The organism is Nonomuraea sp. NPDC003707 (genome assembly GCF_053587055.1).
In genome coordinates, this window is sequence record NZ_JBSFNK010000007.1 from 114,022 (window position 1) to 171,692 (window position 57,671).

The window sequence follows — 57,671 nt, forward strand, 5'->3', positions numbered from 1 at the left end:
ACCGGGCCCACCACCGCGCCGCCGCGCCAGAAGACGCTCCGGGCGCTGGTGGACTGGAGCTATGACCTCTGCTCCGAGGAGGAGCGGACGCTGTGGGAGCGGCTGTCGGTCTTCTCCGGCGGCTGCGGCCTGGACGCGATCGAGCACGTGTGCTCGGAGGGCGGGATCGCCCCGGAAAGCCTCATGGACCTGCTGACCCAGCTGGTGGACAAGTCGATCGTGCAGCGCCGCGGGCAGGCCTCCGACGTGCGCTTCGAGATGCTCGACACGCTGCGCCAGTACGGATGGAAGCGGCTCGTCGCCTCCGGCCAGGACCAGGCCCTGCGGCTGCGCCACCGCGACTGGTGCCGCCGGCTGGCGGCGCGGGCGGAGGACGAGTGGTTCGGCGAGCACCAGATGGACTGGCTCGGGCGCCTCATCCAGGAGCAGGGGAACGTGCGCTCCGCGCTGGAGTTCTGCCTGGGCGCGCCGGGCGAGGCGTGGGCCGCGCTTGAGATCGCCGCCGCGATGTGGAGCCACCGGCTCTCGTGGAGCTCCCCGAGCGAGGGCCACCACTGGCTGGAAAGGGCGCTGGCGCAGGAGTCCGGCGCCAGCGCCGGGCGGGCCAAGGCCCTGTGGGTCGACGCGTGGCTCGTCCTGCTGCGGGGCGACCCGCAGGCCGCCAAGCCGCTGCTGGAGGAGTGCCAGGCGCTGGCGGAGCGGCTCGGGGACGAGGCCCAGCTCGCCGGCGCGCTGCACATCACCGGGTTCGCCGCGTTGCTGGCCGGCGACTTCTCCCGGGCCATGAAGCTCCTCGACGAGGCGCTGACCCGCCGCCGCGCCCTCGGCCACCGGGGGCACGCCTGGGTGGCCCTCTTCCAGCTGGCCATGACCGCCGTCCTCATGGACGACCCGCGGTCCACGGCGCTCTGCGAGGAGGTGCTGGAGACGGCCGAGCGCGCGAACGCCGAATGGTCGATCTCGTACGCGCTGTGGGTAGCGGCCCTCGACCGGCGGCGCCAGGGCGCGCTCCGGGAGGCCGTGACCATGATGCGGGACGCCGTGCGGCTCAAGGTGCGCTGCAACGACCACCTCGGCCTGGCCCAGTGCCTGGAGGGGCTGGCCTGGATCCTGGCCGACGACGAGCAGTACGAGCAGGCCGCCCAGATGCTGGGCGCCGCCCACATGGTCTGGCAGTCGATCGGGACGTCGCTGCCAGGCCTCGGGCACCTGGTCGGCGCCCACGACCGGTGCGAGTCCGGCCTCCGGCGGAATCTCACGGAGCGGGCGTTCAAGGCGGCCTTCGACCGCGGCGCGGAGCTCACCCTCGAGCAGGCCGCCGCGTACGCGCTGGACGAGAAGCCCGCACGGCGCGCGGAGAGCGCCCAGCCCGAGTCCGACGCCACGTCCCTCCTGACCCGCAGGGAGCGGGAGATCGCCGACCTGGTCGCGAAGGGCCTGAGCAACAAGCAGATCGCCGAGACGCTGGTCATCGCCCAGCGCACCGCGGAGTGCCACGTCGAGAACGTCCTGCGCAAGCTGAACTTCTCGTCCAGGTCGCAGATCGTCAAGGCGTGGGAATCGCGCCGCCCCGATGGCGAGTGACCCGCGTCCCCGGCCGGGATCGGCGGCGGGCCCGGATCCGCTCGTCCGGATCCGGGGGCTGCGCAAGAGCTTCGGCGGCATCCACGCGCTGTGCGGAGTGGATCTCGACCTCCGCCGCGGCGACGTCCTCGCCCTCCTCGGCGCCAACGGCGCGGGCAAGTCGACGCTGATCAAGATCCTGGCCGGCGTCCACCACGCCGACGGGGGAGAGGTCGTCGTGGCCGGCCACCCCCTGGGCAGCCAGGCCGCCTCAGCGGGCATGGCGTTCATCCATCAGGACCTCGGCCTCGTGGAATGGATGACCGTCGCGGAGAACATCGCCCTCGGCAGGGGATACGCCCGGCGCGGCGGCCTCATCTCCTGGCGCGCGGTACGCCGCCGCTGCGTGGACGCCCTCCGGATCGTCGCCGCCCGCCTCGACCCGGACGAGCCGATCGCCCACCTGACGCGGGCGGAGCGCTCGCTGGTCGCCATCGCCCGCGCGCTGGCCACGCACGCGCGGATCATCGTGCTGGACGAGCCGACCGCGTCCCTGCCCGCCGCCGAGTGTGAACGCCTCTTCGACGTCCTGCGCACGCTCCGCGACCGGGGTCACGGGATCCTGTACGTCAGCCACCGGCTGGACGAGGTCTACCGGATCGCCGACCGGGTCGCCGTCCTGCGCGACGGACACCTCGTCAGCCAGGGCCCGCTCGCCGGCCGCGACCCGGCCGATCTGGTGCGCGAGATCGTGGGGCGCGAGGAAAGGGCCCGGCGGCGCCGGGTCCGCAGACCGGGAGAGGTCCTGCTGAGCCTGGACGGCGTGCGCGCAGGGCGGGCCGGCCCGGTGGGCTTCGACCTGCGGTCCGGCGAGGCGCTCGGCCTGGTCGGGCTCACGGGAGCCGGGCACGCGGACCTCGGCCGCGCGCTGGCCGGCGCGTATCCCATGGCGGCGGGCCGCGTGCTGCTCGGCGGCGGCCCGTACCGGCCGGCCTCGGTCGCGGCGGCCGTCGGCGCCGGGGTCGGTTTCGTGTCCGGCGACCGGCAGGAGGAAGGGGCCGCCGCCGACCTGAGCGTGCGGGAGAACCTGCTGGCCAACCCCGGCGCGCGCGGCCGATCGCCGCTGAGCCCGCTGAGCCCGCGCCGCGAGCGCGCCGAGACGGCGGCGATCGTCGAGCGCCTGCGCGTCCGCCCGGCCGACCCGGAGACGCCGTTCGCCGCCCTGTCCGGCGGGAACCAGCAGAAGGTGCTGATCGGCCGCTGGCTCGGGGCCCGCCGCCGGCTCCTGATCCTGGAGGAGCCCACGGCCGGCGTCGACGTCGGCGCCAAACCCGAGATCCTCCGGCTGCTCGACGAGGCCCTGGCGGCCGGGGCCGCCGCGCTCCTGGTCTCCGCCGACTTCGAGGAGGCCGCGAACCTGTGCGACCGGGCGCTCGTGTTCGCGCGCGGGGCGGTGACCGCCGAGCTGAGCGGCGACGCCCTCACCGTCGCCGCCCTCACCCGGGCGGCCACGGCCGCCCCAGGGACGGGCCGTTGCTGACGGACGCCCGCACGCCCCGGAGACGGCCCTCCGCCGGCAGGCTGATCGGCGGGTACGGGCTGCTCGCGCTGGCCGTCATCCTGTTCGCCGCGTTCGCGTTCGCCCTGCCGGACACGTTCCCCACCATGGCCAACCTGACCGCGATCGTCTCCGCCTACTCGATCATCGCGGTCCTGGCGCTGGGCTCGATGATCCCCATCATCACCGGGAACTTCGACCTGTCCCTCGGCTACGGCCTGGGCCTGTGGCACGTCATGACGCTGCTGCTGATCGTGAACGCCGGCTGGCCGTGGCCCGCGGCCTGCCTGGCCGTGCTCGCCGGCGCGCCGGCGGTCGGCGCGGTCAACGGCCTGCTGGTGGAGTTCGCGCGCATCGACTCGTTCATCGCGACCCTCGGCACCGGCAGCATCCTGTACGCCGTCACGGGCTGGGTGACCCAGGGCGCCCGGATCTTCCCCGGCCCGCAGGGCCTGCCCGAGGGCCTCACCGGCCTGTACGACTCGACGCTCCTCGGCCTGCCGGCGCCCGCGTTCTACGTGCTCGCCCTGGCCGCCGCGCTGTGGCTCGTGCTGGAACGGCTCCCCGTGGGCCGCTACCTCTACGTCATCGGCTCGAACCCGCGGGCGGCGGAGCTGGTCGGGATCCCGGTCCGCCGGTACGTCGTCCTCGCCTTCGCGGGATCCGGCCTGGTGACCGGGTTCGCCGGCGTGCTCCTCGCGGCCCAGCAGCAGATCGGCAACCCGAGCGTCGGGCTGGACTACCTGCTGCCGGCGTTCGTGGCCGCGCTGCTCGGCTCCACCACGATCAGGCCCGGACGGGCCAACCCCTGGGGCACGGTCGTCGCCATCGCGGTCCTGGCCATCGGGTTGTCGGGCATCAGCCAGCTCGGGGCGGACTTCTGGGTCACCCCGCTGTTCAACGGCGCCACCCTGCTCGTCGCCGTCGGGCTGGCCGGCTACTCCGCGCGGCGCCGGGCGCACACCGGCCGGGTGCGGAGCCTTCCATGAACCTCGCCCGCCTCGTGGCGCTCGTCCTGGTCGCCGGCGGCTGCTCGCTCGGCACCCCGCCGCCCGCCCCCGGAGGGGGGTGCCACGACGTGGTGCACACCGCCAGGCGGGCGGTCGCCGACGCCGAGGCGACGGACGTGCCGTGGGGCGGTCCCACGAGCGGCCCGCGCGCCGTCCCCGGCAAGAGCATCGTCTTCGTGGCCTCGACCATGACCAACCCCGGTGTGGCCGGCACCGCCGACGCCGTACGGGCGGCCGCCCGGTCCGTACGGTGGAGCTTCCGCGTGATCGACGGCCAGGGCACCCCCGCCGGGATCCGGGTGGCCCTGGGCGAGGCGGTCGCGCTCCGGCCGTCGGGCATCGTCATCGGCGGGTTCGACCCGGGGGCCGTGGCGCAGCAGGTCAAGCAGGCCAACGCCGCCGGGATCCAGCTCGTGGGATGGCACGCGACCAAGTCGCCGGGCCCCAGCGCGAACCCCCGCCTCTTCACCAACGTCACCAGCCGGGTGGAGGACGTCGCGCGGATCAGCGCGTACTGGATCATCGCCCGGTCGAACGGCCGGGCGGGCGTGGTGATCTTCACCGACTCCTCGATCCCGTTCGCCGAGAACAAGTCCCGGCTCATCAAGCAGACCCTGGCGACCTGCTCCGGCGTCCGGCTCCTGTCGTACGAGAACATCCCGCTCCCCGACGCGGGTACCCGCACGCCGCAGGAGGTCTCGTCCCTGCTGTCCCGCTTCAGGGACCTGTGGACGTACTCGGTCGCCATCAACGACGTCTACTTCGCCGACGCCGCTCCCGCGCTGCGCGCCGGCGGCAAGCCCGGGGAGGGACCTCCCTACTCCATCGGCGCCGGGGACGGGGATCCTTCGGCGTTCCAGCGGATCCGCGCCCGGCAGTTCCAGCACGCGACCGTCCCGGAGCCGCTGAACGCGCAGGGCAGCCAGATCGTCGACGAGCTCAACCGCGCGTTCGCCGGACACCCGCCGAGCGGGTACGTGACGCCGGTGCACCTGACCACGACGGCGAACGTCGACGACGCCACGTCCTGGGACCCGCGCGGCTACCGCGACGCCTACCTGCGGATCTGGCTCGGGTAGGCCCTACCAGCCCCGGGACCGCAGGAAGGCGGCGCAGCGGCCGGTCCAGTCGCCCACGACGGGATCGGCCTCGGCCAGCCCCAGCCCGTGCCGGCCGGTGGGATAGACGTGCACCTCCAGGGGGATCCGGTGGCGGGCGAGCGACCGGGCCACCTGGAAGGTGTTCTCGACGGGGACCGCCTCGTCGTCGGCCGTGTGCCACAGGAACATGGGCGGCGTGGCCGGGCCGACGCGGTCGCCGAGCGACAGCTCGGAGCGTACGGGCTCGGGCGCGTCCGGGCCGAGCAGGTTGGCGGCCGAGCCCTGGTGGGCGGCCGGCCCGGTGAGCGCGGCGACGGGATAGCAGAGTACGGCGAGCCCGGGGCGGGGATCGGCCCGGTCGACGGCGTCGTGCGGGCCTTCCGGCAGCATGGAGCCCGCCTCGGTGGCGAGCAGCCCGGCCAGGTGGCCGCCCGCCGAGAAGCCGAGCACCCCCACGCGGGCCGGGTCCACGCCGGTCGAGGCGGCGTGGTGCCGCACCCAGCGCACCGCCCTGGCGGCGTCGAGCAGGGGCAGCGGGTGGCGGTGCGGCGCGATCCGGTAGCGCACGACGAACGCCGCGATGCCCAGCGAGTTGAGCCAGCGCGCGACCGGCGCGCCCTCGTGGTCGGCGAGGTGGTGGTAGGCGCCGCCCGGGAGGACCACGACGGCCGGGCTGGGGCCGTCGTGCCGTACGGGGAAGGCGGTGATGGTCGCCTCGCCGGTCGTGGGCCACAGGGGGTGCTCGCTCATGCCGTGCCTTTCTGGGTTGTCCGAGACGGATGTTAGCGAGGGCCCGATGTGAGCGGTTCGGTTAGGTTGGTCGGGTGTGCGAGCTCCCACACCGAGGGCGAGGGCCGATGACGGATGCCGCGCGACCGCTGAAGGGGCTGCGGATCGTCGAGCTCTCCAGCTACGTGGCCACGCCGCTGTGCGGGATGACGCTGGCGCAGCTGGGCGCCGACGTGATCAGGGTCGAGCCGATCGGCGGGGCTCCCGACCGTACGCGCTGGCCGCTGGCCGAGAGCGGGACGAGCCTGTACTGGTCGGGCCTCAACAAGGGCAAACGCGCCGTCGAGGTGGACCTGTCCGCCGGGGACGGGCGCCGGCTCGTCGCCGACCTGGTCGTCGGCGGGGGACGGCGCGGCGGGATCGTGATCAGCAACGCCGACCGGCACCCGGAGCTGACCTTCGAGGCGCTGCGGGCCCGCCGCCCCGACGTGATCCACGTGCTGCTCACCGGCCGCCGCGACGGCGGGACCGCGGTGGACTACACGGTCCAGGCGGAGACCGGGTTCCCGCTGCTGACCGGCCCGGAGGACGCCGGGCAGCCGGTGAACGGCGTGGTGCCCGCCTGGGACCTGGCCGCCGGCCTCTACCTGACGGTCGGGCTGCTGGCCGCGGAGCGGCACCGCGTACTCACGGGGGAGGGGCAGCAGGTGCGGGTGGCGCTGGAGGACGTCGCCCTGGCGGTCGCCGGGAGCCTCGGCTACCTCGCCGAGGCGCAGCTGAACGGCACCTCGCGCGAGCGGATCGGCAACCACGTCTACGGCACCTTCGGCCGGGACTTCGCCACCGCCGACGGCGGGCGGCTGATGGTCGTGGCGCTCACCGACCGGCACTGGCGCGACCTCCTCGCCGCCACCGGCCTCACCGGCGTGGTCTCCGCGCTGGCCGCCGCCCTCGGGGTGGACTTCGGCGCGGAGACCGAGCGCTACCGGCACCGCAGGGTGCTCGGCGATCTGATCGCGAGCTGGTTCGAGACCCGTACGCTCGCCGAGGCGTGCGAGGCGCTGCGGGCCACCCGCGTGCTGTGGTCGACGTACCGGAGCTTCACGGAGCTGGCCGCGACGCTGCCCGGGAACCCGCTGATGAGCAAGGTCGCCCAGCCCGGGGTCGGCGAGCACTGGGCGCCGGGCTCGCCGCTGGTGATGGACGGCGAGCAGGCCCCTCCTGAGGCGTCGCCCGAGGTCGGCGGGCACACCGAGGAGGTGCTGCGGGCCGAGCTCGGCCTGTCCGCGGCGGAGCTGGCGGCGCTGCGGAGCAACGGCGTCATCCGGACGACGCGGGGAAGGTCCACGTGAGCTGGGAACCGCACACCCTCACCACCCGGGAGACGGTGGAACCCGGCCCGGTCGCCGCGCTGTCGGCGCTGTTCGACGACGGCACGCCCGCGGTCGGCACGGGAGACGCGCTGCCGCCGCTGTGGCACTGGCTCGCCTTGGCCCGCTGGCCCGTCTCGTCCGTGCTCGGCGCGGACGGCCATCCGGCGCGCGGGTCGTTCCTGCCCCCGGTGGAGCTGCCGCGGCGGATGTTCGCGGGCGGCGAGGTCGCCTTCCACGCCCCGCTCGCGGTGGGGAGCACGGTACGCCGCGAGGCGCGCGTGGAGTCGGTCACCGAGAAGCCGGGGCGCTCGGGCCGGCTGGTCGTCGTGGTCGTCGCCATCCGGCTGTACGACGAGCACGACCGGCTCGCCGTCGAGGAGCGGCAGGACCTCATCTACCGGGAGGCCGGTGCCGTCCCGGAAGAGGCCGCTCCGGCCGGGCCCGCGGCGGCCCTGGCGCCCGCCGGCGCGCCTTTCGCCCGGGAGGGGGAGGGTTCCTGGCGGTTCGCCACTGACCCGACTCTGCTGATGCGGTTCAGCGCGGCGACGTCCAACCCTCACCGGATCCACTACGACTGGCCGTACGCCACCCGCGTCGAGGGCTACCCCGGCCTGGTGGTGCACGGGCCCCTGATGACGCTCGCCCTGGCGGAGGTCCTGCGCCTGGAGGGGCGCGACGCGCCCGTGGCGCGCATGCGGCACCGGAACCGCAAGCCCTTGTTCTGCGGCCGGCCGGCGCTGCTGCGGCGGATCGACGCGGCCACGCTGGGCGTGTTCGGCCAGGACGAGGAGCCCCACAGCACCTTGGCGATCGAGTTCGGGGAAGGCGCCGGCCGTGCGTGAGATGACCGAGCCCGGCCGCGCGCGTGCCGTCGTGGAGGCGCTGCGGGGCGTCGTCGGCAGGGCCGCCGCCCACGTCGCCTCCGCGGACCGGGACCAGGCCGTGGCCTACGACGTGGCGTCGATGTCGGCGGCGGTCGCGGCGGCCGGGGCACTCCTCGACCACGTCGCGGACCCCGACGCGGGCCACCTCGGTGGCCCCGGCGTAGACCCTGGAGCCGGCCACGGCGCAGATCCCGGCCCGGGCCACGGCGCGGACCTGGCGCTGCTTTATGCCGCCGACGTCGCCGCCGATCTGGCCGGTCGCCTGACCGGCAGGGAGTCCCTGTGGGGCGTGGACGGGACGGCCCTGGACGGCGTCGCCGCCCACGTCGCCGCGGGACGCGACCCGGCGTTCCTGGAGCGCGTGGCCGAACGCGTGCTGGCCACCCGCGAGGCGGGGCCCCGGCACCTGTCCGCCGAGCTGCAGCTGGTCCGCGCCGCCTTCCGCGAGTTCGCCGCCGACCGCATCGCCCCCGTCGCCGACCGGATCCACCGCGACGACGAGGACATCCCCGCCGACATCATCGACGGGCTCGCCGGCATGGGCTGCTTCGGGCTGTCGATCCCGGCCGAGTACGGCGGCGGCGCCGAGGGCGACGAACTGGCCGCCATGGTGGTCGTGACCGAGGAACTGTCCCGGGCCTCGCTGGGCGCCGCCGGCTCGCTCATCACGCGTCCCGAGATCATCGCCACCGCGATCGCCCGCGGCGGCACCGAGGAGCAGAAGCGGCGCTGGCTGCCGATGATCGCCTCGGGGGAGCGGCTGTGCGCCGTGGCGGTCACCGAGCCCGACTTCGGCTCCGACGTCGCCCGGATCACCACGAGCGCGACCCGCGACGGCGACGAATGGGTGCTGAACGGCGTCAAGACCTGGTGCACCTTCGCCGGCCGCGCCCACTACCTCCTCGTCCTGGCCCGCACCGACCCGGCCGGGCACCGGGGCCTTTCGCTCTTCGTGGTGGACAAACCCTCCTTCACCGGCCACGAATGGCGCCTCACCCAGGAGGGCGGCGGGTCCGTCGAGGGGCGTGCCATCCGTACGCTCGGCTATCGGGGCATGCACTCGTTCGAGGTGCGCTTCGACGGCTGGCGGGTCCCCGCGGCCGACCTGATCGGCGGGGAGCGCGGTCTCGGGCGCGGGTTCTACCTGCAGATGCAGGCGTTCGCGAACGCGCGGCTGCAGACCGCGGCCAGGGCCGTCGGGGTCATGCAGTCGGCGCTGGAGCTGGCCGTGGACTACGCGCGGCAGCGGTCGGTCTTCGGCCGGCCACTCGCGGACTACCAGCTGACCCGCACCAAGATCGCCAGGATGGCCGGGTCGATCGCCGCGTGCCGGGCTTTCACGTTCGCCGCGGCCCGGGCCGTGACGGCCGGTGACGGCCAGTTGGAGGCCGCGCAGGTGAAGCAGCTCGCCTGCCGGGCGGCCGAATGGGTCACCAGGGAGGCCCAGCAGCTGCACGGCGGCTACGGGTACGCGGAGGAGTACGGCATCTCGCGGCTGTTCGTGGACGCGCGCGTGCTGTCCATCTTCGAGGGCGCCGACGAGGTCCTCGCCCTGCGGGTGATCGCCCGCAGGCTGATGAAGCCCTGACGACGAAATCGGTTGGCGGAGGCCGCGGATCCGCCGAGATCATGGCCCTCATGTCGATCCGTACGGCCCGTGAAGCCGATCTGCCCGCCCTGCTCGCCCTCGCCGTCGCCTTCTACGAGGAGGACGGCTTCACCACGCCGGAAGGCGACCTCGGCGCCAACCTCACCACCTTGGTCACCTCGCCCGCGGCCCGGGTCGCGGTGAGCGAGGAGCACGGCCGGATCATCGCGTTCGCGATCACCACGACCTCGTTCGGGCTCGAGTCCGGCCTGATCGCCGAGCTCGAAGACCTCTACGTCGCCCCGGAGGCGCGCAGGCGCGGCGAGGCCAACGGGCTGATCGAGGACAGCCGGAGCTGGGCCGCGGAGCTGGGATGTTCTCTCCTGGAGATCGTGATCGCCCCCAACGGCAACGACGTGAGCCATCTCTTCGACTTCTACGGCAAGCGTGGATTCCAGGACGAGGGGCGCCGCCTGCTCAGCCAACCGCTGTCCAGGACGTGATCACGCTCTGGTGGCGACCTGGAGAGGCCGGCGGACGCCGGTGGCGGCGGCGCGGTCGCGCCACCAGGGCAGGCCGGCGGCGTCGGCCTGCTGTCCGAGGGCGGTGAGGTGGGCGGTGGCGGTGTCGTGATGGCCGGTGGCGGTGGCGAGCAGGGCGAGGTACCAGTCGACGGGGCCCAGGCAGAGCACGGCTGACAGGGCGGAGATGCGGCCGCTGTAGGGGAGCAGGGCGGTGTAGGCCGTACGGCATTCGTGGGTGCGGCCGAGCGCGGCGACGGCGGCGGCGCGCAGACAGGTGGCCGACAGCCAGGACCAGTCCCGGGGAGGGGCTTGACGGGGGCCGCCGTTGAGGCGCCGCGCGTGGTCGAGGTGGCCCTGGGCGCACAGGTGCAGGGTGGTGGCGTCGTGGTGCAGGGTGGGATGGACGCCGCGGACGGCGGCGATGAGCGGCGCGGCGTCGGCGATGGCGCCGCGGTGGTAGCTGAGCGCGACGCGGCCGGTGGCGACGGTCTGGCGGGCATGCCAGAGGTTGAGGTGGCGGGCCTGGTCGTCGGCGTCGTCGTAGAGGCGGTCGGCCTCGTCGAAGCGGCCGTCGAGGGTGAGCCGGTTGGCGTGCCAGAGGGTGTGCTGGAAGCGGGGCCAGGGCAGCGGGTGGAGTTCCAGGAGTGCGTCGCAGCGGGCGGCGGCCCGGTCGGCGCCCGCCACGTCGAACGCCTCCAGGCGGCCGCAGGCGTCCACCATGCCGGCGAGCAGCTCGACCTGAGGGTTGTCGGTGTTTTCCGCCAGGTCGTGTAACTCGCCGGTGAGGTCCGCCAACCCGGTGAGGGCCCGGGGCCGGGGGATGGTGAGACGGCGGTCGTCGCGGGTGCGGGTGCGGGTGAGCGGGCGGGGGTCGTCCACCGGGTGCCGGCCCGCCTGGTGCTGGCCCGCGTCGTGCTGGCCTGCCGGGTGTCGGCCCGTCAGGGGCCGGCTCGCTTGGTACGGGTCGCGTAGCAGCGACAGGGAGGGCTTGCCGAGCGCGGTGAGGGCGCGTACCACCAGGCCGGCGCCCGCGTCGGCGCGGTCGGCGGCGCGCAGGACGGCGGCTCCGGCGCGGCGGGCGGCGTCCCGGTCGCCGGCCGCCTCCAGGGCCTGGACGTGGTGGAGGAGCAGCTCCACGTGCTGGGCGGGGTCGCCGCCCGAGGCGTCGTGGGCGGCCACCGCATGGCCCCACCACCTGGCCGCCTCCGCGTACGCCAGGCGCAGGCCGGCCTGCTCAGCGGCGGCCACGGCCCAGCGCACGGCCTCGCCGTGCGAGCCCGCCTGGACGGCGTGCCAGGCGATGGCGGCCACGTCGGCGGACGGGCGGGCGGCCAGGGCGGCGGCCAGGTCCCGGTGGACGGCGGCCCTGCGCCGTGGCGGCAGGCCCCCGGCCAGCGCCTCCCGCACCAGATCGTGCACGAACACCAGCCGCCCACCCCCGGCGACGGCCGACTCCACGCGAAACGCGCGCCCGCCCCCGACGGGCAACCCCGCGCCGACGGCCCGACCGGGCGCACCCTGCGCGCAGGGCAGCCCCATATCGGTGGCGAGGTCGAGCGCGTCGCCGGAGAGGGGCAGTCCCGTGCGGGCCGTCAGGTCGGCGCTGGGGGCGAGCAGGCCCGCGTGGGTTGCGCGGTCGAGCAGGTCGGCCGCCTCGGGGCCCGCGACCTGCGCCACGATCGCCGGGTCGAACTCCCTGCCGAGCACCGCCGCGACCGCCAGCACGTCCGCGACCTCGGCATCGAGCTGCGACCGCACCAGCCCGGCGACTGCCTCCGGGACGGCGTCCACGGCGTGGCCGCCGGCCCGCAGCCGGAGGCATTCCCGCACGAAGAAGGGGTTGCCGCCGGTCCGGTCGGCCAGCCGCGCCGCGGCCTCGGCGTCGAGCTCAACGCCCATGCCGGCCGCCATGGACCGTACGGCCTCCGGCGCCAGGCCGCGGACGCGCAGGCGGACGAGGTCGTAGCGGGCCAGCCGGCTCAGCGGGTCGTCGAAACCCGGGCGGAACGCGGCGACCAGCGTGACGGCGGCGCCGTCCAGTCGCATGACCAGGTCCCTGAGCAGGTCCAGCGACGCGGAGCCGGCCCGCTGCAGGTCGTCCAGGACGATCACCAGCGGCCGGACGCGCGCGGCCGCGGCCAGCCACCGCGCGACGGCGTGCGCGTCGGCCGGGCGGTCCGCGTCGAGCAGGCCGGCCAGGGTCTGCCGGTCGCCGGGCGGCGGGCAGTGCTGTTCGAGCGTCCGCAGCACCTGGACCCACGGCCACAACGGCGGCGACCCTTCGGCGTCGTGGCAGCGCCCCCAGAGCACGAGCTGCCCGAGTGCGGCCGAGCAGTGCTCGCCGAACTCCTCCAGCAGGAACGTCTTGCCGATCCCCGCCTCGCCGCTCACCGCCGCCAGCCGCAGGCCGGTGCGGACGGCCCGCTCGGGCAACGCCATCAGCTCGGCGAGCCGGTCGTCCCGGCGAGCCGGCCGGGGCTGGGTCGGCACGACCAGGGTGGCCGGGGCGGCCGGCTCCAGGGAGTCGGCCTGGCGGAGGATGTCCTGTTCGAGGGAGCGCAGCTCGGGGCCGGGGTCGAGGCCGAGCTGGTCGGCCAGCTGCCGGGCCGCGCGGCGCAGTACGGCCAGCGCCTCCGCCTGCCGCCCGGTGCGGTACAGGGACAGGGCGAGCAGGCACCACAGCCGCTCGCGCAGCGGGTTCTCGGCCGTCTCCGCCTCCAGGTCCGTGATCACGGCCTGCGGGCGGCCCAGGTCGAGCAGCGCCCGGGCGCGCCGCTCGAGCGCGACCAGGCGCAGCTCGCGCAGCCGGCTCACCTCGGTGAGGGCCCAGGTCTCGTCCCCGAACTCCCCGTACGGCATGCCCCGCCACAGCCCGAACGCGGCGTCCAGGCAGGTCAGCGCCTCCCCCGGCGACTGGAACTCCGACCGGCCCACCAGCTCCTCGAACCGCGACGCGTCCACGTCATCGGCGGCCAGCAGGTAGCCGGGCGGCCGCCCGATCAGCACCTTGGGCTTGGCCCACGGGCCGCGGTCCGGCTCGATCGCCCGGCGCAGGTTCGACACGTACGAGTGCAGCGACGACAGCGCGCTGGGCGGCGGCGTGTCCCCGTACATGTCATGGATCAGGGTGTCGGTGGAGACCACGACCCCCCGTGCGATGAGGAGCCGGGCCAGCACCGCGCGCGGGCGGGCCCCGCCCAGGCCGACGGGCTCCCCGTCGTCGGCACGGACCTCGAGAGGTCCCAGAACTCGAAATTCCACAGCACGTCCGGTTCGCTCAGGCGGATCTGGAGAAGAGGGTGGCCGCGGGCCGCAGGGCCATCAGCAGGCCGAGCGCGGCGTACCCGATGACCAGGTGGGTGCCGCCGACCCAGCGGGCCAGCTGCTCACCGACCAGCAGGTAGCAGGGGACGGTCACGACCGCCCAGCTCTCCGCGATGAGCGGCCACCAGCGCAGCACCCCGCGCCACCGCGCGGTGACGGCGAGCTTGACGCTGATCGCGGCCATGCCCAGCATCGACAGCGGCCAGCAGATGTCGAGGAAGGCCAGCCAGGTCTCGTCCTTGACGCCGTCCGGCAGGACGCCGTGCAGCAGCGACCAGACGCCGGCGAGGCCGAGCACCGCGGCCTCGAGCTTGAGCGCCACCGCGGCGCCTCGCGAGGTGCCGATCGCCCGCGTCTTCATCTGCACCCAGAGCAGGCAGAAGATGCCGAGCTGGAACACCAGTCCGGTCAGGTCGATGATCCGCTCGCCCACGCCAACGCCTTGCGTGCCGTGGATGTAGATGGCCGTCGCCCAGGTCAGCGAGCCGACCATCAGCCCGATCCCGGCGCGGCGGACGGCACTCTCGCTCACGGCCGGGGCGGCGCCGGTGTAGGGGGTGGAGTTGAGCACTTGGGTGTCCGTACGGGCCCGGGCGGGCTCGTTGCGGATGTGGGCGTCCATGGGGTTCCTTCCGGTTTGTTGCGATGCCCCAACGATGTCCGCCCGCTGTCCCGGGCCGGCAGAGCCGCCCGTCCCTGATTCGGTCCCGAGGCGCCCCGCCGTGTCCCGGGACAGGCTGTCCCGGGACAACGGGACACATATCCGGCGACAATGCTCAGGTGACAAAAGCCAGCCGCCTGTCCGCGGTCCCGGCGGCGCTCGCGGTCGTGCTCACGGTCGGCACGGTGCTGCTGGACGTCCGCAATTCCGGGATCTCGTTGCCGCCCGGCGCGGGCCTCGAAGCCGTGAGCTGGCCGGCCGCGGTGTCGGGCCTGGCCCAGGCGGTGCCCGGCGCGCTGCTGCTGCGGCGGCTGCCCCGGCATCCCGTCGCCTGGGTGCTGACCCTGTCGGGCGTGCACTGGGCGCTGAACGGCTTCTCCGGCGCCTGGTCGGTGTACGCGATCTACACCTCGCCCGGGGCCTTCGCGGCCGCGCCGGCCTACTGGTTCTACGCCCGGTTCGGCGCGGCGCTGCTGGTCGGGCTGCCGCTGCTGATCCTGCTCTTCCCCGACGGGCGGCTGCCCGCCGCCAAGGGCTGGCGGCGGCTGTCGATCGCCGGACTGGGGCTGGCCGGCTACCTGCCGCTTGTGTGGATATTCGTGCCGGCGTCCGCGATGATGCGGTTCGAGAACGCTCCCTTGCCCCCGGAGATCCTGCGGCTCGGCCTCGACGCCGTCAGCCTGGAGCTGCCGTACGAGGCGTGGGCGGCCCTGCTCGGCCTCGCCCGAGCAGGGGCGGCGGTGAGCCTGATCATCCCCTGCGCGGTCATGGTGCACCGCTACCGGCGGGCGGACGCGGAGCGGCGCGCCCAGATCCGCTGGCTGACCTGGGCCGCGCTGGCCGACATGTTCGTGCTCCTGGTGCCCCTGGAGCAGCTGTCGTCGGTGCTCATGTGCGTCGGGATCGCGCTCACCTCCGCCGCGGTGCTGATCGCGGTGACCGAATACCGCCTGTACGACATCGACCGGCTGCTGCCGGCGACCTTCCTGTACGGGATGCTCGCGGTCCTGGTGGTGGCGATCGACGTGGCCGTGTTCACCGTCGCGGGCAGCGTGCTGGGCGAGCGCGACTCCGCGCTGGCCGCCATCGCGATCGTCTCGGTGGCGTACGCGCCGCTGCGGACGTGGTTGTGGCGGGCGGCGCGGCGGCTGGTGCGCGGGGCGCGCGACGACCCGTACGCGATGGTCTCGACGCTCGCCGAGCGGCTCGAGGTCACCACCGAGCCCGACGCGCAGCTCGCCGCGCTGGCCCACACGGTGTCCGAGGCGTTCCGGCTGCCGTACGTACGGGTGGAGATCGAGCGGCCGGGCGGCGTGCGTACGGTGGTCGAGCACGGCGCCCCGGACGGGCCGCAGCTGTCGCTGCCGGTCGCCTACCGCGACGAGGCCGTGGGCCGGCTGGTCCTGTGCCGGGCCGACCTGACCGAGCGCGACCAGCGGCTGCTCGGCGACCTCGTCCGGCAGGCCGCCCAGGCGGCGCGGGCCAGCGAGCTCAGCGCCGACCTGCAGCGCATCCGCGCCAGGCTCGTGACCGCGCGCGAGGAGGAGCGCCGCCGGATCCGGCGCGACCTGCACGACGGCCTCGGCCCCAGCCTGGGCGCCGTCGCGCTGCGCATCGAGACCGCCCGCAACCTGGCCGCCACCGCGCCCGCCGAGTCCGACCGCATCCTGGAGCAGACCGCGGCCGAGGTCTCCGTCGTGCTGGCCGACGTCCGCCGTCTGGTGCACGACCTGCGCCCGCCGGCGCTCGACGAGCTCGGCGTGCTCCGGGCCGTGGAGCAGCAGGCCGACCGGGTCCGCTCCGGCGGCCTGCAGATCGCCGTGACCGGCGACGACGCGCTCGGCTCGCTGCCCGCCGCGGTGGAGGTGGCCGCGTACCGGATCGTGTCGGAGGCGCTGGCCAACGTGGTGCGGCACGCCGCGGCGACGCACTGCGAGATCATGCTCGGTGTGCGCGGGCGGACCCTGGAGATCACGGTACGCGACGACGGCCGCGGCATCGCCCACGACGTCGAGGCCGGGGTCGGTATGTTGTCCCTGCGCGAGCGGGCGGCCGAGCTCGGCGGGGAGTGCCAGGTCACCTGCCCGCCCGGCGGCGGGACGCTCGTCCGCGCGCGACTTCCCCTCGAACAGACCACGGAGGTGGCCGGTGTCCGATGAGACGATCCGAGTGCTGCTCGCCGACGACCATCCGGTCTACCGCGACGGGCTGGCGGCGCTGCTGGCCTCCCTGCCCGGCATCGACGTCGTGGGCACCGCCGCGGACGGGCGGGAGGCCGTCGCACTGGCCGCCGACCTGCAGCCGGACATCGTGGTCATGGACGTCAGCATGCCGGAGCTGGACGGCATCGAGGCCACCCGCCGGGTCGTCGCCGACAGCCCGCACATCGGGGTGGTCATGCTGACCATGTCGGAGCAGGACGCCACCCTGTTCGCGGCGATGCGCGCCGGAGCCCGCGGCTACCTGCTCAAAGGGGCGAACCAGGCCGAGATCGTCCGCGCCATCCAGGCCGTCGCCCACGGTGAGGCCATCTTCGGGCCGTCGATCGCCCGGCGGGTGACCGAGTTCTTCACCGTGCCGCCGACCGAGGATTCGGCGTTCCCGCAGCTCACGCCGCGCGAGCTGGAGATCCTCACGCTGATCGCGGCCGGCCGGTCGAATCCGCAGATCGCCTCGGAGCTGTTCCTGTCGCCCAAGACCGTGCGCAACAACGTGTCCAACATCTTCGCCAAGCTGCACGTGGCCGACCGCACCGAGGCCATCATCCGCGCCCGCGACGCGGGCCTCGCCCGCTGAGCCCCTTCGAAAAGAGGGGGTTGTCAGGGGTTGCGTTTGCTACGTGGACGACTCCAGGTGCTGCTGGATGACGGCCATGACGTCCTGGGGCGAGGCCGCGCGGCTGAAGGTGGCGACGACGATCTGGTCGCCCTTGTCCTGCGGCTTCTCCAGGTGGCGGAAGGTGGCGATCACGTACCGGAGCGCGTGGTCGAGGGGGCCGGAGGGGTCGTACGTGCCGCCCGCGCGCAGCCATCCCCGCAGCACCTGGTTGTGCGCGGCCACCACGGAGGCGGCCATGAGCTCGGCGCGCAGGCCGGCGTCGGGGGAGTCGCCGAGCCACTCGCCGACGAACTCGCGGAACAGCCGCTGGTAGCGGGCCACGCTGGCGATCTCCCTGTCGCGTAGCGCCGGCACGCGGCGGACCAGGCGATATCGGCGCAGCGACACCTCGGCGTCGTCGACGTAGTGGGCGAGCACGATGCGCACCGCGTCGGTGATGGCCACGATCGCGGTGTCCGCGGTCGAGGCCCGCAGCCGCGCGGCGATCCTCTCCAGCAGGGTGTCGTGGTCGGGGAAGATCGCGTCTTCCTTGGAGCGGTAGTAGCGGAAGAACGTGCTGCGGCTCACGCCTGCTCGCGCGGCGATGTCGTCGACGGTGGTCTCGTCGTAGCCGCGCTCGTCGAACAGCGCCACGGCGGCTTCGGCGAGGCGCTGGCTGATGGGCGGTTTCGGCACGTGGTCATTCTCTCGAAAGTTAGGGGTATCCAAGCGTGCGAAACTGAGTATCGTCAATATGAAACTGAGTCTTATCGGTGGGTCTTATCGGCGGAGTGGTGCATGTCAGCGCAAGGCACAGCGGGCAGCCTGGCCCGCCTCAAGGAGCGGTTGGACGAGGCAGTTCACGTGGGCGAGGCCCGGGCGGCAGCCAAGCAGCACGCGAAGGGCAGGCTGACCGCGAGGGAGCGGATCGAGCGGCTGCTGGACGCGGGCTCTTTCGTCGAGCTGGACGCGCTGGCCCGCGGCGGGCTCGTGTACGGCGACGGCGTGGTGACCGGTTACGGGACGGTCGACGGCCGCCAGGTGTGCGTCTTCTCGCAGGATTTCACGGTGTCCGGCGGCAGCCTGGGGGAGGTGTACGGGCAGAAGATCTGCAAGGTCATGGACCTGGCCATGAAGAACGGCGTGCCGATCATCGGCATCAACGAGGGCGCCGGGGCGCGCATTCAGGAGGGCGTGGTCTCGCTCGGCCTCTACGGTGAGATCTTCCGCCGCAACATCCGGGCTTCCGGCGTGATCCCGCAGATCTCCCTGATCATGGGCGCGTGCGCGGGCGGCCACGTCTACTCGCCGGCCCTCACCGATTTCACGATCATGGTGGACGAGAAGTCCCACATGTTCGTCACGGGACCCGACGTGATCAAGACCGTCACCGGTGAGGATGTCACCTTCGAGGAGCTGGGCGGCGGCCGGGTGCACAACAGCCGCAGTGGCATCGCCCATTACCTGGCCCATGACGAGGACGACGCGCTCGACTACGCCCGGGCGTTGCTGTCGTACCTGCCGCAGAACAACCTGGACGACGCGCCGCACCCCGAGTTCGAGGCCGATCTGGAGCTCGGCGCCGACGACCTGGCGCTGGACGAGCTGGTGCCGGACTCGCCGAACCAGCCGTACGACATGCACGAGGTCATCGCGGCCCTGCTGGACGACGGCGAGTTCCTGGAGGTGCAGCCGCTGTTCGCGCCGAACATCGTGGTCGGCTTCGGGCGCGTGGAGGGCCGGTCGGTGGGTGTGGTGGCCAACCAGCCGATGCGGCTGGCGGGCACGCTCGACATCGACGCCTCCGAGAAGGCCGCCCGGTTCGTGCGCACGTGTGACGCGTTCAGCATCCCGGTGCTCACGCTCGTGGACGTGCCCGGTTTCCTGCCCGGCACCGAGCAGGAGTGGAACGGCATCATCCGGCGTGGGGCCAAGCTCCTGTACGCCTACGGCGAGGCCACGGTCCCGCTGGTCACGGTGATCACCCGCAAGGCGTACGGCGGGGCGTACGACGTGATGGGCTCCAAGCACCTGGGCGCGGACGTGAACCTGGCCTGGTCGACCGCGCAGATCGCGGTGATGGGAGCCCAGGGCGCGGTCAACATCCTGCACCGCAAGCGGCTGGCCGCCGCCGACGACCCGGACGCGCTGCGGGCCGAGCTGGTGCGCGAGTACGAGGACACCCTCGCCACCCCCTACCTGGCGGCCGAGCGCGGCTACGTGGACGCGGTGATCGCGCCGAGCGAGACCCGGCGCGAGGTCACCCGCGCGTTGCGGCTGCTGCGCGGCAAGCGCGACGCCCTGCCGCCCAAGAAGCACGGGAACATCCCGCTATGAACGTGACCGTGCACGTCAACGGGGGCAACCCCTCGCCGGAAGAGCTGGCCGCGCTGGTCGTGGCGCTGCGCGCTCTCGCAGATGACGACGTTTCCGAGCCGCCCGTCGGTGGCTCGTCTGCGCGCCGCCGTGTGCTGCGCCGCCCGTTGGTGACCGGCCCCCGCGGATGGCGGGAGTCGAGCTGGAGTCTTGGAGGATCCCTGTGAGCACGACCTTGCGCAAGGTGCTCGTCGCCAACCGCGGCGAGATCGCCGTCCGGATCGTCCGGGCCTGCCGCGACGCGGGGATCGCCTGCGTGGCGGTCTACGCCGACCAGGACCGCGACGCGCTCTTCGTCCGGATGGCCGACGAGGCGTACGCGCTGGGCGGCGCCACGCCGGGGGAGACGTACCTGTCGATCGAGAAGATCACCGAGGTGGCCGCGCGGTCGGGCGCCGACGCGGTGCACCCCGGGTACGGCTTCCTGGCCGAGAACTCCGGCTTCGCCCAGGCGGTCATCGACGCCGGGCTGGTGTGGATCGGGCCGCCGCCCGCGGCGATCACCGCGCTCGGCGACAAGGTGCAGGCCCGGCACATCGCCCAGAAGGTCGGCGCGCCCCTGGTGGCCGGGACCCCCGACCCGGTGTCCGGCGTTGACGAGGTGCTGGCCTTCGCGGCGGAGCACGGCCTGCCCATCGCGATCAAGGCCGCGTTCGGCGGCGGCGGGCGGGGGCTGAAGGTGGCGCGCACCGCCGAGGAGATCCCCGACCTGTACGACAGCGCCGTGCGCGAGGCCGTGACCGCGTTCGGGCGGGGCGAGTGCTTCGTGGAGCGCTACCTGGACCGGCCCCGCCACGTGGAGACCCAGTGCCTGGCCGACGCGTACGGCAACGTGGTCGTGGTCTCCACCCGCGACTGCTCGCTGCAGCGCCGCCACCAGAAGCTCGTCGAGGAGGCGCCCGCCCCGTTCCTCACCGGCGAGCAGGAGGCCCTGCTGCGCCGGAGCTCCAAGGCGATCCTGCGCGAGGCCGGCTATGTCGGCGCGGGGACGTGCGAGTTCCTGGTCGGCCAGGACGGCACGATCTCCTTCCTGGAGGTCAACACCCGCCTGCAGGTGGAGCACCCGGTCACCGAGGAGGTCACCGGCATCGACCTGGTGCGCGAGATGTTCCGGATCGCGGCGGGGGAGGAGCTCGGCTACGACGATCCCGAGCCGCGCGGCCACTCGATCGAGTTCCGGATCAACGCCGAGGACGCAGGACGCAACTTCCTGCCCGCCCCTGGCACCATCACCGGCTGGCGGGCCCCCTCCGGCCCCGGTGTCCGCCTCGACGCCGGGTACGAGCAGGGCGAGACCGTGCCGGGCGCCTTCGACTCGTTGATCGCCAAGCTGGTCGTCACCGGCGCCACTCGCGAGCAGGCCCTCCAGCGGGCCGGCCGGGCGCTGGCGGAGTTCGGGATCGACGGCATGCCGACCGTGCTGCCGTTCCACCGGGCCGTGGTGGCGGAGGAGGCGTTCACCGCAGAGCCCTTCACCGTGCACACCAGGTGGATCGAGACCGAGTTCGACAACCTGATCGCTCCGTACGACGGCGTGCCCGGCGAGGCCCCGGAGCAGGGCGAGCGCGAGCGGATCACCGTCGAGGTGGCGGGCAAGCGGCTGGAGGTCGTGCTTCCCGCCGGAACCGCGAAGCCGCGCGCGGCTGCCAAGGCCGCTCCCCGGCGCGAGAAGAGAGGCGCGGCCAAGGCCGCAGCCAGTGGGAATGCCCTGGTCAGCCCGATGCAGGGCACCATCGTCAAGGTGATGGCCGCCGACGGTGACGACGTGGTCGCCGGGGCCACCATCGTGGTGCTGGAGGCCATGAAGATGGAGCAGCCGCTCACCGCCCACAAGGCCGGGACCATCGTCGGGATGTCCGCCCAGGTCGGGGCCACGGTGGCGGCCGGGACCGTGATCTGCGAGATCAAGGACCCGGCCTGACGCCGAGGCGGACCCGGCCGGTCAGCGCTTGAGGCGCAGGCCGCGCAGGAAGCCCCACAACCCGCCGGACCGGGACGAGTCCGGCCCGGCCTGGGCCTCGCCCGCCGCGGACGGCTGCGCCGCGGGCGCGTCGGCGCCGTCGGCGGCGCGCTCGCCCGCCGGTACGTAGCCCTCGGCGAGCTCGAACTGGACCGGCAGGGACCGCAGGGCGCGCATGAAGGGGGAGGGGCGCCAGGGCAGCTGGTCGGCCGGGAGCGCGAGCTTGATCTTGGTGAGCCGGCTGAACAGCCGGCGCACGGCGATCGTCGTCATCTGGGTCGCCAGCCGGTGCCCCAGGCAGCTGTGCGGCCCCGCGCCCCACGCCAGGTGCGCGCGGGTGCTGCGGATGGCCTCGTGGTCGAGCGCCCCGGCGAAGCGCGGATCGGCGTGGGCGCCCGCGACGGAGAGCATCACCGGATCGCCGGCGGAGATCGTGTAGTGGCCCATCTTCACGTCGGTCTTGGGGAAACGGAAGGTCAGGTTGGCCATCGGCGGGTTGAGCAGCGCGACCCGGTTGACCGTCTCGTCGATCGCGCCCACCGACAGGCTCGCCCGCACATCCCGGTTGGAGACGACCTCGACGACGACGTTGCAGACGAGGCTGGCGGTGAAGTCGAGCAGGCCGGGAAGCATGAGCAGCTCGCGGGCCAGCTCGTCCAGCGTGAGGTCCGGAGCGGCCGCGATCATGTAGGAGGGCAGGTCCTCGCCGGGCCGCTCCCGCTTGGCGGCCGCGAGCTCCGTCATGGCCGCGTACAGCCGCTCGAACGCCGCGGCCGCGTCGGGCCCGGCGTCGATCATCCGCCAGATGTCCATCACGACCTCTTCGCCGCGTGCCGCGGAGAAGCCGAGCATGCGGTTGGCGACCATGAGCGGGAGCGGCCGGGCGTACTGGGCGGCCAGGTCGGCCCACCCCGTGGAGCCGCCCTCGGCCAGCACGCCGATGAGGTCGTCGGCGTACTGCACGACGGCCTGTTCGAGCAGCTGGGCCTGCGGCTGGGTGTGGTCCTGGAACGGCGCCAGCGCCTGCGTCCACGCGTTGCGCAACCGGCGCTGCGCGGCGCCCTCCGAGAAGGCCGAGTTGTTGACCTGGAAGACGGGCAGCAGCGGCCAGTCCGCGGGGATCCGGCCCTCGACGTTCATCCGCCATCTGTCCACGCTCTTGGTCCAGATGCCGCCCGAGTTCTGCAGGACGCGGAGCACCTCCTCGTAGCCGAGGACGAACCAGACCGGCACGCCGAGGACGTCGACCGGGGCGACCGGGCCGTACCTCTTGCGCAGGCGTTCGTGGACGAAGGCGGGGTCCGCGTCGTAGTCCCTGGTCAGCAGCGGTTCTACGGACATCGACAGCAAGGGTTCTGCGGGCTGCTGGGCCCATGGGCCGTGGGTCACGGGGATGAACTACCTCTCTGGGAGCTTTGGGCCGGTTCGCTCAAGAGATCTGAAAGCATCACGCAAAGCGCCCGTCATGGCAAGAGGAAAGTGTACGGCGTGTCCTGAATCATGGACGCTGCGTGGTCTCCGGCGGTCTTTCAAGTGATCTGCTATCGAATGTCATGCATCGACGATCACAATCCTCAGGTGAGCCCTGAACCCCAGCAAATAGGCCCATACACCATCATCCGCCCCTTGGGCCAGGGCGGTATGGGGGTCGTCTACCTGGCCCGGGACCAGGGATCCCGGCTCGTCGCGCTGAAGAGGTTGCGCGAGGGACCGGCCGGCGACGCGGGCTTCCGCCGCCGGTTCACCAGGGAGGTCGAGGCGGCGCGCAGCGTGGCCCGCTTCTGCACGGCGCCGGTGCTGGACGCGGGCATCGACGGCGAGAGCGCGTACATCGTCACCGAGTACGTGGACGGCCCCGACCTGGCCACCGCCATCAGGAAACGCGGTCCGATGGCCGGGGCCGACCTGGAGGCCCTGTCCGTCGGCGTGGCGACCGCGCTCACCGCCATCCACCAGGCCGGGGTCGTGCACCGCGACCTGAAGCCGCAGAACATCCTGCTCAGCCCCGTCGGCCCGCGGGTGATCGACTTCGGTATCGCGCAGCTCGTGGAGCCGGACGCGAGCCGGTCCACCGGGATCGTGGGGACGCCCGCGTACATGTCGCCGGAGCAGGCCACCGAAGGCCGGATCACGGCCGCGAGCGACGTGTTCGCCTGGGGCGGCGTCGTGGCGTACGCGGCGACCGGCCGGCCGCCGTTCGGGTCGGGCGGCGCGCCCGAGGTGCTGTTCAGGGTGGTCCACTACGCGCCCGAGCTGACGGGCCTGGACGAGCGGCTCAGGCCCCTGGTGGAGCAGGCGCTGGACAAGGACCCGGCGCGGCGGCCCACGGCCCAGCAGCTCCTCGACCGCCTCCTCGGCCGGGAGTCGGTGTCGGTGGACACCGGGGTCCGCACAGTGAACAGCTCGTGGGCCGCCTCGCGTGCCCGCCGCCGGGACGCGCCGGCGACCGGCCGCTGGAAGGCCCCGGTGGCGGTCGCGGCCGCGCTCATGGTGACCGGGGCCACGGTCACCGCGGCCTGGCGTCCCTGGGAGACGGCCGCCCACGGCGGGGGAGCGTCCCCGGTCACCGCAACCTCCCCGGCGGCGTACGACGGCGGCGTCCCCCCGCTCGCGCAGCAGGACACGTCCGTGCGGAACCTGGACGGCCGGCGGGTGCCCGTCCACATCACGATCGACAACCTGTACCGCGTGGACGGAGACCTCCGGCTTGAGCTGACCGTGCGGAACGACGCCAAGGACGGCGCGTACGCGGACCTGTACACGATCCTGGGCCGGGACTCGGAGGATCTCTCGAGTATCGGCCTGACCTACAAAGGCGCGCCGAGGACGCTCCGCCCCTTCATCGAGAAGGACGGCCTCTGCGTCTGCTCCAGCTGGACGTCGGTCAACAACATCGCCCCGGCCAAATCCCAATTCCTCGTCGCGGAGTTCGACAACGTGCCGTGGACGGCGAAGAGGGCGGACCTCGACCTGCTGGGGCTCGGGGAGTTCAAGGACGTCCCCATCACCTGATCCGGGCGGCATAGTGGAGCCTTGGCTGGATATGTCCTACTCTGGGGCTGCGAGGGGAGTACTTCCCAAGTGCCGATCCGGTCAATACGGACGTACCATGCGTCCCCGGGCGGCCGCCCGCTACCCCCGGGTGAAGGAGACCTCGAACGGCTGAGCACGTTCGAGGAGGTTTCATGTCCGCGGGGACATTTCTGGCTGCGCCCGATCAGGGCAGCATCGCGTCCGTCACCCTGTGGGCGGTCACTGTGGCCGCCCTGGTCCTGCTGTTGGTGATCGACATCCTGCTGACCCGGCGCCCGCACGAGGTCCACATGCGCGAGGCCCTGGCTTGGTCCGCGTTCTACCTGGTGCTCCCGCTGGGCTTCGGCGCGTACCTGTGGGGCTCCTTCGGCACCGGGGTGGCCGTGGAGTTCTTCACCGGGTACGTGGTGGAGAAGTCGTTGTCGGTCGACAACCTGTTCGTATTCATGCTGCTGCTGACGGCCTTCGCCGTGCCGAACGAGCTGACCCAGCGGGTGCTGCTGTACGGCATCATCGGGGCGCTCGTGCTGCGCGTGATCTTCATCGCGCTGGGCGCGGCGGCGCTGCAGAGCGGCACGTGGGCGTTCCTGCTGTTCGGGGCGGTCCTCATCGTCACCGCGGGCAAGGTGCTCAAGGAGGCGCTGAAGGGGGAGGAGCAGCACGTCGACGTCTCCTCCATGCGCAGCGTCCGGCTGCTGCGCCGGTTCGTCCAGGTCACCCCCGACTACCGCGGCTTCCGCCTGATGGTGCGCGAGCACGGCCGCCTGGCGATCACCCCGCTGGCCCTGGCCACCGTGGCGGTGTTCGCCACCGACATCGTCTTCGCCGTCGACTCGGTGCCCGCCGTCTACGGGGTGACCGAGGACCCCTTCCTCGTCTTCGCCACCAACGCCTTCGCGCTGCTGGGCCTGCGGGCGCTGTACTTCGTGCTGCGGGACGCGCTGGCCAAGCTGCGGCACCTCAACCACGGCCTGGCCGTCATCCTGGCCTTCATCGGCGTCAAGCTGGTCCTGCACTGGGCGCACGGCATCTGGGCGTGGGTGCCCGAGATCCCCACCCTCGCCTCGCTCGGCGTCATCGTCGGGGTCCTGGTCACCGTCACGCTCACCAGCCTGTACGCCGGCCGGCGCGCCGACGACGCCGAGCCCGGCGAGGACGCCGAGCGCCCCAAGGCGCTGCAGCGCGACCCGGTGGACCCGTGAGATCGGTCGTCAGGGGGAGGCGGCGAGGCCGTCCAGGGTGACGGTGATGTGGCGCTCGGCGGCGGCGGGCGACACCTGCTCGTGGAGCCAGGCGGCGGCGGACGTGAGGGCGGTCACGTCCGCGCCGGTCGCGTCGGCGCGCAGGGCGCCCGATTCGCGCCCCCGCGCGACGAGCCGCTCGCCGATCTCGGCCATGCGCACGCACGAGGCGTGCAGCTCCGACGCCTCGTCGTCCAGGCCGCCGGCGATCAACGCGGCCAGGCCGCGATAGGTGGCGGCGTGCGCCGTGGCCGCGCGGACCCAGGCGGCGAGCGCGTCCGGCGCCGGGCCGGTCAGGAGCCGCTCGCCGAGCTCGAACAGGGCCGCGTTGCGGTCCCTGAGCAGCGCGCCGATCAGGGCGCGGCGGCTGGGGAAGTGGCCGTAGAGCGTGCCGATGGCCACCCCGGCGCGCCGGGCGATGCCCTCCAGGCTGGACTCCACGCCCTGCTCCCTGAAGGCGGCGTCGGCCTCGGCGAGCAGGCGCTCGTAGTTGCGGCGGGCGTCGGCGCGGGGCCGTCGGGTCGTGGTCATGCGGGCTTCCATAGTAATTCGAGGCTGCCTCGATATAGCCTTAGTCGAGGTTGCCTCAGTTTAGCGGAAGGCTTGTCATGATCTTGGTTACCGGAGCCACCGGATCCATCGGCACGCACCTCGTGCGGCTCCTGGGGGAGAAGGGGGTGGCGTTCAGGGCGCTCGTCCGTGACGAGGACAAGGGGCGGGCCCTGGGCTGCGACGTCGTGATCGGGGACTTCGACGATCCCGGCTCGCTCACCGCCGCCATGGAGGGCGTCGACCGGCTCTTCCTCAACGCGGGCGGCGCCCAGCCGGTGGACGGCGAGCAGCCGATGGTCCGCCAGCAGCAGGCGGCCATTGACGCGGCGCGGGCCGCCGGGGTGTCGAGCGTGGTGAAGGTGTCGGTCTCGGGCGCCCAGCGGGGCGGCCGCCTGGCCCAGGGCGCGCACTGGGAGATCGAGGAGTACCTCAAGGCGTCGGGGCTCGGCTGGTCGATGCTGCGGCCCGGCGGATTCATGCAGAACTTCATCACCGGGACGGCGGCCTTCACCGCCGACGGCAAGCTCCTCGACGTTTACGGAGGCGCGCCGGTGTCGTACATCGACTGCCACGACATCGCCGCCTGCGCCGCCGCCCTGCTCACCGGATCGGGCGGCCTCGGCGAGACGTACGAGCTCACGGGCCCCCGGGCGCTCAACTATGCCGAGCTCGCGCAGGAGTTCTCGGGCGCGCTGGGCCGGACCGTCGAGCACGCCGAGCTGTCCCCGGACGAGTTGGCCGCCGGGGTGCGCGCGCAGGGGCTGCCCGCGCGGTTCGCCGACGACCTGGCCGAGCTCTCCCGGCAGGTGGCGGGCGGCTCGCTGGCCGCCACGACGACCGCGGTCCGGGACCTGACGGGTCGCGAGCCCAGGACGTTCGGGGAGTTCGTGGCGGCCAACGCGGAGGCACTGCGAACCACGGTGGGCTGAGCCGCGGTTGTACGCCAGGTTGACGCGAGCATTGACACCTCGTAGGCGATAAGTGGAACAATGCGCGTTTTGTGTTATCGGAACGGTGACACTCCTGTCTCCTGATCGGAGCAGCGGAGGCTCCGGATCGAGGTGCTGGATGTACGCGCGGCCGACGTACGAGGTCGGAACGGTGCTCGCCGCCATGGCGGGCGACCGTGACGCGATCGACGAACTGGTCAGGGGCCACCTGCCGCTCGTGTACAACATCGTGGGCCGCGCCATGAACGGCCACCCGGACGTGGACGACGTCGTTCAGGAGACGATGGCCAGGGTCGTGACCGGCGTGTCCGGGCTGCGCGACCCGGGCAGCTTCCGCTCCTGGCTCGTCGCCATCGCCCTGAACCAGGTACGCGAGTGGCGGCAGGCGCCGGGCGCCGCGCTCGCCGCCATCGACGAGGCGATGGGCCTGGCCGACGCGGCCTCCGACTTCGCCGCGCTCACCGTCACCCGGCTCGGCCTGTCCGGGCAGCGCAAGGAGGCCGCCGAGGCGGCCCGCTGGCTCGACGCCGACGACCGCGAGGTGCTCGCGCTGTGGTGGATGGAGGTGGCCGGCGAGCTGGCCAGGGCCGAGCTGGCCGCCGCGCTGGGGACGAACGAGCAGCACGCCGCCGTACGCGTCCAGCGCACCAAGGGCCGCCTGGAGACCGCCCGCGCGGTGGTGCGCGCGCTGGCCGCCCGCCCGCCCTGCCCCGAGCTGGCCGCCGTGGCGCAGACCTGGAACGGCGCCCCGTCCGACCTGTGGCGCAAGCGGCTGTCCCGGCACGTGCGCGACTGCCCGGTCTGCGGCGAGCACGTCTCCGACCTGGTGCCGGCCGAGCGGCTGCTGGCCGGGCTCGGCCTGGTGGCCGTCCCCGCAGGCATCGCCGCCGGTCTGCTGGAGATCGCGCGTACGGCCGCCGCGCCGGTCGTCAAGGGCGGCCTGCTGGCCAAGGGCAAGGCGGCGGCGGGCTCGGCGCTGGCCGCCAAGCCGATCGCGGTCACCGCGGCCGGCGTCACGCTGATCGCCGGGGGAGCGGTGGTCGTCCAGACCCTCGTGCCCGAGCCCGCGCCGCCCCGGCGGGCCACACCGGTGGTGGTGTCGTCCTCGCCCCCTTCTTCGCGCCGTCCGGTGAGGCCCGCGCGGAGCCCGTACGGACTGACGGTCGACGCCGTGGACCAGGCGCCGCCGAAGAACCGGCCGCCCGCCCCGCTGCCCCGGCGCCCCGCCGGTACGGTCGCCATCGGCGGCAAGCACGGATACTCCAGGTACGGCGGAGCCCCGTCGATCACCCACAGGGGCGACTACGTCACCGTCACCGGCCGCGGCTACGTCCAGGTCCGCTGGGGCATCCTCTACCGCAACCGCGTCGGCCCCTTCCCGCCCGCGACCTGGACCGGGCTCAAGGGCAAGCTGTTCCACGTCGCGTCGGGCGGCGGCCGGCGGATGGACGACGAGCAGGCGCCCGGCGTCACCTGGATGGGCTCGCCCGAGACCGGCTTCGCCCGGCTGCCGCGCGGCCAGCAGCAGATGTGGCAGAACGAGTTCTACTACCTCGACGGCCGCGTCACCTTCCACAACAACGAGAGCGGCACGGACATCGACCTCACCGTCGCGCCCAAGTCCTGGCAGGAGGTCTGGGCCGACCTCTCGGCCAGGCCCGACCCGGCCAAGGGCATCGTCCGGTACGGCCTGACCCGCGACACCGGCGACGACCGCGCCCCCGTCCCCCAGTACGTCACCAGGGCGGCGAACCCGGAGCGGGTCCCGCAGCGAAGCCGGGTCTGAGATTTGTGTTATCCGGGCCCGGCCAGGGGGTCTCCTGTGACGAGAGTGACCCCTGAGGAAGGATTCACATGACCACGCAGCCCTCCCGCCGGAGCGTGCTGAAGGCGGCCGCGACCGCGGGCGCCGCCGCCGTACTGCCCGCCGCGCTCCCCATCGGGCCCGCGGCCGCGGCGGCCTTCAAGCACCCCGGCCTGCTGCACACGCAGGCCGACTTCGACCGGATGCGGGCCCAGGTGAACGCCGGAGCCCAGCCCTGGAAGGCCGGCTGGGACAAGCTGACCGCCAACGGGCGCTCCAGGAGCACCTGGAAGCCGCGCCCGCTCGAGACGGTGGTCAGGGGTGGCACGGGCGCGAACCACGTCCAGCTCGCCATCGACGTGGCCGCCGCCTACCAGAACGCGCTGCGCTGGAAGATCAGCGGGGAGAAGGCGCACGGCGACGCCGCCCGCGACATCCTCAACGCCTGGTCGGCCGCGCTCAAGGCGGTGACCGGCAACGCCGACCGCTACCTGGCGGCCGGGATCCTGGGCTGGCAGTTCGCCAACGTCGCCGAGATCATGCGCGGCTACCCCGGCTTCGACTTCGAGCGCTTCACGAAGATGATGCTGACGGTCTTCTACCCGATGAACGACCGGTTCCTGAAGGAGCACAACGGCGCCTGCATCACCAACTACTGGGCCAACTGGGACCTGTGCGCCATGGCCTCCGTGCTCGCCATCGGCGTCCTGTGCGACGACCACGCCAAGGTCGACCAGGCCGTCGACTACTTCAAGCACGGCAAGGGCAACGGGTCCATCATGAACGCGGTGCCGTTCCTGCACCCCGGCGGGCTCGGGCAGTGGCAGGAGAGCGGCCGCGACCAGGGACACACCAGCGTCGGCGTCGGGTGGATGGGCGTGCTCTGCGAGATGGCCTGGAACCAGGGCATCGACCTGTACGGCTACGCGGACGACCGGTTCATGAAGGGCGCCGAGTACGTGGCCAAGTACAACCTGGGCGAATCGGTGCCGTTCACGACGTACAAGTGGGGACAGGGCACGACCTGCGTCCAGCGGCAGCAGACCGAGATCTCCGCCGCCGGGCGCGGGGCCGCCGACCCGATCTGGGCGCTGCTCCTCAACCACTACGGCGTGCGGCGGGGGCTGGCGGTGCCCTACATCGAGGCGTACGGCAAGCGCGTCGCGCCGGAAGGGGGCGGCGGGGACTACGGCGGCTCCAAGTACGACCACCTCGGCTTCGGCACCCTGACCTTCACCCGCGCCACGGCCGGGAGCGGCGGCGGGCTGCTCGCGACGGGGGTGTCGAGGGTGTTCCGGCCGGTCAACCGCCCGGGGACGTACCTCCAGGCCACGGGCCGGATCGGGGCGGAGCCGGTCACCCTCCGCGTCGTGCCCGGTCTGGACGACGCGAAGGCGTACTCCTTCGTCGACCCCGAGGGGCGTTACCTGCGGCATCGCGACTTCCTGATCCGGTTCGAGACCAACGACGGGACCGCTCTGTTCCGGCGCGACGCCACCTTCCACGCCCGGCCCGGCACAGCCGAGGGTTCGGTCCGCCTGGAGTCCCTCAACTACCCGGGCCGCTTCGTCCGCCACCGCGCCGAGCTGCTGCGCCTGGACAAGACCGACAACACACCCCTGTTCCGGGCCGACTCCTCCTTCCACCCCACCCCACCTGCCTGACCTCCGGCCGCCCCACGACCGGCAGCACGCACGTCGTCGACGGGCCCCGTTCCACCGCCCGCCCTGGCCCACCTGGCGGCCGCTCGGCCGGCCGGGCGTGCGTCGTCGGCGGGTCCCGCTCCACCGCTTGCCCCGGCACTCACCCGGCTCGCCGTCCGTCCCTCCAAGGGACCTCAGCCGGAGTGCGGTCCGTACTTCGGTTGAGGTCCTTGAGCGGGAGCCGGTGGTGCGTGCCGCTCGGCGAACGCCCTGAGGGGGTGTCAGTCGGCGTGGGCGTACTGGGCGGCCTGGAGGCGGTACATCGCCGCGTACGAGCCGCCCACGCGCATCAGGCTCTCGTGGGTGCCATGTTCCACGACCTTCCCGGCCTCGAACACGTAGATGCGGTCCGCGCGCGTCACCGACGTGAGGCGGTGGGTGATGAGGATGACCGTGCGCCCGACGGCGGCCAGTCCCGCGACCTTGTCGAAGATCTCGATCTCCGCCCTGGGGTCGAGCGCCGAGGTGGGTTCGTCGAAGACCAGTACGGACGCGTCCCGGAACCACGCGCGGCCCAGTCCGATGCGCTGCCACTGCCCTCCCGACAGCTCGGTCCCGCCCATGAACTCCCGGGCCAGCAGCGTCTCCCAGCCGTCGGGCAGGGACGCCACCACGGTGTCCGCGCCGCTGGCCGCCCCGGCGCGTCTCAGGCGTTCGCGGTCATCGGCCCGGTCGGCGCGGCCGAGGGCCAGGTTGACGCGGGCCGTGGCGGGCCAGCGGGCGAAGTCCTGGGCGACGAGGGCGATCCGGTCGAAGACGCTGCGGCGGTTCAGGAGCTCGATGGGCACGCCGCCCCAGCTGACGCTGCCGCTGGTCGGCAGGTAGAGGCCGGCCAGCAGCTTGGCCAGGGTGCTCTTGCCGGAGCCGTTGGCGCCGACGAGGGCCACGATCTCGCCGGGCAGGATCCGGACGCTGACGCCGTCGAGCGCGGGCCGGGTCTGCCCGGAGTAGGTGAAGGTGAGGTTGTCGGCCCGGATCTCGACGGGGTGCGGCGGAAGGGGGATGGGTCCGCTGCGCAGGCGCTGCCTGGCGGCCTCCGCGCAGGCCCGTTCCCATTCCAGGACGAACAGGCCCTGCTCGTACACCTGGTTGATCGACAGCACCAGGCTGGTCAGCCCGGCCTTCGCGGTGCGGATGGCGATGACGGCGGCACCGGCGGCGGCGAGCGGGATGGCGTCGGCGATCAGCAGCCCCGCGAGGGTGGCGTACGTGATCGCGGTCGCGACGCCGGAGACGGCGTCCCCGGCCAGCGCGAGGCGGGCCTCGTCCTGGCCCAGCCGGGCCTGTTCGCCCTCGGCCAGCGAGGAGAGCCGGCCGTAGTGCCCGAGCAGGAACGGGCCCGCGCCGTGGGCGCGGATCTCGGGCGCGACGTCGGGACGGGTGAGCAGCCCGCTGAGCACGTCGAGCTGCCGGGTGAGCTCCAGTTGCCGCTTGACGGAGGCGAAGCGGGCGCGGGCCGAGCGTACGGCGCTCCAGCCCTTCGGGACGACCGTGGCCAGCAGGAGCGGCAGGAGCAGCGGATGGAGCACCCCGAGCACGCTTCCGACGGCGAGCAGGGTGGTGAGCCCGGCGAGCAGCTGGGCCGCCTCCGTGATCACGATGCGTGCCGAGCGGGTGCCCTGCCGGGCGGCTTCCAGGAGGTTGTGGAACCCCGCCTCCTCCAGCGCCCCCAGCTCCGCGCCTGCGGCCCCCTCCAGCAGGCGCGTGTAGGCCAGGCGCTCGATCTTGGGCCCCAGGCGGCTGACCGCCGCCTTGCTGATCGCCCGCATGACGCTGCCGGTCGCGGCCGCGCCGGCCATCGCGGCGAGCGCGGGGATGCCCGCCGCGATCCGCTCCGCCGTCGGGCCACCGGTCATGAGGGGTACGAGCACCCGGTACGTGGCCAGCAGCGTGACCACCGTCGCCACCCCGCCGAGGAACTCCGCGACCAGCACGGCGACGAGGGCTCTCGGCGCCGCCTGCCGCGCCAGCCGCACCGAGACGGAGATCAGGCCGGGCAGCTCGCGCAGCATCGACACGAAGCCGGTACGCAGTCCCGCCCCTTCGTGCCTGAGCTGGCCGAACGACAGGCGGATGCCCCGGCCGAACAGCGGGTCGCGCCCGGGGACCCCGCGGACCGGGGCGTCGTGCGCGCCCGCGCGATGCCGCCCCATCAAGCCGCCAGGAACATGGACGCCGCCCGCAGGTCATCCGTCACGGCCAGCAGTGCCAGGGCGATCCCCGCCGCGCCGTTGAGCAGTCCGGGCCCGGCCGCGTCGAAGCCGAGCGGCAGGCGGCTGTCGTAGGCGGCGCACAGCCGATCGAACAGCCCCTCCACCGCCGGCCCGAATTCGGCGCCCGCGAAGGTCGCCGTCATCAGCATCAGCCCGGCGAGCCCGTGGCACACGCCCAGCGAGTCCAGCCCCCACCCGTCCGGGGCTTCGAGGAGCCCGGCCATCGCGTCGCGGGCGGCGCGGCGGTAACGGGGCTCGTCCAGCGCCTCCCCGGCCAGCCACAGCGCCCGCGCCACACCCGGAACCCCGTAGCACCACGAAGCCCGCCGCGGCGAGGAGTACGTCCGCGTGCCGTCCACACCCGCGGGCCACGCCGTACCCCACTCGTCCTGCACCGCCGCATCGAGCAGCCACTCGGCCAGCGCCTTCACGGCGGGCCGCGCGAGCTCCCCGACCTGCCCACTGAGCAGGGACAGCACGGCGAGCGGCCCGGCGACCCCGTGGGCCAGGCCGCAGTCGGCGTATCCGTCCCCGACGGACCAGCCCGGCGGGATCCGGCGCATGGGGAACGGCGGGCACGCCGAGGCGCCCCGCACGAGCTCGCGGGCCACGGCCTCCAGGCCGGGGGACGGAGGTCTCATGAGCAGGTAGACGGCGGCGCCCGCCGTCCCGTCGATGAGATCGTGGCCCGCCACGGGCCCCACCGCCGCGTCCAGCCGCCCGAGCACCTTCCCGTAACGGCCCGCGCGCCGCCCCATCAGAGCAGCCGCGACCCCGAATCCGGCGAGCCCTCCGGAGAAAAGTCCGGCCATTTCCGCCGGCCCGGTAAATGTAACGTCCTTAAGAATATGATGCCCGGACACGTCCCATTCTGAATTCGGCGCCATGCCATCCAGTGCCGCATAAAGCGGGACTAGTCCGAGTTTTCCGCGCGCCAGCGAACCAGGCCCAAGGGCTGGTTCGGGAGAATGGGTTTCCGGCCGGGCCAGGCGGGCCGCCACCTCTTGCGCGATGGCCAGGGCGGCGGCCCTCCGTGTGCCGGTGATCAGATGCACCGGCCCGGCGCCTTGGCCCCGTACGTGGGCGAACACGTGCCGCAGTCCCGCGTGCCATTACACGTCCCGCTCCACGACACCTGGGTCCCGCAGGTGTCGTCGGAGCCGCTGCAGGCATAGATCGGCGGAACGGCGCCGGACTCCACGACGAGCTCGATGTCGAGGTCGAATACGTCCTCGCCGAGGTCGATCTGGGCCACTGGGCTCATATCATCTCCATTTTCTTCGTAAGAGTTGATCGGTGAGTGACCTTACAGAGCGGACGACCTTGGAGTCGCCGTTTCGAATAACTTGGAAGGGTTTTACGGCAGCGAAAATGCGATGGTACGGTCCTCAGTCAACCCGGACACAGGTAAGGGGCAGCAGGTGGCCGACAAGGCAGGATTCATCGCCGCCGAATTCGCGTTGCTGCGGATGGGCGCGCTCCCGGCGGCGCGCGGGCACGGGACGCGCAGCGACCACGGCGACCCGGCGGGATACCTCCGGACCGTCACGGCCGACCCCCTGGTCAGGGAGGCGATCGCGGTCTCCAGCCCGTCGCTGGCGCACACGCTCGACGCCGTGCACGAGGGCCGCCCGGTCGAGCCGAAGAAGTTGCGCCGCGCCGTCGTCTCCACGACCCGCTACGTGCTGCGCATGGCCACCAGGCCCACCCCGTTCGGCCTGATGGCAGGGGTGGCGGCGGCTCGCTTCGACGACTCGGCCAAGGCCAGGATCGGCGAGCACCACCAGAAGGGGGTGCGCCCCGACACGGCCTGGCTGCTCGCGCTGATCCGCGACCATGAGCGCGACCCCGAGGTGCTGCGGCGGGTGCGCGTCGTGCTCAACGACCTGTGCTTCGCCCGCGGCGACCGGCTGGCCCTGCCGTACCTCCCGCAGGACGGCGAGGGCGCGGTGCGCGAGGTGTCGGTCCGCCTGACCGCCCTGGTCCGCGCGGTGATGGAGCGGGCGCGGCGGCCGGTGCCGTTCGGCGAGCTGGCGGAGCAGCTCCGCACGGCCTTCCCGCAGGGGACGCGCGAGCAGGTGGAGGGCGTGCTGGCGCAGCTCGTCGAGCGTACGGTGCTGCTGACCGAGCTGGTTCCCCCCGACGACTCCCCCGACCCGATCGCGCACGTCGCGAGCCGGCTCCCGCGTGACGAAGGGCTTGAGGCGGTCTCCGCGGCGCTGCGCGCGTACACGGAGCCCGTGCCCGGCGAGGGACTGCCCGCCTGGAACGACCTGCTCCGCGCCACCAGGCGGTTGCGCCCCGACCACCACGCGCCGCACGTGGACCTGAAGCTCGACGTGGACGTGCGGCTCCCGCGCGAGGTGGCGGCCGAGTTCGAGTCGGCGGCCGGTGTCCTGGCCCGCATCACGCCGCCCGACCAGGGCTCCGGCCACCTGCGCCGCTACTTCGAGGAGTTCGTGACGAGGTACGGCACCGCCCGGCTCGTCCCCATCAAGGAGCTGCTGGACCCCGAGTTCGGGCTGGGCGCCCCGGCCGGTTACCGGGCCTCCGAGCGCGCGGACGCCGACCCCGAGCAGAACCGCTACCGCGACAAGGTGCTCGGCGAGCTGGCCCAGGGGGCGGTCTTCGACGGCGTGCGCGAGGTGGAGCTGGACGACGCCACGCTCGCCCGGCTGGCCACCGCGGACGACGGGCGGCTGCCCGAGGTGCTGGAGGTCGGCGCCCACCTGCTGGCCGACTCGGTGGAGGCGCTGGACCGGGGCGACTTCCGGCTGGTGCTCGCGAACATGCCGATCTCGCGCCGTGGCGGGGCCATGAGCGGGCGCTTCACGTACCTTCTCGGCGAGCTGCGCGACCAGACGGCGCGGCTGTGGCGCGAGGCCGAGGGCGGGGGCCCGGCTGGAGGCCCGGCTGTAGGCCCGGGTGGAGGCGCTGTGCCGGCGCAGGTGACGTTCCAGCCGGCGTGGTCGCGGATCTCGAACGTGGCCCGCGTGCCGACCCTGGCCGAGCGCACGCTGCCCATCGGCCGGTACGCCGACCGTGGCGACCCGTCGGTGCTCACCCTCGACGACCTGGCGGTGGGGGCGACCGGCGAGCGGCTGTTCCTGTTCTGTCCGCGGCTCGGCACGGAGATCGTGCCCGCCACCCTCCACATGCTCGTGGTCCCCCGCGTCGCCCTGGAGCTGGTCCGCTTCATCTACGAGCTGGGCGAGGACCGGCACCGGGCGTGCAAGGAGTGGGACTGGGCCGGGGCGGGCGGCGTGCTGCCGTTCCTGCCGCGCGTGCGCCGCGGCCGTACGATCCTGGCCTCGGCGATCTGGCGGCCCGCCGCCGAGCTCAACGACAGGAAGGCGCCGGACGCCGACTGGGACCGGAGCTTCGACGCCTGGCGCGAGCGGTGGCAGGTGCCCGACGAGGTCTACCTGACCAACGGCGACAACCGCATCGGGCTCGACCTCGACGCCCCGCTGCACCGCCGCATCCTCCGCGACGAGCTGGCCCGCAGGCCGAGCACCCTGCTGGTGGAGGCGCCGGGCGGCAGCGGGTTCGGGGCGGGCTGGCTGGGCGGCCACGCCAACGAGCTGGCCGTGACCCTCCGCTCGGCCGCGCCGGAGCCCGCGGTGCGCACCTCGGCCCGCGCGGGGACGCAGGTCGTGCGGCATCACCCCGGCGGCGAGTGGCTGTTCGCCAAGCTGTACGCCTCGGCCGACCGGCACACGGACCTGCTCAGGCAGCGGCTCCCCGTGCTGCTGGGCGCGCTGCCCGAGGGTGTGGACCGCTGGTTCTTCATCCGCTACTTCGATCCCGGCGCCCACCTGCGCCTGCGCTTCCACGGGGATCCGGCCCCGCTCCACCGCGACGTGCTGCCCCTGGTGCACGACTGGGCCGCCGACCTGTGCCGGGCCGGGCTCGCCCGCACCGTGCAGCTCGACACGTACGAGCCCGAGATCGACCGGTACGGCGGGCCGGAGGCGCTGGAGGCGGCCGAGCGGGTGTTCGCGGCCGACAGCGAAGCGGTGCTGGCGCAGCTGCGCCTCCAGCTCGACCTGCGGCCGGAGCTCCTCGCCGCGGCCAACTACGTCGACCTGGCCCGCGCCTTCCACGGGCCGGGGTGGGAGGAGCGGCTGCTGGCGGCGTACCCGGTGGACGAGCACCATCGCGCGTTCCAGGCGATCAGGCGCAGCGCCGTCGAGGTCGTCGGCGGCACGGGCCTCGACCCGCGGCTGGCGGAGATCTGGCGGGCCCGCAGGCCGGCGGTGGCCGCGTACGGCGAGCTGATCCGCTCGCTCGACCGCAGGTCACCCCTCCAGGCGCTGCTGCACATGCATCACAACCGGCTGGTCGGCGCCTCCAAGACCGCCGAGGACGCCTCGTACGCCATCGCCCGCGGCGCCGTCCAGGCCCTGCGCGACCGGGCGAGGCACGGGCGATGACAGAGGTGGCGGAGATCGTCGAGGAGGTCGCGCGGCGGCTGGCCGACCCCGTGGAGGTGGCCCGGGTCGCCTCGGCCAACAAGGACCGGCTAGCCGACGGCCGGCAGCCGCTGGTCTGGCACGCGATGTCGCTGAACGAGGGCTATCTCGGCGTCGCGCTCCTGCACAGCGAGCTCGGCCGCCGCGAAAACGCCCACGCGTTCCTCGCCGCGGCCGCCAGGTCCCAGGCGGGGCGGCAGGGGCTGATCGACGGGCTGCCGGCGCTGCTGTTCGCGATCAGGGCGGCGGTCACCCGGCCGGGCGACTACGCCGGGCTGCTGGCCCGTGCGGAGCCGGCCGTGCGGGAGCTGATCAAGCGGCGCGCCGAGGAGGAGACGAGCCGGGGCGAGGTGAGCTTCAGCGCGTACGACGTCATCGAAGGGCTCACCGGCCTGGGCCGCCTGGCGCTGTCGTACGGCGACACGGAGCCGCTGGCGTACCTCATCGCGCTGACCGAGCCGCGCGCGGAGCACGTCCCCGGCTGGCTGGTGCCGCACGCCTCCGTCAGGGGCGCGCCCGCCGGCGAGGGCCACTTCAACCTCGGGCTCGCCCACGGGATCCCCGGCCCGCTGGCCCTGCTCGCCATCGCCCACCGCGACGGCTTCCGGCTGCCGGGCCACGAGGAGGCGATGGAACGCATCGCGACCTGGCTGCTCGAATGGGAACACGACGGCTCCTGGCCGCCCACCGTCCCCCTGCGGCACCAGCTCGAACGGGCCGTCCCCGCCGGGCCGCCCATCCGGCCCGCGTGGTGCTACGGCGCCGCGGGTGTCGCCCGGGCCCTCTTCCTGGCGGGACAGGCGCTCGACCGGCCGGAGTGGCGGGAGGCCGCCCTGCGCGGGCTCCGTACGGCGCTCGCCCGCCCCTGGGACGACTGGGGCATGGTCGACGCGGGCCTGTGCCACGGCTGGGCCGGGATGCTCCACGTCACCTGCCGCGTGGCGCGGGAGACCGGCGACGAGGCGCTGCTCGAAGCGGCCGACGGGCTGGCCGCACGGGTCGCCGGCGAGTTCCGCCCCGAGGCCCCGTTCGGCTTCCGGTACTCCGCGACGGGAGGCACCGAGGTGGCTCCGGACCGCGTGGGACTGCTCGAGGGAGCGGCCGGGATCGCGCTCGCGCTGCACCACTACGCGACCGGCCGGCCACCCGCGACGGGCTGGGACGCCGCCCTGCTGCTCGACTGACATGTGAGGAGATGGACCATGCTGAGCCTCGCGGACCTCGTGGGCGACGAATTCCCGGCCCGGCGGGCGGTCTTCCGTCCGGGCGCGGTGCCGGATCCCGGCGAGATCGCCTCCGTGGCGGACATCGACCGCGTCCTGACCGGCAGCGGCCTGCGGGCGCCCGGGATCCGCGTGGTCAAGGACGGGTCCGTCCTCCCGTCGGCCCATTACACCTCGCCGTCCACCTTCGGCTACGCCGGTCTCGACGACGTGATCGATCCCGGCAAGGTGGTCGGGCTCTACCGCGAGGGCGCGACCCTGGTCCTGGGCACCGTGAACCTCCTGCTCCCGCGCCTGCACGAGCTCTGCAAGACCGTCGAGCGGGACGTCGGGCACCCCGTGGACGCCAACGTCTACGTCGCGCCGCCGGGCGCGCGGGCGTTCGACGTCCACTGCGACGCCCAGGACATCATCGTGATCCAGGCGCACGGCGCCAAGCAGTGGACGTTGTTCGACGACATCGTGCCGAACCCCGGCGGCGGGAAGCTCGTCGCCCCCGAGGGGGACGGCTCCACGTACGAGCTGCGCGCGGGCGACGTGCTCCACGTCCCCCGCGGGATGCCGCACCTGGTGCGGACGGCCGCCTCCGCCTCCGTCCACGTCACGATCAGCGTCAACACCCTGACCTGGGCGGACCTGCTGAAGGGGTTCGTCACCGACCTGCTGCGCTCCGACGAGTACGCCGCGGCGCTGCCCATGGGCGCCGGCCTCGCCGAGCGCGTCCAGCCCATGGTCAGGCAGTACGCCGACCGCCTCGCGGCGGCGCTGACCGAGACCGCCACCGCGCCCGCCGTCCACGAGATGATCTACGGCAGGACCGCCTTCGGGGAGGCGCACCAGGGCGGGCTCTTCAGCCAGGCGCTGCTCGGTGCCCCGATCGGGCCCTCCGACCGGATCTCGCTGCGTCCCGGCACGTGGCCGCTGGTCGGCGAGGCGCGGATCAAGGCCGGCCACCGGACCTTCCGCGTGCCGGACGCGGTCGCGGCGGCCTGCGAACTCCTCATGAGCGGCCCGGTGAAGGTCGGCGAGCTCTCCGGGGACCCCGGCGAGGCCGTCAAGATCGCTCAGGCTCTGGTCGAGCTCGGCCTGTGCGCGCCGCCCGCCCCCTGAGCGCTCTCCCGGCGCTGGACAGCGGGCGGCGTGGGTGTCAGCTTGGGTGCAAGCGATGAGGAGTGCCGCGATGGCCGAGTCTCATGCACCACCTGTGTTCCCGTTCGCCACCGGGCCAGGGCTGCCATGAGCGATCCCGAGGCGCGGTCCTACCCGCTGGGCCCGCCGGACCGGCTGGAGCTCGACGCCGGGTACGCCTGGCTGCGCGAGCACGAGCCGCTGGCCAGGATCACCATGCCGTACGGCGAACCCGCCTGGCTGGTGACCCGCTACGAGGACGTCCGCACGGTCCTCGGCGACTCCCGCTTCGGCCGCGCGGCCGCGGCCACGCGGGACCCGCCGCGCATGTACCCCGAGCCGGTGCCCGGCGGGATCACCGACCTCGACCCGCCCGAGCACACCAGGATGCGGCGGCTGATCGGCACGGCCTTCACCGCCCGCCGGGTGGAGCTGCTGCGCCCGCGGGCCGAGGGGATCGCCGACGAGCTCCTGGACCGGATGGTGTGCGAGGGGCCGCCCGCCGACCTCGTCGAGGCGTACGCCGTGCCGCTGCCCGCCGTCATCATCTGCGAGCTGCTCGGCGTCCCGTACGAGGACCGCCCGACGTTCCAGACCTGGGCCGACGCGTACATGACGACGACGGCGATCCCCCTGGAGGAGAAGACGGCGCGGCTGGGCGAGCTCGGCGCCTACTTCGCCGGGCTGGTGGCGCGGCGGCGCGAGAACCCGTCGGACGACCTGATCAGCGCGCTGACGCAGGCGCGGGACGAGCGGGATGGCCTGTCGGAGGAGGAGCTGATCGGGTTCCTGATGACGCTGCTCGCGGCCGGGTACGAGACGACCGCCAGTCAGATCGCCAACTTCGCCTACGCGCTGGTGTCCGACCCCGCCCAGCTTCTGCTGGTCAGGGGTGGGAAGGCGGACGTGGCGGGGGCGGTGGAGGAGCTGCTGCGGCACGTCCCGGTGATGGCGACCGGATCGACGTTCATCCCCCGGTACGCGACGGAGGACGTCGAGCTGAGCGGCGGGACCGTGCGGGCCGGGGAGCCGGTGTTCGCCGCGTTCTACGCCGCCAACCGGGACCCGCGCGTGTACGCCGACCCGGAGCGGCTCGACCTGACCCGCCCGCCCCGGCCCCACCTCGCCTTCGGCCACGGAGCGCACTTCTGCGCCGGTGCCGCGCTGGCACGGATGGAGCTCCAGGTGGCGCTCGCCACCCTGCTGCGCCGTCTCCCCGGGTTGCGGGCGGCGGTCGCGGACGAGGAACTGGTCTGGAAGAGCGGGATGGTCGTACGGGGACCGGTGGCGCTGCCGGTGACCTGGGAGCTCTCCATGTGAGCTGTCGCCGCAGGACGCATCGGTGCCGGGGATAATCCGTGGAGCCGTCCGGAGCCGGGTCGTTATTGTCGGGCGGTGACCTATCTGAGCCCGTTGGGCTACCTGCTGGGCCTGGAGGGTGTGGCCTTGCTGCGGGCCTTCCGGGAGGGCCGCTCGGACCGCGCGTTCGTGCGGGCCCGGATCGCCGAGGTCCGCGCGCTGCTCGACGCGCCCGCCCTGGCCGACGCGGACGGGGTGACGGCCGAGGTCGGCGCGATCGGGTCGCGGGAGGTGTACCGGACGTGGGCGCCGCACTATGACGCGGGCGGCAACCAGATGATCGATTCCGAGCAGCCCGTGGTCCGCCGCATCCTCGACGGCCTCCCGGTCGGCATCGCGTTGGACGCCGCCTGCGGCACCGGCAGGCACGCCGCGTACCTGGCCGAGCTCGGCCACCGCGTCATCGGCGTCGACACCTCACCCGAGATGCTCGCCCAGGCCCGGCGGCGTCCGGACCCGAACGTCTCGCCCGCGCAGGGCCGGCGGGGCCTGGAAGCGGACGTTTCGGCTGAGCGGTCGGGTCAGGTCGTGCCCGCGGTGGGGCTGGCCATGGGTGATCTGCATCGGTTGCCGTTGCCCGACGACGCGGTCGACACCGTCGTGTGCGCCCTCGCGCTGGTGCACGTGCCGGAGCTGGCGCCGGTGCTGGCGGAGTTCGCGCGGGTGCTGCGTACGGGCGGTCACCTGATCATCACCGACCCGCACCCGATGGCGACCTACCTGGCCCCGGCCGCGCCCAGCCCGGGGCCGGACGGCAGCCCCGCGCTGCCGGCCGACCGGCCCCGCTCGCTCAGCGACTACCTCGCCGCCGCACTCCCGCTCGGCTTCCAGGTGCGCCACTGCGAGGAGCCGCGCCGCCCGCCCCTGCCGCTGGTCCCCGGCACCCGCCCGCCGGACCCGCTCCCGCCGCAGGGCTCCTACGAGATCATGTACTGGTGCCCGGATGCCGCGGACGCGGCCATGAGCGGCATGCCGGTCGCGGTCGTCTGGCACTTCCAGCTCAGCCCTTGTCCTTGACCCGGTGACGCCTTTCCTGGGCTAGGTTGAGGCTCGAGGAGAAGGAGGCGACATGCGCACGACGCTGCCTGCGGCGTTGCTTCTTCTCCTGTCGTGGTTCCTGCCGGCCTCCGCCCATGCCCAGGTCGCCTCGCACGTCGTGGCGGTGCACGCCAGGGTCCAGGAACAGCCGGGGCTCCAGCGGGAGCCGTACCGGGAGACCGTGGGCCAGGCCCGGCAAGGCCTGCTCGGCACCGCCCCGCCCGCGGGGCCGGCCGTGCTGCCGTCGGTCCTGCCGCAGCCGCGGCGGGGCTGGGCGGCCGTGGTCGCGAGCCCGGCCGCCGACGTCCCCGCCGACCGCCGCCCGGCGGCGGCCCCCGCGCGGGGGCCTCCCTCCACAGAGTGCTGAAGATCCCCTTTTCGCACATCTGAGCCTGTGGAGGCTTTCATGTTCCGTGCGCCTGTTTGGCGTGCGGTGACGGCCCTTGCCGTCATCGCGATCTCCTTGATCCTGGCCCTGGTCAGCGCCCCGCGCCTGGGCCTGGATCTACGCGGTGGCACCCAGCTCGTCTTCGAGACGAGGGACTCGCCCACCGTCAAGGCCGACTCGGCCGCCACCGACCGCGCCCTCGACGTGCTCCGCCAGCGGGCGGACGCGCTCGGCGTGGTCGATCCCACCCTGGTCCGCTCCGGCGAGCGGCGGATCATCGTCGAGCTGCCCGGCGTGCTCGACCCGCGGCAGGCGGCCGAGGTCATCGGCCGTACCGCGCAGCTCGCCTTCCACCCCGTCCTCGGCAACGAGGGTGACGTACGTGACGAGAACGGCGGGAAGTTGCGGCTCGGGCCCGCCGCCATCACCGGCGACGGCATCGCCGACGCCGTCCAGCAGAGCAACCCCCAGCGCGGCCCCGGCTGGTGGGTGAGCATCGACTTCCGCGACGCCGGCGCCTGGCAGCGGATGAGCGGCGCGGCGGCGTGCGAGCCGGTGGGCGACCCCAAGCGCCGGATCGCGATCGTGCTCGACGACGAGGTCATCTCCTCGCCGCCGCTCGACCCGTCGATCCCGTGCCGTACCGGCATCGCCGACGGGAGCGCGGACATCACGGGCTCGTTCACCCACGACGAGGCCCGCGACCTGGCCGTGCTGATCAAGGGTGGCGCGCTGCCCGTGCCGCTCACCATCGTCGAGCAGCGTACGGTCGGCCCGACGCTCGGCGCGGCGGCCATCGACGCGAGCGCCAAGGCGGCGGTCGCCGGGCTGGTCCTGACGGCCGCCTTCATCGTCGCGGTCTACCGGATGTCCGGGCTGCTCTCGACGCTCGCGCTCGCCTGCTACGGCCTGATCTCGTACGCGGCGCTGGTGGCGATGGGGGCGACGTTCACGCTGCCCGGGCTGGCCGGGTTCGTGCTGGCGATCGGCATGGCCATCGACGCCAACGTGCTGGTCTTCGAGCGCGCCAGGGAGGAGTACGACCAGGGTCGCGGCCGCCGCGGGCTGAAGGCGGCCCTGGACCGGGGGTTCAGGAACGCCTGGAGCGCCATCGCCGACTCCAACGTCACCACCCTCATCGCCGCGGGCCTGCTGTTCTGGCTGGCCTCGGGGCCGGTCAAGGGCTTCGGCGTGACGCTGGCCGTCGGCGTGCTGGCTTCGCTGGTCTCGGCCATGCTGATCACCCGCGTGCTCGCCCACGCCGTCATCGGCCGGGTCGGGCCGCGCCTGTCGGGCCTGGGCTCGCCGGGAGCCGTAAGGACCTGGCTGACGCGCAGGAACCCCCAGCTCATGAAGGCCAGGAGGCTGTGGCTGGCGATCGCGGGCACGCTGGTGGCGGCGGCCGTCGCCGGGCTGCTCGCCCGCGGGCTGAACTTCGGCGTGGAGTTCACCGGTGGGCGGCTCGTCGAGTTCGCCACCGCGAAGCCCCTGTCGGCCGATGTCGCGGGGGAGGCCGTCTCGCGTGCCGGGTTCCCCTCTGCGGTCGTGCAGGCCAGCGGCGACGGCGTCACCGTACGCGCCGGGCAGCTCGGCCTGGACGACGTGGCCAGGATCGAGCAGGAGCTGGAGCGGCAGGCGGGGGAGGTGACCAAGCGGAGCGAGGAGTTCGTCGGCCCGAGCCTGGGCGAGGAGCTGCGCCGCAACGCCCTCGTCGCGCTCGGCGTGGCCGTGTCCATGCAGCTGGCCTACCTGGCGATCCGGTTCAGGTGGACGTTCGGCGCGGCGGCGGTGCTGGCGCTGCTGGTGGACGTGACCGTGGTGGCGGGCATGTTCGCGTGGCTCGGCAAGCCGGTCGACGGGATCTTCCTGGCCGCGATGCTGACCATCGTCGGCTACTCGGTCAACGACAAGGTCGTGGTCTTCGACCGGGTACGCGAGCTGTGGTCACCCCGCAGCCCGTTCGTCACGGCGGTGAACTCGGCCATCCTGCAGACCATGCCGCGCACGGTCAACACCGGCCTCGGCGCGCTGTTCATCCTGCTCGCGCTCATGGCCTTCGGCGGGGACTCCCTGCGGGACTTCGCGCTGGCGCTGGTGACCGGGATCGTGGCGGGCACGCTGTCGTCCGCCTTCGTGGCTGGGCCGCTGGCCGTCTGGCTGGCCCGGTTCGACCGCAAGCCGCCTCCGGGGCCGCCCGTCAAGCGCCGGCGCGTCTCCGGAGCCGTGGTCTAAGTCCTTATCTGGGGACTTGAAAGTCCTCGTATGGGGATATAGCGTGATCCGCATGTATGCGATAGTCAGGCACTACAGCGCGGACGCGAGCGCGATCACCGAGATGGTGAAGCACGTGGACCGGGAGTTCGCCGACCGCGTCCCCGAGCAGGTGGGGTCGGTCCTCTACACCGCCGTCGACACCGGCGGGGGGACCGTGATGACGATCACGATGTTCGGGGACGCGGAGGCGGCCTCCCGTGCCGAGAGCGCGGTGACCGGGGTCCAGGAGAGCCTCGGGGCCCGGTTCGGGGTGCGGGAGACCGCCGTCGAGCGCGGGGAGGTGATGGTCAGCCGCGCCACGCCGTCCGTCGTCGGACGGGTCAGGTTCGAACCGTAGGCGCCGCTGCGACGACGGGGTCAGCGGGCTGTTCGGCTCCGTCACGACCACGCCGGCCGCCTCGCGCCAGCCATTCACCGTGCTTATTGCCACATTCGGCAGGAGCCTCTGGTCGGGCCGTCGGCACTCGCCTAACCTTGCTGGTCAATCATCGAGCGGGAGAGGGCCACGAGGTGATCGGATGAAGAGGGCAGGTTCCGAAGTCGGCCGGCGGGCCGATCCTCTCGTGCAGCTGTCGCTCGAACAGCTGCGCGAGCGCACGAGCATGAAGTGGCGCGCGCACCCCGATGACGTGCTCCCGCTCTGGGTGGCGGAGATGGACGTGCCGCTGGCCCGTCCCATCGCCGACGCGCTGCACCGGGTGATCGACCTCGGCGACACCGGATACCCGTACGGGACCGCCTACGCCGAGGCTCTCGCGGAGTTCGCCCGGCGGCGATGGCGGTGGGACGGCCTGCGCGTCGAGCACACGGCCGTCGTGCCCGACGTCATGATGGGCATCGTCGAGGTCCTCCGCCTGATCACCGGCCCCGGGGACGCGGTCGTCGTGTGCTCGCCGGTCTATCCGCCCTTCTACGCGTTCGTCACGCACGACGCGAGGAAGATCGTCGAGGCGCGGCTCGGCCCGGATCTGCGGGTCGACCTCGACACCCTGGAAGAGGCGTTCGTCCGCGCGCGGAGCCAGGGCCGTCGCGCGGCGTTCCTCATGAGCAACCCGCACAACCCGACCGGCGTCGTCCACACCCGTGATGAGTTGCAGGCGATCGCCTGGCTCGCCCGAAAGCACGGCGTCCGGGTGATATCCGATGAGATCCACGCCCCGCTCGTGTTGCCCGGAGCCACCTTCGTCCCGTTTCTCGGCATCGAAGGATCCGAGAACGGCTTCGCGCTGACCTCCGCGTCCAAGGCCTGGAACCTCGCCGGTCTCAAAGCCGCCCTGGTCATCGCGGGCGCCGACGCCGTCGACGAGCTCCGGCGCATGCCCGAGGAAGTCGGTCACGGCCCCAGCCACCTGGGCGTCATCGCGCACACCGCGGCGTTCCGCGCAGGCGGAACCTGGCTCGACGAGCTGATACTCGGCCTCGACGCGAATCGCACCCTCTTGGGTCAACTCATCGCAGAACACCTCCCTGAGGCGCGCTATCGACCGCCCGAGGGCACCTACCTCGCCTGGCTCGACTGCACCTGGCTCGGCCTGCACGAGGAGGGGCAGAGCGACGAGCTCGGCGTCGTCAGCGACGTCGCCGGACCGGCGAAGCTGTTCCTCGACCGCGCCCGCGTCGCCGTGAGCTCAGGGCATGTCTTCGGCTCCGGCGGGGCCGGCTGCGTGCGGCTCAACTTCGCCACGTCGCCGGACATCCTGCGCCAGGCGCTGTCCAGGATGGGTCGCGCCGTGCGCGAGCCCTGAGGGCCGGCGCCTCACGTCCTGCAGAGGAGCACCGCGATGTCGTCCATGCGCTGCTCGGCCGTGGCCTGCTTGATGAGCGACTCGGCCAGGTCGTGCAGGGGCTGGCCGGGCGAGGGCGTGAAGCGCTCGGCCAGGTCGTCGATGGCCTCGCCGATGCTGCGGCCCGGCTCCTCGATGAGGCCGTCGGTGTAGAGGGCCAGGACGGAGCCGGGCGGCATCGGCACCTCCGTGGTGGCGTACTCGGAGTCGGGGTCCACACCGAGCAGCAGCCCGGGGGAGGAGTCGATGGCCTCGGTACGCCACCCGGGCCGGCCGAACAGCGGCGGCAGGTGCCCCGCGCTGGCCAGGCAGGCGATGCGCTTGCGCAGGTCGATGTTGACGTACAGGCAGCTGGTGAACCGGTCGGGGGACAGCTCGCTGAGCAGCCGGTTGGTACGCGCGAGCACCTCGCCCGGGCTGGCCCCGGAGGTGGCGTGGGCGTGGATGGCGGTGCGCACCTGGCCCATGAGGGCGGCCGCGGTCACGTCGTGGCCCTGCACGTCGCCGATGACCGCCGCGGCCATGGTGTCGGTCAGGCGGATGAGGTCGTAGAAGTCGCCGCCGATGTCCATTCCCGGGGTGGCGGGCAGGTAGTGGGCGGCCAGTTCGAGGCCGGAGATCTCGGGCAGCCTGCGCGGCAGCAGGCTCTTCTGCAGGCATTGGGCGAGCTGGTGCTTGACGTCGTACAGCCGGGCCCGCTCGTACGCCTGCGCGATCAGCCCCGCGAGCGCCGTCAGCGTGGCCCGCTCGCTCGTACTGAACTGGTGTGGCCGGTTGTAGGCGAGGACGCACGTGCCGATCGGATGACCCGAGATGACCAGCGGCAGGAAGGCCCAGGCGGACATGTCGTCCGAGCGGACGGCGCCCGGGTACGCCTTGCGCAGCTCGTCCCAGGCGGAGAAGAACGTCGGCTGGCCGGCGTCGAAGGAGTGGTTGGCCGGGTCCGGCGGGATCACGGGACGGCCGTCGAACTCCTGGATGGCCTGCGGGCTGTAGCCGCGCGAGGCGTCCACACGCAGCCGGCCGCCCTTGGAGGTCAGGATGGCCAGGGCCTGGACGTTGTAGACGGGCATGACGTGGTCGGCCACCAGGTCGACCACCTCCTGCGCGGTCACCGCCCGCGAGAGCTTGGTCGCCAGGTAAAGGACCTCGTGCAGCGCGACGTTCGGGGCCGGCCGCTCGGCGCCGGCCGCCAGGTGGCCCGGGCCGCGGGCGCCGACGGCCGGCGTGATGCGCACGGTGATCCCGGACAGGCCGGGGAAGAACCGGAGCGACAGCTGGCGCCCGGCGGGGTTGCGTATCGTGAAGTGGGTGACCTGGCGGCCGACGACCGCGGCGCGGTAGGCGTCCTCGTACGCGGGGTCGTTCATCCACGGCAGCGCCTGGTCCAGGCGTTTGCCGAGCAGCTCGGACGCGGAGCTGAGCAGCAGGTCGGCGGCCGGGGCGCTGAGGAGGGTCACGCGCCCGTTCACGTCCAGCGAGCTGTGGCCCTCGGGCAGCCGGTTCAGGCAGTCGAGCGCGATCAGGTCGGGCCGCGGGTCGGCCTTGCGCTTCGGGTCCAGCACCCGGGGCCGCGGCCCCGGCCTGATCGGCTGCCCCTGATCGGCCGCTTCCTGGAGAACCTCGGCCATCTGTGCGCTGATGTCCTCGATCCGGTCGAGCTGGCGCTGGGTCAGCCGGCTCACCCGCCCCGCCGGCCACAACAGCACGAAGCCGCCCCAGACGGTGCCGTCGGAGATGAGGGGGTGCGCGGCGGCCGCGAAGTCGTACGGCACGGACAGCGCCGCCGACGGGAACTCGCGGGCCAGGCCCTCCCTGTCGGGGACCCAGACCAGCCGCTGCTCGCACACCGACGTGGCGATCGGCGCGCGGTCGTTCGTCCTGACCCTGGCCCACGCCTTGGCGATCATGGGAGGAAGCCCGAGCTGGCTGTCCATCTTCAGGACGTCGCCGTCCTCGTCCAGGAGATAGAGGTGGCCTATGTGCGCCCGTGTGCTGACGACGGCTTCGACCAGCAGCTCGTCCAGGAGGGACGAACCAGTCGTCAGGGCGCCGTTCCCCCGCACCGCCTCAGCCCGTCTCGCTCACGACGTGCGAGCGCCCGAATTGCCTGAAACCTCGCATATGGGCAGAATACACGCACGCATGGAGCAGATTGCTTACGGTGTGCCAGGGTGTAGATCTAGCGGAGGGGCGCCGAGGAAGATCTCGCTTGACGTGTTCGCGAAATGTTCGTCATGAAGCGGCCCTCCTGTTCGGAGATTCTTGAAGCCCTCTCCGCGGGCCGGCGACGATCACGCGGACAGCTTGAGCGCCCGGTCGAGCAGCTGATGCATGTGCGCGCGGAAGCGCCGCAACGTGCGGGGATCGTCGGTGTTGCGGCGCTGCCCGGTCCCGTCGAGCACCCCGCTCAGCGTGAACCCGTGAATGCACCAGATCATCGTGTACGTGGTGAACTGCGCGTCGGCGTCCGCGGGCTTGGCGATCGCGTCGATGCTGTCGATGGCGCGCTGGGTCAGCGGCTGGGCGTTGAGCGGCTCCAGATCGATGTCGCTGGCGTCGGACAGCCAGCGGTGCATCCACAGCGCGGGCACCTCCGGATGCTCGGCGCACAGGTCGATGTACCCGTCCACGAACCGGTGCAGCGCCTCCGGCCGCCGCTCGGGCGGCGTGTCCCGCAGCTCGTCGGCCCTGGCCACGATGACCTCGGACAGCACCCGGTGGGCCTCCTCCATGACCGTGAGGTAGAGCCCCCGTTTGGTGGGGAAATGCGCGCTGAGGGCCGCCGTGTCCAGCCCCGCGGCCTCCGCGATCTGCTCGGTGGAGGTGCCGTCGTAGCCGAGCGCGGCGAACAGCCTGGTCGCCGTCCGCAGGATCAACTCCCGCTCGCCGCCTTCTGGAGAGCCCATGGACGCGACCCTAGATCCGGAGCGGCATGCGGTCCGTTAATCGATCGACAAGCGGAGGCAAAAGTAGTCCCTCGAACGCCCTTGCCGGGCCCTCCGGCGGCCCGGGCCCGGCAGGAACGCCCAGGGGTCACACCTGGATGTACTCCGTTTCCAGCAGGTGGGCCAGAGCCTTGAGCTCGGCGCCGCGGTGGCCGGTGCCGAGGGCCCAGTGGTGGGACATGCCGGTCGCGCTCCAGTCGTCGGTCCACTCGCCGGGGTCCCGGCCGAAGTCCACGCGGGACGTCGTGTTCCCGATCTGCAGGTGCGGCCCGTCCACGGTCTCGCCCTCCGAGGCCACCAGGGCGAAGCGGCCGTCGCGGCGCTGGATGATCCCGAACGCCGTCACCGGCCCGTGCTTGACGTCGAACTCCACGGAGACGCCCCAACCCCGCTTCCCGTGGTACACGCCGAGCCCGCGCAGCAGCGGCCTGCGGGCGCTGATGGCCAGGTGGGCGGGGCCGTCGTGGCCCATCTCGACGTGGCCCCGGTGGAAGTCCAGCGCCTGGAGCTCGGTGAACGACCCGCCCGCGCCCATCCGGTCCATGATCAGCATGGCCAGGCTGGTGCGCAGCTCGAACTCGCCGGCCGCCGGGATGCCGCGCGCGGTGAGCAGGGACGCGCCCAGGATCATCCCGGCCCCCAGCCGCTCGTGCGTCTCCCCGTCCAGGCCGCGGTGATAGTACGCCAGGCTGTCCAGCGAGAAGTCCTCCACCAGCCGGTCCAGGCCGACGGAGACGCGGCAGGCCCACTCGAGGTCGACGGCGTTGACGCTGTCGGCCAGCTCGAAGATCTTCTCGGTCTCGGCGCGCTTGGCGGCGACCTCGGCGTCGGTGACCTTCTCCACGCGTACCCGCAGGTCGTCGAACTCCAGCACCTCGACGTGCCCGCCGAAGTTCGCCGAGACGAGCGTGAGGTCGGTGGAGACATCCAGCATGCCGGGGTAGAGGTGCCCCATCAGGCCGTGCCGGCCGTGCCGCAGGGCCGCGCGGGCCCCGGCGGCCCGCACCCAGCTCGTGATGCGGGCCCAGGCACGCTCGTCCTCCAGGTAGCCCGACACCGACCGGAACGGGATGCCGCACCGCTGGAAGGCGTTGGCCATCTCGGGCAGCGGGCAGGCGCCGCAGTAGGCGAGCCACTGGCCGGTGTCGAACGTGGCGTGCTCCATCGACTCGGTCGGCTGCAGGTTGATCAGCAGCACGGGCGCGCCGCTGCGCTGCGCGATGGGCACGAGCATGGTGGCCGTCATGTACGTGGTGAGGAACCCGACGATGAGGTCGCAGTCCGCGGCCCGCAGCTTCTCGGCCGCCACCGCGCCCTCCTGGGCGTCGGAGATGAACCCGACGTCCACGATCTCCGCGTCCAGCTCCCGCATCCGTTCGGAGACCCGGTCGGCCGATCGCTGGAGCTGGGGGAGCAGGTCGGGGAACTGCGGCCAATATGCGCCCAGCCCGCCGGCGACCAGTCCGACACGGGTCTTCGTCTTGCTTGCCACGGTGATGCCCTCCTGAGGGGTGAAGGGTGGGTGCCGGGAGAGTTTCGGACAAAAGTATAGATCTTTTCCGAAACCTCACCATAGGGCATCAAGAGTGGAGCGTGCGGTCCAGGAAGTCCACGACCGTGCGGGCCAGGGTCAGCCGGTGGTCGGACAGGGCGTGGTCGGTGGGGAAGAGGTGGTGCTCCAGCCGCGGCACCGGATGCGCCTCGTAGGCCCGGACCAGCGGATGGTGGTGCGTCTCGGCGGGCGTGACGGGGTCGCGTCCCGTCCCGACGAGCAACACGGGCCGGTCGGCCAGGCGCGGCGCGAGCGTCGCCAGGCTCCACTCCTGCCCCGCCGCCTCCATCTCGGCCACCAGCGCCGCGGCGCTGGTGCCCTGGAGCGGCAGCAGCTCGCCCTCCCAGTCCCGCAGGTACCCCTCCCGCACCGCCGGGTCCGCGAGGCAGGCCGCCGCGCCCGCGCCCACGTCGAACGCCGCCACCGAGGCGACCGCGCGGACCGCGGGGTCGGCGGCGGCCGTCATCAACGCCGCGAACCCGCCCATGCTGTGCCCCACGACGCCCAGCCGCGCCGGATCCAGCCGGGCGTCCAGGCGTACCGACTCCACCACGCGGGCCGCGTCCTCCAGCACATGGCGCCACGACCAGGTCCCGCCGGCGCCCCACGACCCCCGGTAGTGGAAGACCAGCGCCGCGTAGCCGGCCCGGCGCAGCGCCTGGGCCAGGTCGAAGTTGCGCTCGTTGCCCGGGAACCCGTGCAGCAGCACCACGATCGGATGGGGTCCCGGCCCGGCCGGGAGGTGCAGGACGCCGAGCAGCCGGTGGCCGCCGCTCTCGAACGTGACCGCGGGCGTGCTGGCCGGCGGCGCGAGGGTGGCGGGAGGGTCGTACACGTCGGTCACGCGGGTCTCCGTACGTCATCGAACCGGTCGTTTCGACGTGAAACTTAGCAGAGACTTGGAACCGGCCGGTACCATCTGACGCATGCCCGTACCCAAAGGCGCGTCCCTCGACCCCGTCCAGACCCGGGCGACCATCCTGCGCGCCGCCACCGGCCTGCTGTACGAGCGCGGCCTCGACGGCATCGGCGTGGCCGAGCTGTGCGCGACCGTCGGCGCGTCCAAGGAGACCCTCTACCGGCACTTCGGCTCCAAGGACGGGCTGGTCGAGGCCGTGCTCGAGGCCCGCAGCGACCACGTCGTACGCTGGCTGCGCGAGGCCGCGGAAGCGGCCGGCGACGACCCGGCCGCTCAGCTCGCCGCGGTCTTCGACGCGCTCGCCGGCTGGTACGCCGAGCCCGCCTTCCGCGGCTGCGCGATCGTCAACGCGTCCGCCCAGTGGCACGACGGCGTCCCGCGCACCGTCGCCGCCCGGCACCTCGACCGCCACCTCGACCTGCTGACGGGCATAGCCCGCCGGGCCGGGGCCCGGCAGCCGGAGGTCCTGGGCAGGCAGCTGCTGATGCTGGTGGAGGGCGCCACCGTGCTGGCCGACCACCACGGCGAGCGCGACGCCGCCGCCACGGCCAAGCAGGCGGCCCTCGCCCTGCTGCGAGGGCAGAGCGAGGCCCGTTCCTGAAAGCCGTGCTGCGGGGGCGGTTCCGGAAAGCCGTCAGCGCGGCGGCGGGAGGGTGTGGAGGTTGCGCGGCGTGACCGAGCGGGCCAGCCGGTACGCGGCCTCCGCGTTCACGAGCCCGGACCCGGTCGGCCCGTCGTAACCGTCGGTGGCCACCTCGCCCATCGCGCTCTTGCCGTCGACCACGTCCCGCGCCGACGCCTTGAGCACGGCCTTGACCAGGCTCGGCGACAGCCCCGGCTGCGCCTGCTTGAGCAGCGCGCACACCCCGGCGATCTGCGGTGAGGCCGCGCTGGTGCCGCTGATCACGGCCCAGCCGTCGTCCTTGCCCGTGCCGTCCCTGTTCGGGTAGCCGGGTCCGGCCAGGCTCGTGTCGATCTCGTCGCCCGGCTCGACGGGCAGCATGATGTAGATGGCCCGCGGCTGCTTGCCGACCAGGCCGCACACGTCGGGCACGTGCCGCCCGGCGTAGATGAGGCTGTCGAAGCTGCTGGCGTAGTCGGAGGCCTCCATCCTGAACTCGCCGTTGGCCATCGTCTCGTCCACGAAGACGCCGCCGACCGCGATGACGTCCGGCATCATCGCCGGGAAGGCGACGTGGCCGTTGCCCGCCGAGAAGCAGACGACGATGCCGCGCTCGCGTACCGCCTCGATGACCGCCAGCTCCAGCGGGCGCAGCGCGTTCGGCAGGGAGGCCACGCCGGGCAGGTGGAAGCCCCAGCTGTTGGTCATGACCGCCGGCGACAGGTCGGAGGCCGTCTTGAAGGCGAGCGTGGGGTTGGCCCCCATCTTGACGCCGACGAAGTCGATGTCGCGGGCGCTGGCGAAGATGTTCGCGGCCTCGGCGGTGCCGTGCCCGTACTCGTCGTGCTGCACCGCGGTGGCGTCGGGAGCGAGCGTGGCGTTGTAGTTGTAGCCGTGGTGGTCGTAGAAGGGGTGCCGGTAGAAGCCCGTGTCGGGCATCGCGACCAGCACGCCGCGGCCCGTCACCCCGCGGTCGTGCACCTGGTGCGCGCGCAGGAGGAGCGCCACGTCGTCGGGCACCCGCAGGTGGTGGTAGCCGACGCGGGGCGGGATGGGGGAGGGCCCGAAGAAGCGCGGCGGGGCCTGCGGATAGGCCCGCTCGATGTACGGCTCCAGGTCCGGCGGGATCGAGAACGGCTCGCCGCTCACGTGCGACAGATAGGACACCTGGGCGCCGGTCGTGGAGGTCACGTCCGGCGGCCGGCCTGTCAGCTCGGCCTGGCGCACCTCGACGTGGGTGCCGAACGTGCTCTCCCACAGCGACCGGGGTCCCTCGCCGCTGATGGAGTACGTGCCGACGTGCCGTACCGTGAAGCCCTTGGCCTGCAGCGCGTTCGCGGTGCGCTCGGCGAGGCCGGGTGCCGGCTTGAGCTGGTCGAGGCTCGCGGTCTGCGCCGCCGAGGATTCGGCGAACATCGAGGCGCCGCTCTCCGGCCGCAGGGCCGCTTCGAAGTAGACGGTGTCCTCACGTCGCTCGGTCATCGTGGTCATGTCGCTCCTTTGCGAGATGAGACCGGTGGACGGGTCGTCAGAGGGCGTGGAAATCGGGCGGCTCCACCCGGTGCACGGCGACCACGTCTCCGCTCAGCTCGGCGGGCACCGCCGGCTGAGGCAGGCCGAACACCCGCTCCCACACGTCCCTGGGCGCGCTGACGCTGATCGTCGTCCCGATGTGGAGCACCTTGAGGCCGAGCCGCGCCAGCGCGGCAGCCGCCTGGCGCTGCCGGCCGGGCGCCGCTTCGACCTCGGCCGAGACGATGTCACCCTCAGCGGCCATGCCCTCAGGCTCCGCCCGCGGGGCACGCCGCGACACAGGGGACGGCCCAGGGATTACCCTGGGGTTGCGACCCTCAGCGGCCGGTCCACTTGATCTCGTACGCCTTGAGCGCGTACTCCTTGCCGTCCACGGTCGTGGTCACGTCGGAGTCCGCGGTGTTGACCAGCAGCAGCTGCTGCGGCTGCGCCAGCACCCTGACCTTGGCGTCCGACGAGGTGACCTGGTCCAGCTCGGCCCCGGCGGGGAACCACTTGACGAAGTTCGCCAGCAGCCGGCCGGTGTCCGTCTCGGCGCCGCTGCGCGTGTCCCACAGGCACGGCCGGCAGTCGCGGTCCTTGGCCTGCGGGTTCCAGTACAGGGCCGTGGCGGCGCCGCTCCGCGCGAACTCGATCATCGAGGCGGCCTGCACCGCGAGCCGCTTGTTCTCGGGCCAGGTGGTGCCGTCCTCGGGCACGAAGTACCACTCCGACCACCAGACCGGCAGGTCGCCGACCTTGTCCCGCAGCCACTTGGTGACCGCGCCGAACTTCGCCAGCGCCCCGAACTCGTCGGGCAGCAGCTCGTGCGCGTCCGTGGGCGAGGCGCCGTCGACCACGACGAAGTCGGCGCCCTTCTTGTTCTCGAACCAGTAGTTGAAGGCGTCCAGGACGTTCTGGTTGACGACCCCCCAGTCGCCGCGCAGCTCGGAGTCGCCGCGCTCGTTGCTGTCGAAGCCGAGGTACGGGCCGCCGACCTTGGCGTCGGGCCGGGCCTGCTTCACCGCGGCGTACACCTTGTTGTACAGCTCGGTGTAGCCCTTGTAGTCCGCGGGCTTGGAGTGGTCGCGCCAGAAGCCCTTGAACTCGTTCCAGACCATGAAGTACTTGACGTCCTTGTACCGCGTGGCCACGGCCGCCGCCAGCTTGGCGAAGTCGTCGAAGTGCTCGGGGTAGGGGGCGTCCTCCAGGTGCTCCTTCCAGGCCGACTCCTCGGTGGGGCCCTGGGGGCCGCCCTTCATCCAGTCGGGGGCGCAGCAGAGCGTGACGACGGGGACGCCGCCGGACTCCCTCATCAGGTTGATCCGGCTGTCGAGGTCCTCCCAGAAGTACTGCCCCGGGTAGGGCTCGGGGTTGAGCGCCCCGAACCCCATGATGTGCTGGTTCTGCAGCATCGGGGTCTGCGAGAGCCGTCCGGCGACGTCGCGTTCGAACTGGGGGGTGATGTTGTTGGCGCTGACACCCGTATGGGTGAAGCCCCAGCGCGGCCAGCCGTCGTCCACCTTCGGCGGCGCCTCGGGCGCCGCCTGGGACGTGGCGGGAGCCTGCTGCTGCTCCTTCTGCTGGGCGCCCGTGGTCCCCTTCTCCGCGGGCCCGGCGGTGGAACAGCCGGTCATGGCCAGTGCCATCACGGCCGCTAAGACGCTCGCTCTGCCGAGCCTCCGCAAGATCGATCCCCCGCTAGTCGATGCCACCCGGTTCTCACCTGATCCTCGCCACTGGTATACCGTCTGTAGCGTTCCATGGGTGGCCAAAAAGGGGCACATCGGGAGCGGGGTTCACAGCTAATTGTTATCCACGAAGAGACCGGCGTGGTCCCGCGCCCACTCGGCGAACGTCCGCGCGGGGCGGCCGAGGATCTTCGTCACCTCCTCCGTCACGGGATGGGGCCGGGAGCCGCCCCTGGCGTACCTGTCCATCAGGGCCCGTACGAACGGCTGCGGCAGGCCGTTCCCGACCATGGCCCGCTCGGCCGCCTCCGGCGGGATCTCCTGGAAGCGCAGCGGCCGGCCGATCGCCTCGCCGATGACCCGCACCATCTCCTCGTGGGTCAGCGACCGCGGGCCGGTCAGCTCGACCCGGCGCCCGGCCAGGTCGCCGGTGAGCAGCGCGCGGGCGGCCACCTCGACCAGGTCCCGGTCGTCGAGCGGCGCCTCCTGGAAGGACGCGTGCACGTACCGGACGGTGTCGCCGGCGCGGATCTGGGCGCCCCAGGAGTTGACCGCGTTGGACGCGAACGATCCGGCCCGCAGGCTGGTCCAGCTCAGCCCGCTGCCGGCGGCGGCGGTCTCGGCCTCCTTGTTCCGGTCGCCGCGGTAGCGGGAGGGCTGCTGGTCGAGCGGGTCGTCGATGTTCATCGCCGACAGGGCGGCCACGCGCGTCGCGCCGCGCTCCTTGGCCAGGGCGAGCAGCTCGCCGGCCGCGTCGCCGATGGCGCGCGAGTGCAGGAAGACGGCGGTGACGCCGTCCAGGTGCCGGGCCAGCGTGCCCGGCCTGGCCGGGTCGCCCTCGACGACCTGCGCCCCGGCCGGGAGCCGCGCCCCGTGCGGGGCGCGGCTGACGGCCCGGACCTCGGCGCCTTCGGCGAGAAGCAGCTCGACCAGGGGGCGCCCGATGGCGCCGGTCGCGCCGGTCACCAGGATCGTGTTCTGTGTCATGCCCTCTGAGAGGTGAGCGGGCGACCGGAGTGTGACATCGGGTCGGGTCAGAATCCGGGCGGCGGGGTGGCCGACGGGCCCGGCACCACGTGGAGGACGATCACGCCGTCGTTGTAGGACTCCGCCGTCGCCACCTGCCAGCCCGGATCGATCCGGGAGACGGGCACGTCCAGCTCGAAACGCACGCCCTTGTCGCCGTTCCGCAGCGGCCAGTCGAGGGCGTAGGACACCTTCAGGTGGTGCTCGCGCACGACGCGGGCCGCCTCGGCCGCCGAGCGTCCCTGGAGCTCCACCCCGGCCAGCGCCTCGCCCGGCCAGCCGGCGTCGGCGGGGTAGGCGTACTTCTCCCCGGGCTTCGCCGGGCGGCTCAGCCTGACCTCCGCGGGCCCCTCGATGTCCGCGGTGACGCTGAAGGCCGTGATGCAGTCCTCGACCCGCTCGGGGCAGCTGTCCCCGGTGAACGCCGCTTTCGCGCCGGGGTCGGAGCTGTCGAATCCGAAGACGGAGCCCGGCTGCCGCGGCGAGACGGGGATCAGCGTCACCGTGAGGTTGTCCAGGCCGACCTTGTGGAAGGCCTTCTGCAGCTCGGCGGGATCGGGGTCGCCTTCGGTGAAGTAGAAGGCGTACTCGTCGCCGACGCGGTCGATCGTCACGGCCTGGCTGGCGTACACCTGCTCGGACTGTCCGATCAGGGACGGCCCGACGACGACGGCTCCCGCCAGTGCGGCGGCCACGGCCAGGCCGAGCAGGGCGCGGCGCGGGGAGGGCATGAACCGGCGCCGGGCCTGAGCGGGTTCCAGTGCGGGTT

46 protein-coding genes (2 of these 46 only partly in view) are annotated in these 57,671 nt (G+C 73.2%); 28 read left to right on the plus strand and 18 right to left on the minus strand.

The features are described from left to right. The 4 genes in view from ACWDRB_RS20160 to ACWDRB_RS20175 are tightly spaced (each overlapping or abutting the next) and all read left to right on the plus strand, a layout consistent with a single transcriptional unit that may run on beyond the window. A protein-coding gene (locus ACWDRB_RS20160; protein ID WP_449895793.1) for a LuxR C-terminal-related transcriptional regulator crosses the window boundary here: on the plus strand, positions 1-1,584 show its 3' portion. The gene continues 723 nt to the left of window position 1, outside the view; the window shows 1,584 of its 2,307 coding nt (coding positions 724-2,307); its start codon lies off the left edge, out of view; the stop codon is at positions 1,582-1,584. Then, a complete protein-coding gene (locus tag ACWDRB_RS20165) occupies positions 1,574-3,103 on the plus strand; it encodes a sugar ABC transporter ATP-binding protein (RefSeq protein WP_449895795.1) in 1,530 nt (509 codons plus the stop codon). The genes ACWDRB_RS20160 and ACWDRB_RS20165 overlap by 11 nt, the downstream gene beginning before the upstream one ends. Next, a complete protein-coding gene (locus ACWDRB_RS20170; RefSeq protein WP_449895797.1) occupies positions 3,097-4,110 on the plus strand; it encodes an ABC transporter permease in 1,014 nt (337 codons plus the stop codon). The genes ACWDRB_RS20165 and ACWDRB_RS20170 overlap by 7 nt, the downstream gene beginning before the upstream one ends. Beyond that, entirely contained in the window at positions 4,107-5,210 is a 1,104-nt protein-coding gene (locus tag ACWDRB_RS20175) for a substrate-binding domain-containing protein (RefSeq protein ID WP_449895799.1), read from the plus strand. Before ACWDRB_RS20170 ends, ACWDRB_RS20175 begins: the two co-directional genes overlap by 4 nt. A gap of 3 nt (positions 5,211-5,213) precedes the next feature. Here ACWDRB_RS20175 and ACWDRB_RS20180 read toward each other — a convergent pair whose 3' ends face one another. Further along, on the minus strand, positions 5,214-5,981 hold the full coding sequence (locus ACWDRB_RS20180; RefSeq protein ID WP_449895801.1) for an alpha/beta hydrolase: 768 nt from the start codon (positions 5,979-5,981) through the stop codon (positions 5,214-5,216). Between the two features lie 107 nt (positions 5,982-6,088). Here ACWDRB_RS20180 and ACWDRB_RS20185 point away from each other — a divergent pair, with 107 nt between their 5' ends. From ACWDRB_RS20185 to ACWDRB_RS20200, 4 genes are read left to right on the plus strand one after another with little or no spacing between them, the layout of a single operon-like run. Continuing rightward, entirely contained in the window at positions 6,089-7,312 is a 1,224-nt protein-coding gene (locus ACWDRB_RS20185; protein ID WP_449895803.1) for a CoA transferase, read from the plus strand. Further along, positions 7,309-8,175, plus strand: a complete 867-nt coding sequence (locus ACWDRB_RS20190) for an FAS1-like dehydratase domain-containing protein (RefSeq protein WP_449895804.1) — start codon at positions 7,309-7,311, stop codon at positions 8,173-8,175. The genes ACWDRB_RS20185 and ACWDRB_RS20190 overlap by 4 nt, the downstream gene beginning before the upstream one ends. 1 nt (position 8,176) lies before the next feature. Further along, positions 8,177-9,805 (plus strand): acyl-CoA dehydrogenase family protein, encoded by a 1,629-nt coding sequence (locus ACWDRB_RS20195; protein WP_449896290.1) that lies wholly within the window; start codon positions 8,177-8,179, stop codon positions 9,803-9,805. Positions 9,806-9,855: 50 nt separating this feature from the next. Next, entirely contained in the window at positions 9,856-10,308 is a 453-nt protein-coding gene (locus ACWDRB_RS20200; protein ID WP_355198100.1) for a GNAT family N-acetyltransferase, read from the plus strand. Here the strand turns inward: ACWDRB_RS20200 and ACWDRB_RS20205 are convergent, their stop codons facing one another. Together ACWDRB_RS20205 and ACWDRB_RS20210 are read right to left on the minus strand one after the other, a co-directional pair. Beyond that, entirely contained in the window at positions 10,309-13,590 is a 3,282-nt protein-coding gene (locus ACWDRB_RS20205; RefSeq protein ID WP_449895806.1) for a BTAD domain-containing putative transcriptional regulator, read from the minus strand. 16 nt (positions 13,591-13,606) lie between these two features. Further along, the gene (locus ACWDRB_RS20210) at positions 13,607-14,275 is read right to left on the minus strand and encodes a hypothetical protein (RefSeq protein ID WP_449895808.1); all 669 of its coding nucleotides are present in this window, start codon (positions 14,273-14,275) and stop codon (positions 13,607-13,609) included. Between the two features lie 158 nt (positions 14,276-14,433). Between ACWDRB_RS20210 and ACWDRB_RS20215 the strand changes: the two genes are divergently transcribed. Next, a complete protein-coding gene (locus ACWDRB_RS20215) occupies positions 14,434-16,473 on the plus strand; it encodes a sensor histidine kinase (protein WP_449895810.1) in 2,040 nt (679 codons plus the stop codon). Then, on the plus strand, positions 16,463-17,110 hold the full coding sequence (locus ACWDRB_RS20220) for a response regulator (RefSeq protein ID WP_449895812.1): 648 nt from the start codon (positions 16,463-16,465) through the stop codon (positions 17,108-17,110). Before ACWDRB_RS20215 ends, ACWDRB_RS20220 begins: the two co-directional genes overlap by 11 nt. Before the next feature lie 39 nt (positions 17,111-17,149). Here the strand turns inward: ACWDRB_RS20220 and ACWDRB_RS20225 are convergent, their stop codons facing one another. Next, the gene (locus tag ACWDRB_RS20225) at positions 17,150-17,827 is read right to left on the minus strand and encodes a TetR family transcriptional regulator (protein WP_449895814.1); all 678 of its coding nucleotides are present in this window, start codon (positions 17,825-17,827) and stop codon (positions 17,150-17,152) included. A gap of 102 nt (positions 17,828-17,929) precedes the next feature. Between ACWDRB_RS20225 and ACWDRB_RS20230 the strand changes: the two genes are divergently transcribed. Genes ACWDRB_RS20230 through ACWDRB_RS20240 form a run of 3 tightly spaced genes read left to right on the plus strand, consistent with a single transcriptional unit; the run spans position 17,930 to position 21,428 of the window. Continuing rightward, positions 17,930-19,468, plus strand: a complete 1,539-nt coding sequence (locus tag ACWDRB_RS20230; RefSeq protein ID WP_449895816.1) for an acyl-CoA carboxylase subunit beta — start codon at positions 17,930-17,932, stop codon at positions 19,466-19,468. Then, complete coding sequence (locus ACWDRB_RS20235; RefSeq protein WP_449895818.1) at positions 19,465-19,674, plus strand: acyl-CoA carboxylase subunit epsilon; 210 nt, start codon at positions 19,465-19,467, stop codon at positions 19,672-19,674. The genes ACWDRB_RS20230 and ACWDRB_RS20235 overlap by 4 nt, the downstream gene beginning before the upstream one ends. Before the next feature lie 8 nt (positions 19,675-19,682). Then, positions 19,683-21,428, plus strand: a complete 1,746-nt coding sequence (locus tag ACWDRB_RS20240) for an acetyl/propionyl/methylcrotonyl-CoA carboxylase subunit alpha (RefSeq protein ID WP_449896292.1) — start codon at positions 19,683-19,685, stop codon at positions 21,426-21,428. A 21-nt stretch (positions 21,429-21,449) separates the two neighbouring features. Here ACWDRB_RS20240 and ACWDRB_RS20245 read toward each other — a convergent pair whose 3' ends face one another. After that, positions 21,450-22,808: a cytochrome P450 gene (locus ACWDRB_RS20245; protein WP_449895819.1), complete on the minus strand. Its 1,359-nt coding sequence runs from the start codon at positions 22,806-22,808 to the stop codon at positions 21,450-21,452. Between the two features lie 237 nt (positions 22,809-23,045). Between ACWDRB_RS20245 and ACWDRB_RS20250 the strand changes: the two genes are divergently transcribed. Both ACWDRB_RS20250 and ACWDRB_RS20255 read left to right on the plus strand, forming a co-directional pair. After that, positions 23,046-24,479, plus strand: coding sequence for a serine/threonine-protein kinase (locus ACWDRB_RS20250; RefSeq protein WP_449895821.1), 1,434 nt, complete (start codon positions 23,046-23,048; stop codon positions 24,477-24,479). A 173-nt stretch (positions 24,480-24,652) separates the two neighbouring features. Continuing rightward, positions 24,653-25,702: a TerC/Alx family metal homeostasis membrane protein gene (locus ACWDRB_RS20255; RefSeq protein ID WP_449895823.1), complete on the plus strand. Its 1,050-nt coding sequence runs from the start codon at positions 24,653-24,655 to the stop codon at positions 25,700-25,702. 9 nt (positions 25,703-25,711) lie between these two features. Here ACWDRB_RS20255 and ACWDRB_RS20260 read toward each other — a convergent pair whose 3' ends face one another. Continuing rightward, positions 25,712-26,272, minus strand: coding sequence for a TetR/AcrR family transcriptional regulator (locus ACWDRB_RS20260; RefSeq protein ID WP_449895825.1), 561 nt, complete (start codon positions 26,270-26,272; stop codon positions 25,712-25,714). Positions 26,273-26,349: 77 nt separating this feature from the next. Between ACWDRB_RS20260 and ACWDRB_RS20265 the strand changes: the two genes are divergently transcribed. From ACWDRB_RS20265 to ACWDRB_RS20275, 3 genes are all read left to right on the plus strand, one after another. Further along, the gene (locus ACWDRB_RS20265; protein WP_449895827.1) at positions 26,350-27,222 is read left to right on the plus strand and encodes an NmrA family NAD(P)-binding protein; all 873 of its coding nucleotides are present in this window, start codon (positions 26,350-26,352) and stop codon (positions 27,220-27,222) included. A gap of 139 nt (positions 27,223-27,361) precedes the next feature. Then, positions 27,362-29,029 carry an RNA polymerase sigma factor gene (locus ACWDRB_RS20270; RefSeq protein WP_449895829.1) on the plus strand — a complete coding sequence of 556 codons (1,668 nt, stop codon included), beginning with the start codon at positions 27,362-27,364 and terminating at the stop codon, positions 29,027-29,029. A 68-nt stretch (positions 29,030-29,097) separates the two neighbouring features. Beyond that, positions 29,098-30,711: an AbfB domain-containing protein gene (locus tag ACWDRB_RS20275; RefSeq protein WP_449895831.1), complete on the plus strand. Its 1,614-nt coding sequence runs from the start codon at positions 29,098-29,100 to the stop codon at positions 30,709-30,711. 260 nt (positions 30,712-30,971) lie between these two features. Here ACWDRB_RS20275 and ACWDRB_RS20280 read toward each other — a convergent pair whose 3' ends face one another. From ACWDRB_RS20280 to ACWDRB_RS20290, 3 genes are read right to left on the minus strand one after another with little or no spacing between them, the layout of a single operon-like run. Then, the gene (locus ACWDRB_RS20280; protein ID WP_449895833.1) at positions 30,972-32,903 is read right to left on the minus strand and encodes an ABC transporter ATP-binding protein; all 1,932 of its coding nucleotides are present in this window, start codon (positions 32,901-32,903) and stop codon (positions 30,972-30,974) included. Beyond that, positions 32,903-34,054 carry a lanthionine synthetase C family protein gene (locus tag ACWDRB_RS20285; RefSeq protein ID WP_449895835.1) on the minus strand — a complete coding sequence of 384 codons (1,152 nt, stop codon included), beginning with the start codon at positions 34,052-34,054 and terminating at the stop codon, positions 32,903-32,905. Before ACWDRB_RS20285 ends, ACWDRB_RS20280 begins: the two co-directional genes overlap by 1 nt. Continuing rightward, positions 34,009-34,227, minus strand: coding sequence for a hypothetical protein (locus ACWDRB_RS20290; RefSeq protein ID WP_350726973.1), 219 nt, complete (start codon positions 34,225-34,227; stop codon positions 34,009-34,011). Before ACWDRB_RS20290 ends, ACWDRB_RS20285 begins: the two co-directional genes overlap by 46 nt. Before the next feature lie 157 nt (positions 34,228-34,384). On the opposite strand from ACWDRB_RS20290, the gene ACWDRB_RS20295 reads away from it, so the two are divergent. The 9 genes from ACWDRB_RS20295 (at position 34,385) to ACWDRB_RS20335 (ending at position 46,593) form a co-directional block, all read left to right on the plus strand. Continuing rightward, positions 34,385-37,399, plus strand: a complete 3,015-nt coding sequence (locus ACWDRB_RS20295) for a lantibiotic dehydratase (RefSeq protein ID WP_449895838.1) — start codon at positions 34,385-34,387, stop codon at positions 37,397-37,399. Continuing rightward, entirely contained in the window at positions 37,396-38,622 is a 1,227-nt protein-coding gene (locus ACWDRB_RS20300) for a lanthionine synthetase C family protein (protein ID WP_449895840.1), read from the plus strand. Before ACWDRB_RS20295 ends, ACWDRB_RS20300 begins: the two co-directional genes overlap by 4 nt. Before the next feature lie 18 nt (positions 38,623-38,640). Next, complete coding sequence (locus ACWDRB_RS20305; RefSeq protein WP_449895842.1) at positions 38,641-39,771, plus strand: JmjC domain-containing protein; 1,131 nt, start codon at positions 38,641-38,643, stop codon at positions 39,769-39,771. Between the two features lie 126 nt (positions 39,772-39,897). Beyond that, positions 39,898-41,109 (plus strand): cytochrome P450, encoded by a 1,212-nt coding sequence (locus ACWDRB_RS20310; protein WP_449895844.1) that lies wholly within the window; start codon positions 39,898-39,900, stop codon positions 41,107-41,109. Between the two features lie 75 nt (positions 41,110-41,184). Continuing rightward, positions 41,185-42,165 (plus strand): class I SAM-dependent methyltransferase, encoded by a 981-nt coding sequence (locus tag ACWDRB_RS20315; RefSeq protein ID WP_449895846.1) that lies wholly within the window; start codon positions 41,185-41,187, stop codon positions 42,163-42,165. A gap of 52 nt (positions 42,166-42,217) precedes the next feature. Beyond that, a complete protein-coding gene (locus tag ACWDRB_RS20320) occupies positions 42,218-42,553 on the plus strand; it encodes a hypothetical protein (RefSeq protein ID WP_449895848.1) in 336 nt (111 codons plus the stop codon). 39 nt (positions 42,554-42,592) lie between these two features. Further along, positions 42,593-44,806 carry a protein translocase subunit SecD gene (secD, locus tag ACWDRB_RS20325; protein ID WP_449895850.1) on the plus strand — a complete coding sequence of 738 codons (2,214 nt, stop codon included), beginning with the start codon at positions 42,593-42,595 and terminating at the stop codon, positions 44,804-44,806. 52 nt (positions 44,807-44,858) lie between these two features. Then, a complete protein-coding gene (locus ACWDRB_RS20330; protein WP_357735456.1) occupies positions 44,859-45,185 on the plus strand; it encodes a hypothetical protein in 327 nt (108 codons plus the stop codon). 181 nt (positions 45,186-45,366) lie between these two features. After that, complete coding sequence (locus tag ACWDRB_RS20335) at positions 45,367-46,593, plus strand: MalY/PatB family protein (RefSeq protein ID WP_449895852.1); 1,227 nt, start codon at positions 45,367-45,369, stop codon at positions 46,591-46,593. 11 nt (positions 46,594-46,604) lie between these two features. Here ACWDRB_RS20335 and ACWDRB_RS20340 read toward each other — a convergent pair whose 3' ends face one another. From ACWDRB_RS20340 to ACWDRB_RS20355, 4 genes are all read right to left on the minus strand, one after another. After that, positions 46,605-48,698 carry a GAF domain-containing SpoIIE family protein phosphatase gene (locus ACWDRB_RS20340; RefSeq protein WP_449895854.1) on the minus strand — a complete coding sequence of 698 codons (2,094 nt, stop codon included), beginning with the start codon at positions 48,696-48,698 and terminating at the stop codon, positions 46,605-46,607. Positions 48,699-48,926: 228 nt separating this feature from the next. Beyond that, complete coding sequence (locus ACWDRB_RS20345; RefSeq protein WP_363972521.1) at positions 48,927-49,541, minus strand: TetR/AcrR family transcriptional regulator; 615 nt, start codon at positions 49,539-49,541, stop codon at positions 48,927-48,929. A 127-nt stretch (positions 49,542-49,668) separates the two neighbouring features. Beyond that, entirely contained in the window at positions 49,669-51,072 is a 1,404-nt protein-coding gene (locus ACWDRB_RS20350) for an arabinose isomerase (protein WP_449895857.1), read from the minus strand. Between the two features lie 88 nt (positions 51,073-51,160). After that, a complete protein-coding gene (locus ACWDRB_RS20355; RefSeq protein ID WP_449895859.1) occupies positions 51,161-51,976 on the minus strand; it encodes an alpha/beta hydrolase family protein in 816 nt (271 codons plus the stop codon). 82 nt (positions 51,977-52,058) lie between these two features. Here ACWDRB_RS20355 and ACWDRB_RS20360 point away from each other — a divergent pair, with 82 nt between their 5' ends. Next, the gene (locus tag ACWDRB_RS20360; RefSeq protein ID WP_449895861.1) at positions 52,059-52,652 is read left to right on the plus strand and encodes a TetR/AcrR family transcriptional regulator; all 594 of its coding nucleotides are present in this window, start codon (positions 52,059-52,061) and stop codon (positions 52,650-52,652) included. A gap of 33 nt (positions 52,653-52,685) precedes the next feature. On the opposite strand, the gene ACWDRB_RS20365 is transcribed toward ACWDRB_RS20360, so the two are convergent. The 5 genes from ACWDRB_RS20365 to ACWDRB_RS20385 all read right to left on the minus strand — a co-directional run. Continuing rightward, the gene (locus ACWDRB_RS20365; RefSeq protein WP_449895863.1) at positions 52,686-54,164 is read right to left on the minus strand and encodes a S8 family serine peptidase; all 1,479 of its coding nucleotides are present in this window, start codon (positions 54,162-54,164) and stop codon (positions 52,686-52,688) included. A 37-nt stretch (positions 54,165-54,201) separates the two neighbouring features. Next, complete coding sequence (locus tag ACWDRB_RS20370; RefSeq protein ID WP_350726989.1) at positions 54,202-54,450, minus strand: hypothetical protein; 249 nt, start codon at positions 54,448-54,450, stop codon at positions 54,202-54,204. A gap of 73 nt (positions 54,451-54,523) precedes the next feature. After that, positions 54,524-55,822 carry a GH39 family glycosyl hydrolase gene (locus ACWDRB_RS20375; RefSeq protein ID WP_449895865.1) on the minus strand — a complete coding sequence of 433 codons (1,299 nt, stop codon included), beginning with the start codon at positions 55,820-55,822 and terminating at the stop codon, positions 54,524-54,526. Between the two features lie 168 nt (positions 55,823-55,990). Then, positions 55,991-56,863, minus strand: a complete 873-nt coding sequence (locus ACWDRB_RS20380) for an NAD(P)H-binding protein (RefSeq protein WP_449895867.1) — start codon at positions 56,861-56,863, stop codon at positions 55,991-55,993. Between the two features lie 47 nt (positions 56,864-56,910). Further along, positions 56,911-57,671 carry the 3' portion of a hypothetical protein gene (locus ACWDRB_RS20385; RefSeq protein WP_449895869.1) on the minus strand. 112 nt of this gene lie beyond the right edge of the window, so the window shows 761 of its 873 coding nt (coding positions 113-873); the start codon falls outside the window, past its right edge — the gene reads right to left on this strand; its stop codon occupies positions 56,911-56,913.

Bases quoted from the DNA above. Each gene is read 5' to 3' on its own strand.
- ACWDRB_RS20165 (WP_449895795.1), top strand. From the start codon at position 1,574: ATGGCGAGTGACCCGCGTCCCCGGCCGGGATCGGCGGCGGGCCCGGAT.
- ACWDRB_RS20175 (WP_449895799.1), top strand. From the start codon at position 4,107: ATGAACCTCGCCCGCCTCGTGGCGCTCGTCCTGGTCGCCGGCGGCTGC.
- ACWDRB_RS20180 (WP_449895801.1), bottom strand. From the start codon at position 5,981: ATGAGCGAGCACCCCCTGTGGCCCACGACCGGCGAGGCGACCATCACC.
- ACWDRB_RS20185 (WP_449895803.1), top strand. From the start codon at position 6,089: ATGACGGATGCCGCGCGACCGCTGAAGGGGCTGCGGATCGTCGAGCTC.
- ACWDRB_RS20195 (WP_449896290.1), top strand. From the start codon at position 8,177: ATGACCGAGCCCGGCCGCGCGCGTGCCGTCGTGGAGGCGCTGCGGGGC.
- ACWDRB_RS20200 (WP_355198100.1), top strand. From the start codon at position 9,856: ATGTCGATCCGTACGGCCCGTGAAGCCGATCTGCCCGCCCTGCTCGCC.
- ACWDRB_RS20210 (WP_449895808.1), bottom strand. From the start codon at position 14,275: ATGGACGCCCACATCCGCAACGAGCCCGCCCGGGCCCGTACGGACACC.
- ACWDRB_RS20230 (WP_449895816.1), top strand. From the start codon at position 17,930: ATGTCAGCGCAAGGCACAGCGGGCAGCCTGGCCCGCCTCAAGGAGCGG.
- ACWDRB_RS20235 (WP_449895818.1), top strand. From the start codon at position 19,465: ATGAACGTGACCGTGCACGTCAACGGGGGCAACCCCTCGCCGGAAGAG.
- ACWDRB_RS20245 (WP_449895819.1), bottom strand. From the start codon at position 22,808: ATGTCCGTAGAACCGCTGCTGACCAGGGACTACGACGCGGACCCCGCC.
- ACWDRB_RS20255 (WP_449895823.1), top strand. From the start codon at position 24,653: ATGTCCGCGGGGACATTTCTGGCTGCGCCCGATCAGGGCAGCATCGCG.
- ACWDRB_RS20260 (WP_449895825.1), bottom strand. From the start codon at position 26,272: ATGACCACGACCCGACGGCCCCGCGCCGACGCCCGCCGCAACTACGAG.
- ACWDRB_RS20265 (WP_449895827.1), top strand. From the start codon at position 26,350: ATGATCTTGGTTACCGGAGCCACCGGATCCATCGGCACGCACCTCGTG.
- ACWDRB_RS20270 (WP_449895829.1), top strand. From the start codon at position 27,362: ATGTACGCGCGGCCGACGTACGAGGTCGGAACGGTGCTCGCCGCCATG.
- ACWDRB_RS20275 (WP_449895831.1), top strand. From the start codon at position 29,098: ATGACCACGCAGCCCTCCCGCCGGAGCGTGCTGAAGGCGGCCGCGACC.
- ACWDRB_RS20280 (WP_449895833.1), bottom strand. From the start codon at position 32,903: ATGGGGCGGCATCGCGCGGGCGCGCACGACGCCCCGGTCCGCGGGGTC.
- ACWDRB_RS20290 (WP_350726973.1), bottom strand. From the start codon at position 34,227: ATGAGCCCAGTGGCCCAGATCGACCTCGGCGAGGACGTATTCGACCTC.
- ACWDRB_RS20300 (WP_449895840.1), top strand. From the start codon at position 37,396: ATGACAGAGGTGGCGGAGATCGTCGAGGAGGTCGCGCGGCGGCTGGCC.
- ACWDRB_RS20305 (WP_449895842.1), top strand. From the start codon at position 38,641: ATGCTGAGCCTCGCGGACCTCGTGGGCGACGAATTCCCGGCCCGGCGG.
- ACWDRB_RS20310 (WP_449895844.1), top strand. From the start codon at position 39,898: ATGAGCGATCCCGAGGCGCGGTCCTACCCGCTGGGCCCGCCGGACCGG.
- ACWDRB_RS20320 (WP_449895848.1), top strand. From the start codon at position 42,218: ATGCGCACGACGCTGCCTGCGGCGTTGCTTCTTCTCCTGTCGTGGTTC.
- secD (WP_449895850.1), top strand. From the start codon at position 42,593: ATGTTCCGTGCGCCTGTTTGGCGTGCGGTGACGGCCCTTGCCGTCATC.
- ACWDRB_RS20330 (WP_357735456.1), top strand. From the start codon at position 44,859: ATGTATGCGATAGTCAGGCACTACAGCGCGGACGCGAGCGCGATCACC.
- ACWDRB_RS20335 (WP_449895852.1), top strand. From the start codon at position 45,367: ATGAAGAGGGCAGGTTCCGAAGTCGGCCGGCGGGCCGATCCTCTCGTG.
- ACWDRB_RS20345 (WP_363972521.1), bottom strand. From the start codon at position 49,541: ATGGGCTCTCCAGAAGGCGGCGAGCGGGAGTTGATCCTGCGGACGGCG.
- ACWDRB_RS20360 (WP_449895861.1), top strand. From the start codon at position 52,059: ATGCCCGTACCCAAAGGCGCGTCCCTCGACCCCGTCCAGACCCGGGCG.
- ACWDRB_RS20365 (WP_449895863.1), bottom strand. From the start codon at position 54,164: ATGACCACGATGACCGAGCGACGTGAGGACACCGTCTACTTCGAAGCG.
- ACWDRB_RS20370 (WP_350726989.1), bottom strand. From the start codon at position 54,450: ATGGCCGCTGAGGGTGACATCGTCTCGGCCGAGGTCGAAGCGGCGCCC.
- ACWDRB_RS20375 (WP_449895865.1), bottom strand. From the start codon at position 55,822: ATGACCGGCTGTTCCACCGCCGGGCCCGCGGAGAAGGGGACCACGGGC.
- ACWDRB_RS20380 (WP_449895867.1), bottom strand. From the start codon at position 56,863: ATGACACAGAACACGATCCTGGTGACCGGCGCGACCGGCGCCATCGGG.